The sequence below is a fragment of the uncultured Dokdonia sp. genome (assembly GCF_947496725.1).
In the GTDB taxonomy this organism is placed as follows: Bacteria; Bacteroidota; Bacteroidia; order Flavobacteriales; family Flavobacteriaceae; genus Dokdonia.
In genome coordinates, this window is the sequence record NZ_CANMDS010000001.1 from 115,344 (window position 1) to 173,014 (window position 57,671).

Below are 57,671 nucleotides of genomic sequence, written 5' to 3' on the forward strand. Positions count from 1 at the left end.
GGCGCGCCAAATGTAGCTGCAGGTCAAAAAGTACCAGTCGCAACTATAGGCACTACGCTATACACAGAAGAAGGTGAAGCGTGGAAAATTAAGAAAGGAAAAATACGTGGTGAGGAATCTCACGGTATGATCTGTGCAGAAGATGAGCTAGGCCTAGGTAAGAGTCACGACGGTATTATGATACTAGACGAGGCACTTGTACCAGGAACACCAGCTGCTCAAGTTTTTGAAATAGAAAATGATCAAGTTTTTGAAATAGGCCTTACGCCTAACCGTGCAGATGCTATGAGTCACTGGGGTGTTGCCCGTGATCTTAAAGCTGGATTGTTACAGAAAGAGATAAACAAAGGACTTATCACTCCATCTACCTCTTCTTTTAAAATAGAAAAGCGTGTACACAAAATAGATGTAGATGTACTAGACTCAGAAAAAGCACCACGCTACGCGGGAGTTGTGATAAGCGGTCTTAAAGTAGAAGACTCGCCAGAGTGGTTACAACACAGGCTTAAAGCTATAGGCCTCTCGCCTATTAATAATATTGTAGATGCGACTAATTATGTACTTCACGAGCTAGGGCAGCCGCTACACGCCTTTGACCTTAGTAAAATCACTGGAGAAAAGATTGAAGTACGCACACTAGAAGCTGGAACAAAGTTTACGACACTAGATGGTGTAGAACGTGAACTACACGAAGATGATCTTATGATCTGTGATGCAGAGAAACCTATGTGTATTGCTGGAGTTTTTGGCGGTTTACATAGTGGCGTTTCAGAAAATACAAATGCCATCTTTTTAGAAAGCGCTTACTTTAACCCTGTGGCTGTGCGTAAAACAGCAAAGCGCCACGGGCTTAATACAGACGCATCTTTTCGTTTTGAGAGAGGTATAGATCCTAATATTACTGAGTATGCACTTACAAGAGCTGCTATACTTATTATGGAGATTGCCGGTGGAGAGATTACAAGCGAGATAGTAGATATCTACCCTAAAAAGATAGAAGACCAGCAGGTGTTCTTAAACTTTGATAATACTACAAAACTTATAGGCCAAGAATTACCTCGTGAGGTGATTAAAGAAATTTTAATGTCACTAGATATTAAAATTAACAATGTGACAGAAAGCGGGATAGGTATGACCATACCAGCTTTTAGAAATGATGTAACTAGAGAGGCAGATGTTATAGAAGAGATACTACGTGTATACGGTTATAACAACATCTCTTTTGGCAACAAGCTTAATGCTACCGTATCATCTACCTCAAAATTTGATGATCACAGAGTAAGTGATGTAGTGGGTAATCAACTCGCGGCACAAGGCTTCTATGAGATGATGGCAAACAGCCTTACCACTCCAGCCTATACAACACTTTCTGAAAATCTTAAAGATGCATACAATGTAGAGATGCTTAACCCGCTAGGTAAAGAACTTAGTGTAATGAGACAGTCTATGCTGTTTTCTGGACTTGAAGCAATCTCGTACAATGTAAATCGCCGTCGTAGTGATATAAAGCTCTTTGAGTTTGGAAAAACGTATCACAATTACCCAGGTGAGCGCAAGGAAGATAAGCACCTTGCATTATTTGTAACAGGTAATCGCAACAGTGAGTCGTGGACGGGTACTAGCACTCCTACTAACTTCTTTTACTTAAAAGGTGTTGTGACATCAGTACTAGAAAAACTTAATATTACCAGAGTACGTCCTTCGAGTGTGAAAAATGATTTATTTTCTGAAGCTGTAGGTTTATCTCTTGGAAAACAAGAAGTGGTAACCTACGGTATTGTAAAGAAAAGTGTTTTAAAGAAATTTGACATTTCTCAAGACGTATACTTTGCAGATTTTAACTGGGACGCGATTTTAGAGATTGCTGCTCGTAATAAAGTACGCTTTAAAGATATTCCAAAGTATCCATCTGTGCGCAGAGACTTTGCCTTATTACTTGACACAAAGGTCCAGTTTGAAGAGGTTGCAACGCTTGCAAAACAAACGGAAAAGCAATTACTCAAAGAAGTAAACCTTTTTGATGTATATGAAGGTAAAAACTTGCCAGAAGGAAAGAAAAGTTATGCTGTGAGTTTCTTATTACAAGATGAAAACAAAACACTTACAGATAAGAATATTGACAAAGTGATGAATAAACTGCAACAACGTTTTGAAAAAGAACTAGGAGCAACGCTTAGATAATCATTTTAACAAATTACTTTAAGCCCCAAATTTTCAAGAAAATTTGGGGCTTTTTTATTGTCTACAATCGAGGCATCTTACAATTAGATAAGCACAACTTACTGCTCTTAAGACCTTAACATATTTGTTTAATAGTTTCAATAATTTTATACAGTATGACTGTTGCATTGACATTGCGGCTTTTGTATTGTATATTTAGTAGAAAAAAAGAGATGCTATTAACCAGAACAAACATTCACAACAAATTATTACGTGAGCGCAGCAAGAGTGAGCAAGAGCAAGATATTCTGGCTCAAGTAGAAGCTATTTTTACACAAGACCGCTTTCGCGAAAGCGGAATCTTAAAAACCCTTAATAGTCCTTCTGGCTCAGGTTACAATGAGTTTAACATAGACCTACTGGCTGCCGAAAATATATTCCACATTAAACAAATAGAAAAGATTTGTATAGATTACAGACTTCGTTTTCTAGACACAAAGTACTTTAAAGGTAAATATCCACAGCAAGCGCTAGACAATATTAAATATCTTGAAAACACGCACAATACAGAGCTAGATGGTTTTAAAATCATAGCTCCGTCAAAAATGTTTGTACTAGAAAAAGCAGACGACCCTTTACTTTTTGCCCCTATGGGTAATGGCTATTACTACCTCATACATAAATGGGGAAATGACCTTAACCCCTTTAGAAAGCAGTGGGCTTGGTCTTTTAAATCTTTTGAAAACCTTATCGTAACCACACTTTTAATAAGCCTAATAGCCACTATGCTTATACCAGATGGTCTTTTTACAAAGAATCAAGATTTAAGTCAAGATGTTATGGTCTTTTTCTTTATGTTTAAGTCCATCGCAGCGATTGTGTTATTTTATGCCTTTGCACTAGGTAAAAATTTCAACAAAGCGATATGGAATAGCACTTACGATAAAACAAGATAACTATATGAGTATACTACCAGATTCCCGTTATGAGAAGATCCACACTGGATCTGCCATTGAGACAAAACGTTTACAGATCATTCTAGAAGAACAAGGAATCCCTAGTATACTGAGAGATGATAATGAGAGTGCAAAGCTAGCTGGTTATGCACTGGGCTCTCCAGATCAATCAAGACTACTGGTTGACAAGGAACATCTAGTAAAAGCAAAACACGTCGTAGCAGCGACCCTAGAGGATTTTAAAACTAATGCCCTTACAGATGATGAGCTTAACTCGCTCTCACAAGAAGAATCGCAAAGTGAACCTCTAAAAACGATCTCTAAAAGTACTACAGAAAAGAAAAAGCCAGGAGTATCTCCTGGCCGTCTTATCTTTTATGTACTCTTCTTATTATACTCCTTATGGCGTTTATCACCTTTATTAAGAGGTGAGGAATTACCATTACTTCGCATTATAATAAGCGGCGCGTTAAGCATATTCTGTATTTATATGCTCATCTCTTACTTCACTAATAAAAAGTAAGGGAGTAGCCTACTCGTACATCGCCATACGCTGCTCCTTGATGCTCTTATCACTCATATACTCATCAAAGTTCATAAAGCGATCTATAACTCCTTTAGGAGTAAGCTCTATTACACGGTTACCTACTGTGCTTGCAAACTCGTGATCGTGTGTAGTAAGCATTACAGTACCTTTAAAGTTTTTAAGCGCATTGTTAAACGCTGTAATAGACTCAAGGTCTAAGTGGTTTGTAGGCTCATCTACCATTAAGATGTTTGCACGCTTCATCATCATTTTTGAAATCATACAGCGCACTTTTTCTCCTCCAGATAATACGTCTGACATCTTAAGTGCTTCTTCACCAGAAAAAATCATTTTTCCTAAGAAACCTCTTAAGAAAACCTCTTCCCTCTCCTCTTCTGTTTGTGCATACTGGCGTAACCAGTCTACAAGGTTGAGCGTTCCGTCTTGAAAGTACGATGAGTTATCTAGCGGTAAATATGACTGTGTTGTTGTTACCCCAAAATCAAAACTACCGCTATCTGGAGTTTGATTACCATTTATAATCTCGTAAAATGCTGTAGTAGCACGACTATCACGAGAAAACAATACTGCTTTATCTCCTTTATTTAAGTTTATATCTACGCCCTTAAATAGTGTATCTCCATCTAGACTTGCAGTAAGACCAGCACAATTAAAAATCTGATCTCCTGCCTCACGATCCCTGTCAAATATAATACCTGGGTAACGACGGCTAGAAGGCTTAATTTCTTCTATATTAAGTTTATCTATCATCTTTTTACGAGATGTAGCTTGCTTAGATTTTGCAACGTTTGCAGAGAATCTAGCGATAAACTCTTGTAACTCTTTTTTCTTCTCTTCTGCTTTTTTGTTTTGCTGTGCTCTCTGTCGCGCTGCTAGTTGAGATGACTCATACCAGAAGGTATAGTTACCACTATAATGAGTAATCTTACCGTGATCTATATCTGATATGTGTGTACATACCGCATCAAGAAAGTGACGGTCGTGAGAGACTACAATCACACAATTCTCATAGTTTGCTAAGAAGTTTTCTAACCAAGCAATCGTCTCATAATCCAGGTCGTTTGTAGGCTCATCCATAATAAGCACATCTGGATTACCAAAAAGTGCCTGTGCAATTAAGACACGTACACGTTGCTTACCATCTAGATCTGCCATAGATGTGTGATGAAGCTCCTCTTTTATACCAAGGTTAGATAGCATTGTAGCTGCGTCACTATCTGCATTCCAGCCATTCATCTCTTCAAACTGTACTTGAAGCTCTCCTATACGGTCTGCATTCTCATCTGAGTAGTCTGCATATAATGCATCAATCTCAGATTTGATTTTATATAATGGCTTATTACCCATTACCACAGTCTCAAGTACGGCAAACTCATCATAAGCATAGTGATTTTGCTCTAGTACAGACATACGCTTACCTGGCTCTAGGTGAACGTGACCAGAAGTAGGGTCTTGCTGTCCCGTTAATATTTTAAGGAAAGTAGACTTTCCTGCACCATTTGCACCTATAATACCGTAGCAATTGCCATTAAGAAACGAAGTGTTTACCTCGTCAAATAAAACGCGTTTACCAAATTGAACCGAAAGATTAGAAACTGATAACATAAAATTGTCTGTTTAGAGCCTGCAAAAATACCCATAATTAAAGAAATTTTAAACATAAGTATAGTTAAATGCTTTTAACGTGGCTTTAACAACTTCAATACACCTTTAAACTTATTTTTGAGAACAATGCGCTATGCTTGCTTTTCAAGCATAAATTAATACCCTATATGAAATATCACATCGCCCTTCTCTCGTTACTTGTAGTATGTACAAGCAGTTGCATCTCTGAAGACAAAGACAAGGCAGACGGAACCTACATAGGCGGTGAGATTATTAACCCTGTACAGAGCTATGTGCTTTTGCGCAAAGGTGAAAACGTTACAGATAGTATACCCCTAGATAGACGTAATAGATTTTTACATAAACTAGAAAATTTTGAAAGCGGCCTTTACCGCTTTGAGCACGGAGAACACCAGATTGTTCATATAGAGGAAGGTGACAGTATACTATTGCGTGTTAATACAAAAGAGTTTGATGAGTCTTTAAGCTTCTCTGGCTACGGTTCAGAAAAAAGTACTTTTCTTATAGATATGTACTTGCACTGGGAGTCTGAAAACAACAACATAAAAAGAAAGTATCAGAAAAATCCTCAAAACTTTCAAAAGACATTAGACTCAATGTCTATTATACATCAAGAAGAATTAAGCGATTTCTTAAATAATCCCGAAGCCACCTACTCAGATGATTTTATAGATATTGCCCGAGCGGTTTCAAAACTGGATAACTATCAACGCAAGGAGCTTTACCCCTTTGCTCATTATGGGAAAGATAAACTTAACTTCATTAAAACACTGCCAGGTGACTTTTACCGCTTTCGCGAAAGCGTAGATATAAATAATCCTAACCTTGATGAGTTATACGGTTTTAGAAGATATCTGGGATCATACATAAACCATCTAAGTTTTTTAAGATATGGTGACCAGTCTAAGTACGACCGTATGTCTTACGTGCATAATCACCACCAGATTGCTGTTATAGATAGTATTATTACAAATGAGCCGCTCAAGGAAAGACTTCTCAACCAGATGGCACGTATTTTTATTGCAAACAGCAATAACTCTCAAGAGGTTGCCACCCTGTTTGATGAGATAAAGGCCGTTTCTTCATCTCAAGAAACCATTGAAAACATAGATGCATTGTACTCTAACAATGAGAGTATGCAGGCCGGAAACACGATACCAGATGTTCTTATTGTAGATACTAACCTTGCAATGAGCACACTATCAAGCCGTATTACAAAGCCTACTGTGCTATACTTCTGGTCTTACTCGAGAAAGTCACATATGAACAACTCGCACCAAAAAGCAAAAGATTTACAAAGGAAATACCCAGAGTTTAACTTTATAGCGATTAATGTAAATAAAGAACAAGATAAGTGGATACGTCATCTAGATAACAAGAATTACAACTCCCTTATGGAATACCAACTTGCAAAGCCTGCTCTGGGCAGAAAGCAACTAGTGCTCAATGATATTAACAAGACAATAGTGCTAGATAAAAAAGGTGTGATTCTTAATAGCCACGCAAACATACACAGCTCAAAATTTGAGAATGAGCTCCTTGCCTATTTAAATCAATAGACCACATATAATCACATAAAAAAGCCTCCTTAATAAGGAGGCTTTTTTATGCTTAGTATTTGATGAGGATTATTTGTTACCCTTCTCATAGTCTGCTAGAAACTTAGCAAGACCACTATCTGTAAGCGGGTGTCTTAATAATCCCTCTATAGAAGATAAAGGACCTGTCATAACATCTGCCCCTATTTTTGCACAATCTATTACGTGCATTGTGTGCCTTACTGAGGCTGCTAGAATTTGTGTGTCAAACATATAGTTATCATATATGTGACGTATCTCTGTAATAAGGTTAAGTCCATCTGTAGAGATATCATCTAGTCTCCCTATAAATGGAGATACATATGTTGCACCAGCCTTTGCAGCAAGTAATGCTTGCCCGCAAGAAAACACGAGTGTACAGTTAGTACGTATCCCTTTATCAGAAAAATATTTTATAGCCTTTATACCATCCTTGATCATAGGCACCTTTACGACAATTTGCTCGTGTAATGCAGCAAGTTCCTCCCCTTCTTTAATCATCTCATCATACGTAGTAGAGATTACCTCTGCACTCACATCTCCTGTAGCAATAGCACAGATATCCTTATAGTGTTGTAAGATATTCTCACGGCCTGTGATACCTTCTTTTGCCATAAGTGATGGGTTTGTAGTTACCCCGTCAAGAACACCAAGGTCTTGCGCTTCTCTAATCTGGTCTAAGTTTGCGGTGTCTATAAAAAATTTCATAGGTTTTTCTTTTGTTGATTATACACAAATGTAGCTAAAAGTGATAAGTCGTTTCCCTTACAAGGATTAATTGTTTGTTAACTACAAGCCGTAATGGTTGAGCAACAGTTTTTCATACCAAGTATCTGGCAGCATACGCTTAAGTGCTATACTAAAACGTTGCATAAAGAACCCAACTCGATAATGCACTTTTGGATTTTTTGATTCCATAACGCGTTTTATGACTTTTGCCATAATAGCGGTGTCCATTCCTTTATCTACGTGCTCATCCATAAGAGCTAGCGTGTTCTTATAGTTATCTTTATAAGGTGAGTTATCTAGTACGGGGGCGTGATATCTACCTGCAGCAATATTGGTTGCAAAATCTCCTGGTGCAACGGTAGTCATCTTCACATTAAACTCTTTAAGTTCCATACGGTATGCCTCTGTAGTGATACCTAGTGCACCTTTTGTAGCTGAGTAAATACCACGATACGGTAACCCCATATATCCAGCTATAGATGTAATATTTATAACCATACCAGAGCGCTGTGCTCGCATAGTAGGTAATACTGCTTTAATCACTTCTAGCGCGCCAAAGTAATTTGTTTCAAAAACACGTCTCGTCTCTGTATCTGGAGTTTCTTCAAGAGGTCCGGTTATACCCATACCTGCATTATTTATAAGGTAGTCTATTTTACCTTCGGCTTTGAGAAGTGTGGCTACTGCTGCCATTATGGTTTCTGGCTTTGTTACATCAAGTGCGAGCATATGTACACCATTTTCTACACTATTTTTAGGATTACGGCTTGTACCATAGACGGTGTATGAATGATTTACTAAAAACTGCGCGATGGCTTGCCCTATACCAGAAGAGGCACCGGTGATTAAAACTACTTTTGACATATGTTATTTTAGAGTGGGGCAAAGATAAGAAGATATGACCTTTACAGATACCTTCGTTTCAAATTACTAAGGAAGAGTTGATGTGTTGTTATTACGCTTTCGCGAAAGCGTAAAAAAAAGCGCCCAATTACTTGAACGCTTTTGAAATAATTTCTTTGAACCGTTATTATAAGCGACGTGCTTTATCAAAAAACGCGTAGTACGGTGCTGTATCTCGTAGCATACTGTATCCAGACACTTCGTCTTTTCTTCTTCCGTTTGCATCTAGTAGTAGTACGGTAGGGAAAGACTTGTCTCTATTATACTCGTCTTGCAGCTTCATATTTTTCTTTTTCTGCTCTGGTGTGATGATATCTTCTCTAAAAGGGATATCTATCTCTAGTAGCACAAAGTCGTCTGCCTGCTGGATAAATTTATCTGTTTGCCAAAGATCTTTTTTAAGCATTTTGCACGGGCCACACCAGTCACTACCTGTAAAATACATTAAGATAGGCTTACCTTGACGCTGTGCTACTTTCTTTGCTTTATCAAAATCTGTGTACCATTTTGCCTGCTGCGCTTGCATAGTCGCTGCCGAAATGAGTAGTAAAAAGACGATGAATTTTTTCATTATAATTGTTTTAGGGCTATTGCAAATTTAAAAACTTCTAGAAATAAACAACAATCTTGCCACAAAATTGTAATTGCCTACAATTTACAAAACTTACTATAATTCTAAAACTGCATTTGCAATAGGTTTTCTCACCTTCTTTAAGGAAGAAAACATATCATCTTCTGCCCTATGACCTACAGGCATAACCAGTACTGGTTGTATACCGTGTTTATCTAGGTTAAGGGCCTCGCTGTAACCTTCTGGAGAAAAACCTTCCATAGGGCAGGCGTCTATCTCTTCTAACGCACAAACGGTAAGTAAATTACCCATAGCGAGATATGCTTGCTTTGTCGCCCAGAGATGATTATCTGCAACACTTACGTTTTTAAAATGGTCTAATAGATAATCTTTAAAAGGTTTTAGAACCTCGTCTGGTGTGTTGCGTATAGCCTTAACGTTATTAAAGTAATCTTCTACATAGATACCATCTACGTTTTTTTCTATACAAAATACAAGTACGTGAGAAGCATCTGCCACCTGTTGCTGGTTCATTGTTACAGGTACTAAAGCCTCTTGCTGCTTTTTATCACTTATAATTACAAGTCGCACGGGCTGTAACCCAAAACTTGTGGCCGTAAGATTAAAGGCATTTTTTAAAATATCTATTTGAGCGGTAGAGAGCATACGCTTGTTATCAAACTTTTTAGTCGCATACCTCCATTTTAAAGCTTCTATTACTTGTAGCATTTGTTCTGTTTTTAGACCTTGCAAAGATACAGACACAAGGCTGCATATCTAGTATGTTATGCAGTAAGAATTACTAAGTCACATCTACCTATGCTTACAGTACAACAACGTATTAAAGAAAGTGAGACACGCATTTTTAAAGCGGTTTTTCCTAATACGACTAATCATTATGATACCCTTTTTGGGGGTACCGCATTACATATGATGGATGAGGCTGCTTTTATATGTGCAACACGTTTTAGCCGTAAGAAAGTAGTAACTATATCTACAGATAAAATAGATTTTACAAAGGCAATTCCAGAAGGTACCATTGTAGAACTTATTGCTCGGGTGGAAACTGTGGGCAATACAAGCTGTGTGGTACGCGTTGAGATTTACAAAGAAGATATGTATAGCTATGATCGCGAGCTAGCCGTGGCGGGTAAATTTACCTTTGTCGCTATAAATGATGACAAGAAACCTATTAATATTATTGATAAGGCCTAGTGAGAAAAATTATTAAGAAAATAACCATCCTACTTTTTGCTTTTTTGGCACTCCTTGCCTGTGGGATATTTATACTCTCTGGCCACGTTAAATCTAGCACTAAAGATCAAACTTATAATAACATTACCGAGGTACCTCAAGCTTATACAGTTATTGTACTAGGTGCTAGTGTGCGATCTAACGGTGATCTATCTACTATGCTAGAAGATAGGGTCTCGAGCGCGCTCTCCCTTTATCGCGCGGGTAAAGTGTCTAGATTTTTACTCTCTGGAGATAATGGTACAAAATCTTATAATGAGCCTAAGGCTATGCAACAGTACCTTATTAACCAAGGAGTGCCAGAAGAAGATATATTTTTAGATTACGCAGGTTTTGACACCTATGATAGTATGTATCGAGCAAGCTCTGTTTTTAATGTAAAGGAAGCCATTGTAGTAACTCAAAAATTTCACCTACCTCGAGCACTTTTTATCGCAAATAGATTAGGTCTTGACTATTACGGCTTTATAGGAGATAAACATATCTACCAGCGTGAGAATGCTAATAAGCGCAGAGAACTTCTAGCAAATGTAAAAGCATACTTAGAGTTAGGCATAAGTAAAGAGCCTACCTATCTAGGGGCAAAAATCCCAATAGATGGCCCTCCTCAATCTACATACTCAGATTAAATTGTATTTCAAAAATTAAAAAATCTACTGTAGTTTTACTCAAAAAAAGCAACCCATTGTACGCAATATTAAAAAAGGAAATCACCACATTTTTCTCCTCACCTATAGGCTACTTAGTCGTAGGGTTATTTCTAGTGGTCACAGGATTATTTTTATGGGTTTTTGAAGGAGAATTTAATATTCCTAACTCAGGCTTTGCAGACCTTGCTCCATTTTTTCTTATTGCCCCGTGGATGTTTACTTTCCTTATACCTGCGGTAACTATGCGCAGTTTTAGTGAAGAAAAAAAAGCAGGAACCTTAGAGCTATTACTCACAAAACCCATTACTACGTTACAACTTACGCTAGGTAAATATCTAGGTGCTTACAGCCTCATACTTATTGCTATTATACCTACGTTAATGTATGTGCTCGCTATATATATGCTAGGTAACCCCCTAGGTAATCTCGACGTAGGTGTAACCATAGGGTCATATGCTGGACTTATACTGCTTGCTAGTATCTATACGGCATTAGGAATATTTATATCTGCCTGTACTAGTAATCAAATTGTTGCCTTTATTGCATCAGTAGGGCTTTGCTTTTTTCTCTATTTTGGAATTGAGGGTGTCGTAGCTTACAGCAGCCTAGAGGGTAGCAAAACCTTCTTATCAAGCTTAAGTATTAAATCACATTATGAAAGTATAAGCAGAGGAGTTATAGACACGAGAGACCTTATCTACTTTATAAGTGTAACTGCGTTTTTTATCATACTCACGGTATGGAGATTGCAAAAAAATCAACACACTTACGTGAAAATAATCTCTAACATAACCCAACCGCTACTCTTGTTTATAGGGTTACTACTCATAAACTATACAGGTTCATTTGCGCATAAACGTTATGACCTAACTCAAGATGGTAGGTATACCATAAGCACGCCTACTAAGGAATTATTAGACCAAATTAAAAGTCCGCTTATCATAGATGTTTTTCTTGAAGGAGACTTTCCTGCAGAATTTAAAAAGCTTCAGAACGAGACCCGCTACCTTCTTGAAGAAATGCAGGCTCACAATCCTAATATTTACTTTGAGTTTTCAAACCCAGTAGAGGCAGGTGAAACGACCGCTCAAGTAGCAGGGCAGTTTAACGAGTTTGGAATGACCACTATCCCGCTTAAAGTAAAACAAGACGGCAAGGAGACTACACAAACTATTTTCCCCTGGGCTACGATTAATTTTAATGGTAAAGCCATTCCTGTTTCTTTAGTAAAAAATGTGGTAGGATCGTCACCAGAACAGCTGGTTTATGCCTCAATTCAAAATCTTGAGTATGCCTTTGCAGAGGGGCTTAACATCTCTTTAAATGCAAAGACTAAGCGCATAGCAGTACTACGAGATAATGGTGAGTTACCAGATGCAAAAATTGCAGATATGTTCCGTAAGCTGGGCGATACTTATAATATTGCCCCCTTCCCAATGGAGGTGGCAAACCAAGACCCAGAAAAAGCACTAAAAGCCTTACAAAACACCTTTGACCTCGTAGTTATCGCAAAGCCTACAAAGGCATTTACAGAGCAACAAAAATATGTGATAGATCAATATATTATAAACGGCGGCAACAGTCTCTGGATGCTCGATGCTGTGGCAATAGAAGATGATAGTCTGCGTAATGATGCAGGTAAAACAGTTGCATTTCCTAGAGATCTCAATCTGGACGATCAACTCTTTAAGTATGGTGTACGCATAAATCCCTCACTAGTGGTAGACCTCTACTCTGCCCCGCTAAGTGTAGCATCTGGAGAAGGAAGTGAGTCACAATACATACAACTACCGTGGTTATACAGACCACAGGTACCTAGCCTTAACACCCACCCTATAAATACTAATATTGAAAAACCGGTACGCTTTAACTACGCAAACCCTATAGAACTTCTTGAGTCTAATAATGAACTCTCAAAAACAGTATTATTACAATCTAGTATCTATACAAAGCTAGAAGCAACTCCTAGAGAAATTGCACTTGCACAAGTAGATATAGAACCTCAGGAGGCAGATTTTCAAGCAGGACAACAACCACTAGCTGTTTTAGTAGAAGGTGCATTTTCTTCGGCATTTACAAATCGTGTGTTACCAGATGGAAGTGATAAAGAACGCTTTCGCGAAAGCGCAACAAACCCCTCAAAACTCATACTCATATCTGACGGTGACATTATAGCAAACGAACTAGATAGCCGCGGGCAGCCACTAGAATTAGGCTTTGACTACTACACAAGAACCAGCTATGGTAACAAAGAGTTTTTGCTTAATGCGGTTAATTACCTGCTCGATGATAATGGTCTTATTAACATAAGAAGTAAAGAAATTGCCCTTCCATTTATAGACACCCAGAAGGTTTCAAAAGAGATCACCACGTGGCAAGTCTTGACCATTGGGCTTCCGCTTGTGATACTACTTATTTTTGGCGTCATATATACCGCAATAAGAAAGCGTCGTTACGCCCGCTAGATGTTGATAAGTTAATTTCTAAAGCCGTCGCATTTCAAATATATTTGTAAGTAGTGTGCAGGTAATTTATTGCATCACTTTATATTCAATTTTCTTGCATAGCAAAACCTAATAATACTATGAAATTTATAGTCTCTAGCTCTTACCTTCTCAAACAACTACAAGTGTTGGGAGGGGTGATTAATAATAGCAACACATTACCTATACTAGATAATTTTCTTTTTGAACTTGATGGTAACGCCCTTACGGTTTCCGCATCAGATTTAGAAACTACAATGACTTCAAAACTTGATGTAGAGTCTAGTGATAATGGAGCTATTGCATTACCAGCGCGTTTGTTACTAGACACGCTTAAAACATTTCCTGAGCAACCCCTAACTTTTACTCAGCACGAAAATAACACCATAGAGATAAGCTCTAACCACGGTAAATATGCACTAGCATATGCAGATGGTGCAGAGTTTCCTAACGCCGTATCACTAGAAGATCCTAGTGTGGTAAAAATACCAGGAAGCGTGCTTGCTACGGCTATAAGCAACACCATATTTGCAACAGGTAATGACGATTTACGCCCAGTGATGAGCGGCGTTTTCTTTCAGTTTGCGACAGATGGTTTAACCTTTGTAGCAACAGATGCTCATAAGCTTGTAAAGTATGGTCGTACAGATGTTGTAGCATCACAGGCAGCAGAGTTTATTATGCCTAAAAAGCCACTTAACTTACTTAAAGGAATCCTCTCTACGTCTGACGATGAGATCTCTGTAGAGTACAACGAGAGCAATGCAAAATTTACTTTTGATAACGTAGAGCTAGTATGTAGACTTATAGATGGTAAATACCCTAACTATGAGGCCGTAATACCTAAGGAAAACCCAAATAGACTTACTATAGACCGCAACCAGTTTTTAAACTCTGTGCGTCGTGTATCTATTTTCTCAAATAAAACAACACACCAGATACGTCTTAAAATTGCTGGAGCAGAACTTAACATCTCTGCCGAAGATATAGATTACAGCAACAAGGCAGAAGAGAGACTTACTTGTGATTACCAAGGTGATGATATGCAAATAGGTTTTAACTCAAGATTCTTAACAGAGATGCTTAATAATATGAATGCAAATGATGTTTCTCTAGAGATGTCACTTCCTAATAGAGCAGGTATCTTAACTCCAGTAGATGGTCTTGATGAAGGTGAGCAAGTAACAATGCTTGTAATGCCAGTAATGCTTAACAACTAAGGGACTTACACCTCATAAAGTAATACCATAATGCCACTCTTAACTAGAGTGGCATTTTTTATGCAGTTTCTTTACGCTTTCGCGAAAGCGTACTAACAGGCTTTACAGCACTCTCCTATTTTATTCGGTTGAATTCTGTACTTTTAGCAATCTTAAAATAAATTTGAATGAAAAAATATTTTGCGCTTTTAGGTTTAAGCCTTGTAGCATTATCTTGTAATGAATCAAAAAAAGCAGTCGCTCCTACCCAAGCAGCAGACCCTGTAATAATAGATGTTACCGCTTTAGAAAGTGACGAGACAGACGTGCGTAAGTACACAAACACAATCACCGAAGGAGAACTCAAAGAAATGCTCTACGTGTATGCCAGTGATGAATTTGAAGGGCGTAACACAGGAGACCCAGGTCAAAAAAAGGCAGCAGCATACCTTGTAAACTATTACAAAGAGCTAAACGTACAACCAGGTAATAATGGTGATTACTATCAAATCGTTCCTAATACATTTTTTAGAAAAGGAAGCGGACTTAATGATTCTGAAAATGTTCTTGCTTTTATAAAAGGATCAGAAAAGCCAGAAGAGGTTCTTGTGCTCTCTGCACACCTAGATCACGTAGGTATGGATGCAAAAGGAAATGTATATAACGGTGCAGACGATGATGGCTCTGGAACAGTAGCTTTACTTGAGATTGCAGAGGCTTTTAAACAAGCTGTTAAAGATGGCAAGGGACCTAAACGCTCTATCCTATTTTTACACGTTACAGGTGAAGAAAAAGGTCTTTATGGATCAAGATATTATTCAGAAAATCCAGTATACCCACTTGCAAATACCATTGCAGATCTTAACATTGATATGATAGGCCGTAATGATGACGCGCACAAAGAAGATAACAACTATGTATACCTCATAGGCTCTGATAAGCTTAGTACAGATTTACACAATATCTCATCTGCAGTAAATGCAAAGTACTTTGACATCAACCTAGACTACCGTTATAATGTAGAAAATGAGCCTAACAGATTTTACTACCGCTCAGACCACTATAACTTTGCAAAGCACAATGTGCCAGTAATCTTCTACTTTAATGGAACGCACGATGATTATCATAAAATAAGTGATACTCCAGATAAGATTAACTATCCTTTACTTGAGAAGCGCACAAAGCTCGTTTTTGCAACAGCGTGGGAACTTGCAAACAGAAAGGAAAAACCGGTAGTAGATAAAGCCGAAAAAGAGTAAAACAGAAATAACTCATTATCAGAATTATAAAAAATGGAGCAAAAAAAATGCTCCATTTTTTTTGATAAAAGGTTGTACATCTATTAATATTAATTATCTTTGCACTCGCAATTAAAATGGTGGTTGTAGCTCAGCTGGTTAGAGCGCTGGTTTGTGGTACCAGAGGTCGCCGGTTCGAAACCGGTCTTCCACCCTTAAAAAAAGCTATCCTTCTGGATAGCTTTTTTGTTTTTATATGCCTTGTGTGTTGTGAGCTCTTATATTAAGTCAAATAGGCTATTTACAGCTGCATATCGCTCTACAGTAAAACCTTCACCATACTCTGTACCTATAAGCCTACCTAGGTCTCTTGCTCTATAGTTTATGCTATCTTTAAAAGTCTTACTAGATATAGGCGTGTCTCCTTCCTTATTATTTGGATCGTGAAACTGTGATGTGTAAGCAAACACAGACTCACATTTTCTATCTATAAAGCCTGTAACATCTACCACTACATCTGGCTCTATATTTTGCCACTGTATATAGTGATACACAGTTTTGGGACGCCATTTTTCTTGAGGCTTTCCTTCTACTATAGTTTCTATTTTTTTAAGACCGCTTAAAAAGCAAGCATCACTGGCCAGTTTACTCCCTTTACCGTGATCTATGTGCCTATCTGTAATAGCATTACAGAGTACCATTTCTGGTTGATATTTACGTATGATTTCTATAATCTTGAGCTGGCTCTCTCTATCATTTACAAAGAATCCATCTGCAAGTGCGATATTTTCTCGTACGCTCACGCCTAATATCTCTGCTGCATTTGCTGCCTCTACATCACGTATCTCTGCAGATCCTCTTGTCCCTAACTCTCCCCTTGTAAGATCAAGAATACCTACTTTCTTTCCGTTTGCTATTTCCTTTGCTATCGTTGCACCACAGCCCAACTCTACGTCGTCTGGATGCGCTCCTATAGCTAGTATGTCTAATTTCATTTTTTTATCTTTAGTTAGTAATCTTTGGAGATGGCAATAGGTTAATAAAAAAAATCTCTACAAATCTCACTATAAACTTTTCCTTTCTTTGGAGATGTAGAATATATCTTTCTTTGAACAATCCAGTTTCCATATAAATCATATTCATACTCGTTTCTAAAGAATCGTGATGACAATAAACTAGTATCTGAAATTGAATTTAACGGTTTTATGTAAGTATTTATGGGAACCATTATTAAGCTATCTGGTTGTAACTGATTTTGTAAATAAACACGATTTTTAGTTACAATTTGATTATTAATTGTGTCATATTTATATACGCTTACTGATCTAGCATCTCTGTGAATACTATCTCCAATTAAATTAACTTTAAAAGAAGACACACTCTTTAATAGATTACCTTTATTATTATACTTGACTATTTGCCCTACATAAAATGTATCGACATTAATCATTCGTAAATGTTTTAAAAATGAGTCATCAATTTTTTTGTCAAAATAAATATATTTTTCAATAAATATACCTCCTTGCTCATCTACTGTAGTATGAACCTCTAATTCATTGTCTTTAAAATTATATGAGTGATAAGAATATCCTAAATTTTTATCAAGATTATTATAAGCTTCTTGATAAAATGAAGTCACAACTTTTTTAGGATTATTGTATAAAGTGTCATTAAACAAAATTGTGTATTTACTTTTATTTGTAGTATTTTCTGATATTAATGAGTCTAAAGAACTATCAAATATTTCAAGAGCTTTTTCTACACTATCATTATTCCGAGCAGTACAAGCGCTGATTATAATAGAAATAAAAAATAGGAATTTAGCTTTCATTATTATAAAACTCTAGTCTGCTACTATTGTTGCTTTTTTAAGTACAACTTCAAGCGCTTGGTCAATATCTGCCATAAGATCTTTTTTCTCTTCTATACCTACAGAAAAGCGTATCAAGCCATCTGCAATCCCTTGTTTTGCACGCTCTTCTTCTCCTAGTAGGAAGTGAGAGGTTTGCGCTGGGCAAAGCATTGTACTCTCTACACCTGCAAGACTCATAGAAGGTTTTATGAGTTTAAGCGCTTTTTGAAACTCCTCTGCATCAATGTGTGGTGCTAACTCGAAGGACATCATACCGCCAAAACCGCTCATTTGCTTTTTTGCAAGAGCATAGTCAGGATGCGACTTGAGACCTGGATAATACACCTTATCTATTTCCTCCTTTTTATCGAGCCATTTGGCAAGTTTCTTTGCATTTCTATTTTGAGCTTTAACACGTAGCGCCATTGTCTTGATACTACGCTCGAGCATCCAGACCATAAGATCACTTAAGCTTCCTCCTAGATTTTTACCTAGGTTCCAGATACGGTCTATATGCTCTTGACTTGCTGCAACGGCTCCTGCACAGATATCACTATGACCACCCATATATTTTGTTGCCGAGTGTATCATTATATCTATCCCAAAATCTTTTGGATTTTGATTTACAGGTGATGCAAAGGTGTTATCTATCATCGTTACAATGCCGTGCTTTTTGGCTAGTGCAGAGACCATTTCCATATCTGTCACTTTCATAAGCGGGTTAGACGGTGTCTCTATGTAGATAACTTTGGTTTGTGGGGTTATCGCTTTCGCGAAAGCGGCCTCACTAAGATCTTCTGTAAACGTATAGGTGATACCATATTTATCAAACTCCTCTACCACAAGGTTATAAGTCCCTCCGTATAAAGTTTCTTGTAATACAATGTGATCTCCACTTCTTAAAAACGCAAGTAACGTTGTGCTCACTGCAGCCATACCACTGCCAAAAATCATTCCCGCCTCAGTTTTTTCTAAAGCTGCAATTTTCTTGCTTAGACCTTCTTGGTTAGGTGTATTAAAATAACGTGGGTAGCGCTTTACATCTACATCCATAAAGGCATATGAAGATGACATAAATATAGGAGAAACAGCTCCTTGAAACTGCTCGTCTTTTACTTCTCCCGTGTGAGTACAAATGGTATTGAGACCCTGGTTTGACTTTGACATAACTTTACTTTTTTTAATGTTCTAAAAATACAAAAAACACCTAGAGCACCTCTCTCATTATTAAAGAATAAAATAGTGCACTCTGGGCCAATGGCTTAGCACAGTTTTAGACATTCTCTTAAAAATGTTAATGCAATAGTCGTATAAAGTTGCTACCTTTAAAAGGATGAAATTGATTACTAACATATATCAGCTTTTAGTAACTGGAGAATATGATAAGCCTCTTTGTGGCAAGGAGATGGGCACTATGCCGTATATTGAGAATGCGTATCTCGTAATAGATGAAGATCGCATTTATGAGTATGGTAGTATGGATGATTTACATCCCATCGCTGTAGATGAAGTTATAGACGCAACAGGCCAAATAGTATTACCTATGTGGTGTGACTCTCACACGCATCTAGTATTTGCTACAACTCGTGAAGATGAGTTTGTAGATCGCATAAAAGGCTTGAGTTATCAAGAGATTGCTGCCAGAGGTGGTGGAATTTTGAACAGCGCTCGCAAGTTACAGGCAATGAGCGAAGATGAACTTTATGAAGATGCATTAGAGCGCTTATTACAATGTATTAAAACGGGTACTGGGGCTATAGAGATTAAAACAGGTTATGGCCTTACAGTAGCGTCAGAACTTAAGATGCTGCGCGTTATTAAAAGACTCAGTACTGCCGTAGATATCCCTGTAAAAGCAACGCTACTAGCTGCTCACGCTATACCAGAGCGACACAAACAAAATAGAGAAGCTTATATAGATGAGATTGTAAATGAGATGATACCAGCATTTACAAAGGAGTCATTAGTAGATTTTATAGACATATTTTGTGAGACAGGATACTTTACGGTGTCAGAAATGGATACCATAGTAAACGCAGGAAAGGCGCACGGCTTAAAACCTAAGGTACACGTAAACCAGTTTACAAGTATAGGTGGTATACAGAAAGCTATAGAGCTTGAAGCGCTCACTGTAGATCATCTAGAAGAACTTACCGAAAAAGATATAGATGCATTAAAAACATCAAATACGATACCGGTAGCCTTACCAGGCTGTTCTTTCTTCTTAAATATACCATATACACCCGCACGCAAGATTATAGATGCAGGCCTATCTCTTGCTGTGGCAACAGACTATAATCCAGGATCATCACCTAGCAGCTCTATGAATTTTATAGTATCACAGGCGTGCATCAATCTTAAAATGACCCCTGCAGAGGCAATTGTTGCAGCTACTATAAACGGTGCATTTGCAATGGATGTCGCAAAAGAAACTGGAAGTATTACAAAAGGAAAAAAAGCAAATTTAATAATTACTAAACCCCTACCCTCTTACAATGCAATTCCCTATCACTTTGGACAACACCAGATTGATAAGGTAATTGTAAATGGAGAAGTCTTATGATTATACCTAATTTTTTTATCGTACCGGGAAGCCCGGTAAGTGACACATTTATTGAACACGGAGTTACTACTTTTTATGACGCGATACGCAAAGTGCATCATCTTCCTTATGGGAGAGTAGAAAACCCGTTAGAGTTTGGAAACATTATTACAAATGGTCGAGGCACTTGTAGTACAAAACACGCCACATTAAAAACACTCACAGATGAGCACGCAATTTATGGCTTACAACTAGAACTTGCTATTTATGCTATGAATGAAGAGAACACCCCAGGTGTGGGAGCGACTCTTGATAAATACAACCTGCCATATATGCTAGAAGCACACACGTTTTTATGTTATGATGACGAAGTATATGATTACACATTTGCTCAGTCTAAAAACCTTAAGTGGAAAGATGCAATACTAATGCAAACCACAATAGATACAGACCAGATAGGTGAGTATAAAAAGAACTATCACAAATCTGTACTCGCAGACTGGATAAAAAGAGATAACCTACCATATACGCTAGACGAACTTTACATTATAAGAGAGCAATGTATAGAAGCGCTCTCAGACGCGATAACGCATTGATATGATACAGCTACACATTGCAACAGAAAGTGACATTAAACCATTCACACATCTTCGAGCTGGTGAGACCAAGCTAGGAGAAACCTTGCAACTATGTGATAGCCTAGATGACATTGTAAATAATAATTGCACCTATGTTCTTTTTGGAATTTGTGAGGATATTGGTATTCGTGCAAACTACGGTAAGCCCGGGGCAATAAAAGCTTGGGGAAGTTTTGTAAAAGCTTTTGTAAACGTTCAAGACAATCAATTTAATAATGGTAACGATATCCTACTATTAGGTCATATAGCTGTATCGCCAGATATAGACGATATAGATAAAGAGAATCCAGAAACCTTAGGTAGTATTGTAGCAAGAATAGATAGTAAAGTAGCAACCGTGGTAAACCGCATAGTAAGTGCGGGCAAAATACCTATAGTTATAGGAGGCGGTCATAATAACGCCTACGGAAATATAAAAGGTACTGCAACGGCTTTGCAAAAAGCTATAAATGTCATCAATTTTGATGCTCATACAGATTTAAGAAAAGCAGAGTATAGACATAGTGGTAATGGCTTTACATATGCGCTAGAAAGTGAGAACTCATACCTCAAGACCTATTGTATCTTCGGGTTACATAAAAACTACACACCACAGTATATTTACAATATGATAGCTACTAGCAATCATATCACCGCTTTTGATATGGAGGATATGCTTCTCGAAAGTAAACAGGTGGAAAATTTTAAAACTGCTATCTCCCAGTTAAGTGACAATACATTAGGTATTGAGGTAGATGTAGATAGTATTGCCAATTTCTCAAGTAGTGCACAAACGCCTTCTGGATTTAACTTAGAGATGATGCGTTATTTTTTAGGACAGCTTGCGCGAAATAATAAATGTGGTTATTTACATATTTGTGAGGCCGCTCCAACAAAGAAAAATTATCAACAAGTAGGTAAAGCATTATCTTACCTCGTTACGGACTTTATAAGAAATCATCGTGAATATTATACCCTATAACACAAAACATAAAGACGCCTTCAAGCATCTTAATATAGAATGGCTAGAGACCTATTTTTATGTAGAACCTTATGACTTAGAAGTATTAAGTAAGCCAGAAACTTACATTATAAATAAAGGAGGATACATATTTTTTGCCCAGCACAATGATGAGATTGTAGGCACCGTGGCGCTTATGCCCACACAAATAAACGGTGTATTAGAACTTACAAAAATGGCAGTATCTCCACAGGCTAGAGGTCTAGGCATAGGTCAAAAATTAATGGAGCATTGTATCGCTTTCGCGAAAGCGGAAAACCTTTCAAAACTCATACTTTATTCAAACACCGTTTTAGAAAACGCTATTCATATTTATAAAAAATGGGGTTTTATTGAGATTCCCGTAGAAGAAAATGCATCATACGAGCGAGCAAACATAAAAATGGAAAAAATAATTAACCATAAATAACAGAAAATGAAATTACTCAACATTATACTCTTAGCCGCCCTTACCATAGGTATTACAAGCTGTAAAGAAAACACACCAAACGAAACCAAAACAACTACAGAGGTTGTAAAAGAGGAGAAAGCAAAGAAAAGTAACTTTGAGATTTACCCAGTATCGCACGCTACTATGGTTTTAAAATGGGATGATAATGCTATTTATATTGATCCCGTAGGAGGTCCAGAAAATTTTGACCTTTATGATGCGCCAGATCTTATCTTGATTACAGATATACACGGTGATCACTTAAACGTAAACACTGTACAAGGTATTCTAACAGAATCTACAAAGATTATTGCACCACAAGCAGTAGTAGATAAACTCCCAGAAGATTTACAAAAAATCACAACCGTACTTAGTAATGATAATTCCTTAATGAAAAATGATTTTAACATCACTGCGATCCCTATGTACAACCTTAGAGAGGAAGCACTTAAATTTCACTCAAAAGGCAGAGGAAATGGCTATGTAATTGAAAAAGATGATAAACGAGTTTACATCTCTGGAGATACAGAAGACATACCAGAAATGCGCAATCTAGCAAATATAGATATAGCTTTTGTATGTATGAACTTGCCATACACAATGACGGTAGAGAGCGCTGCGAGTGCGGTATTAGACTTTAAGCCAGAGACCGTATTTCCATATCATTACAGAGGTACAGAAGGTCTAAGCGACGTTTCAAAATTTAAAGAACTAGTAAATAAAGGCGATAGTAGTATTAATGTTGCCCAGCTAGACTGGTACCCTACAGTAGAATAAAAAAACACCGCTTTAAGATGGATATCTTAGAGCGGTGTAATATGCTTTTAAATATGGTCTCTTTTACTTTAGACTAAAAGAAGTTTGAGCAAGAAGCGCCCCTTTATCATACACAAAGACTTTGTAAGTTCCTTCTGGAAAAAACTTTGTGGTCTTCCCTATATTCTCACAAATATCTAGCGCTGTATTCTCATAATAAAACTTAGAGATTGTACTGTATGTAACCACTGTCCCGTCAAAGGCTACTTGCTTGTTATCACCTAGCGTGTTTCCTTCTGGGTCTACAACCTGTACATAAAGCATACGGTCACCAGCTTCGGCAAGACGATTTTGTGGTACTGTATAACACGCACGTAGCTTATCTACACGTCTATTATTTGAGTTCTCTATAAGCTTACCAGAAGAGCGTTCTATCACTCCAGTGGCACTAAGCTTATTTGCCGCCAGTGCAGATCCTAAAGTTACACGCTCTGCTAGTGCTTGATTTTCTAGTGATAGAGAATCTCCTACACCTCTTTGTACCTCTAGCTCATACGTTGTACTGTCTACGCGCATCGCGAGCATCTGGTTACTACCGCGTAGGGAGTCATTTTGAGCAAATAAGAAATCACGCTCGTTACGTAGTTTAAACACTTCTGCTCTATACTTCCCAAGACTCGCTATGGTGGCATCTTTTGCATTTATGTCAGATATAAGACCTTGTATTCTATCACGAGCTTCGTTAAGCTCTGTGTCTTTAAGGTTATTTTCTTCTATAACTACATCATACTTACTCACCATTTCCTTAAGATCTGCAAGCACTACATTCTTCTCTTTTGTAAGTTGGCTTTTTGTATCTTTTTCTTGGTTATACAGTTTTACTGCAAAGGCACCGGCAACGACTAAAAGTACTGCAAGAATCCCTGCAATGATCTTAATACCGTTTCCACTTTTTCCGTTGTCCATAATATTTAGTTTAATTTTATTGGTTATACGTCTAATGCAAAGAATTGGATTTTATTTTAATTGCTTCTGCTAAAATATTCTTTTTACCATACAATTAACGCCCGATATTAAAAATTGTTAAAATTAGATATTCACATCATCCAAAGAGCGACAACATACGTAGTAAAGATGCTGATATACAATCGTATAACAAGACATAGCCATCCAGAGCAAGCACATTGATTTGAGCAAGAAAATTACATTGCAATTGGTAATAAACAAGGTGAAAATTTTAATCACGCTTTCGCGAAAGCGTAAAAACAACCCTTAACAGCTGTTAACGTAGTTCTAAAAGCAATGCTATCCTTAAGTTTTTTACGGAAATTGTAACTTATGAATAGACTGTACACAAAACTTGAGCTTTTATACAGCCGTATTACTGGTAATGTAGCCTTCTACCCTAGCCTCATTGCCTTTATGGGACTCGGGTTAGGGTTCTTAATGTCTTATGCAGAGCAGCAAGGAATCTCAAAGTATCTTATAGACGTTGTACCAGCGCTTGTAATTAATGATGCAGATACGGCTCGTACGCTACTCAGCACCTTTATAGGCGGTATTTTTAGTCTAATGGTTTTTAGCTTTTCTATGGTTATGCTCATACTTAACCAGGCATCTAGTAATTATTCACCACGCATATTACCAGGACTTATTGCAAATAAACGTCACCAGGTGGTACTAGGCTTTTATATTGCTGTCATCATTTACTGTATCATTATCTTACTTAGTATTGAGCCAGAACAGTCTAAAACACAACTACCAGGCTTTGCTGTACTTGTAGGGATTGTATTGAGCATACACGTGCTTGCAGCTTTTATATACTTTATACACTCTATATCTCAAGCCATACAGATTAATAATATTATAGATCGTATTTACAAAGTATCAAGAGATCGCATCCAGCAACTTATAGACACAGAGAGTGACCCCACTGGAGTAGCCGTTTTTAAGGACAGTAACTCTTGGCAAAGCTATACCACAAAATTCTCTGGACATCTTAATGATATAGCACTAGACTCTCTTGTAGATTTTTGTAATGAGCACTCTTGTAAGGTATCACTACTAATTCCTAAAGGATCATTTGTACTAGATAGTACAAAAATAGTAAGTGTAAATAAGGATCTTAACGAGGATGCTATTGAAGCGCTACGCTCTTGTTTTGGCTTTTCTAGATCTGAGATTGTAAAAAATAATTATATACTCGGTTTTAAACAGCTTACAGAGATTGCTGTAAAAGCAATGAGCCCAGGTATAAATGATCCCGGAACGGCAATTACCTGTCTAGACTACCTTACCGAGCTATTTGTATTACGTATGCAAAAGAGAGATAACAGCTTTGTGACAGATAAAGATGGTAATGCCCTCGTATCACTACGCACTATAAACTTTGAAGAAGTCCTCTATTTTATTTTTGCATCCCTAAGACAGTATTGCAAAGAAGACTTTATTATGCTACACAAAATGTTGCAAAGCTTGAGATACCTAAGTACATCTGATGCGTTAAAGGACGAGTATACAGAGGCTATTATCAACCAAGTACAACTCATCATAGATGATGCAAACCAATTTATTAAAAACGAGTCAGATCTTGCTATTTTAAACAAGGTGGCTAGTGAAGTGCAAACAAGCTAGATGATATTATTACCACCAGATAAGGTTTTTTGACTGGTTTTCTTTTTCTTTATACACATTACATAATGCGTGCTGCATTACTTAAAACTACATTTACTTTTATGAAAAATTTGCTTCTTATTGCTTTATGTTTCGCTTTCGCGAAAGCGTACTCACAACAACCCTCATCACAACCTGGTAACGTCATCAAAGATTTTGGAAAAACCTTTGACGTACCAGAACCAGATTTTAAAACCGATACTGAAGCCCAATTTTATATTGTTTTTGATGTGGCAAAAGCCCCAGAAGACCCTAGTGTAAGAAACCCATACATAGAGACGATGGCTCGCTTTTTAAATATGCACGATAAAGCAGGTGTGCCTAAGGAGAATATGCACATACGTGCAGCTATACACGGCAAGGCGGCATATGGCGTACTTACAAATGAACTTTATAAAGAAAAATATGGGGTAGATAATCCCAATATTGCACTTCTAGAAGCACTAAACGATGCAGGAGTAGAACTTATACTCTGCGGGCAAACGGCGGGATCACGCAACATTACTTCGGCACGAAGATTGGAAATGATAGATGTAGCTCTCTCTGCAATGACCGTTTTAAGCCAGTCACAAATGAGTGGATACTCGCTTATTGCATTTTAAAAAACCGTTACAAGCATACCTTACACAATAAATTAAACCAGATTAATGCGTTACCTATTTTTACTGGGCTTTATACTCACGAGCCTATCTTCATACTCTCAAAAAATAACTCGTCAAGACAGTTTACGTGGTAGCATCACACCACAAAGAGCGTGGTGGGACCTTGTACATTATGACCTTTCTGTAGAGGTGATGCCAGAGTCAAAGACAATTATAGGGACTAATGTGATGACCTACAAAGTGCTTAATGAAGGCACTAATGAGTTACAAATAGATCTACAAGCACCTATGGAGCTTACCGCTGTAATGCAAGATGGTCACTCGCTGGATGTACGGTCAGAAGGTAATGCCCATTTTATACAACTTGAAGATCCACAGAGTGAGGGTGAGCTAAGGAAGATTTCGCTAAGTTTTGAAGGTAAACCTAGAATTGCAAAAAACCCGCCGTGGGATGGTGGTATCACCTGGAAAAAAGATAGCAACGGGAAACACTTTATCGCTAGTTCAAATCAAGGCATAGGCTCTAGTGTATGGTGGCCTAACAGAGATCACCCGGCAGACGAGGTAGACAGTCTTGATATGCACGTTACCGTACCTAAAGATCTCATAGACGTGTCAAACGGAAGACTTGTACACATAGATACAGACGCAACTACAAAAACATACCACTGGACAGTAAAAAACCCAATAAATAACTACGGTGTGAACTTAAATATAGGGGATTATGTAAACTTCTCTGAAGTTTATAAAGGAGAGAAAGGCCCTCTAGATATGAGCTACTGGGTGCTCAAGGAGGATGAAGAGAAGGCTCGAGAGCAGTTTAAACAAGCCCCTATGATGATGGAGGCTTTTGAGCACTGGTTTGGTCCGTACCCGTTTTATGAGGATAGTTTTAAACTCGTGCAAGCACCTTATCTTGGGATGGAACATCAAAGCTCTGTAACCTATGGCAATAGATTTAAAAATGGATACCTAGGTAGAGATCTCTCTGGTACAGGTGAGGGATTAAAATTTGATTTTATCATCATTCACGAGGCTGGTCACGAGTGGTTTGCAAATAATATTACAAATAAAGACGTAGCAGATATGTGGATACACGAAGGCTTTACCTCATATTCTGAAAATCTATATCTCGATTACCACTTTGGAAAAGAAACTGCAGCAACTTATACCATAGGTACTCGTGATAAAATACGTAATGATAGACCCATAATAGGCACCTATAATGTAGATAAGGAAGGAAGTGGTGATATGTATTACAAAGGTGCAAACATACTACTCACCTTACGTACCATAGCGCAAGATGATGATTTATGGCGAGCAACACTGCGAGGCTTAAGCAAAGAATTTTATCACCAAACTACAACAACCGCTGCTGTAGAAAATTATATTGCAAATGCGCTAAATCTAGACTTAACGCCCTTCTTTAATCAATATCTCAGAGAAAAAGATATCCCAACATTTGAGTATAAAATCAATAAAAAAGAAATGCACTATCGATTTAATAATACCATACAAGGTTTTACAATGCCCTTACGTATTAAGATTAATGAGGAGTACATATGGCTTGATCCTACAGATATATGGCAGTGCCTAGATGTAGCTAAAGGAACTAGCACCGTACAAATAGATCGTAATATGTATGTAGATATAAGAAAGATGTAGGTACTACCTACTCAAATCTTATAGCTCTAACGGGGCTAATTTTTGTGATGATATAAGATGGTATAAGGAGTACAAGTACACATATAGTAAAAACTCCCAAGTTAAGAGATACAATATGCCACACGTTTATGAGTACAGGCGCCTCACTTACATAATAAGTAGATGGATCTAGTTTTATAAACCCAAAATACTTCTGAGCAAATAAAATTCCTAGTCCTATAAGGTTACCCCAGAAGAGTCCCAGACCTATAAGATACATTGCATTGTAGATAAATATCTTACGCACATTCCAGTCTGTGCTGCCCAGTGCTTTAAGAATACCTATCATACGTGTGCGCTCAAGTACAAGTACAAGAAGTGCCACAGCGATATTTATACCTGCTATAAGAATCATCACAATGATAATGAGCATTATATTAAAGTCAAATAACTTGATCCACTCAAAGATATTATAGTTGCGCTGTATGATAGATATGGATCTAAGCATAGAGCCAGAGTTTTCATACACTTCATTATTAACTCGCTCTATATTATCAAAATCATCTACAAAAACCTCAAACGCTCCTACCTCGTCCTTTTCCCATTTATTTATAAAAGTAAGATGGCGGCGGTCTCCTATGATGTAAATCTTATCAAACTCTTGATAAGCGCTTTCATAAAGACCTACAATATCAAGTGATCGTGATCTAAAGCGTGTGTTTTCTTTATTTACAAAGTGCATTACAGCTTTATCCCCTACCGTAAAACCCAAACGCTTTGCAAGATAGGTACTCATTAAAATTTCATTATTGAGGTCACCTGTAAGCTCTGGCTTGCGGCCTTCTATGATATAATCTTCTATGCGAGACCAGTCATAATCATCACCCACACCTTTGTAAACCACACCCTCAAAGGTCTCTGCAGTGCGTATCATTCCTGCCTTAGTCGTGATTGCCTGTACGTGTGTTACTTCTGGTACAGCATCAAAGTTTGGGTAAAAGTCTTGATTAATGGTAATAGGGTTTACGGTCTCCTCACTATTATTTCCATCAAAGTTTGAGACAAGTATATCACCAGAAAAGGCAGACACCTTCTGTCTAATCTCACGTTGCAGCCCTACACCGGTAGCTATAGAAATAAGCATCATCACCATACCTATTGCGATTGCTGCAATCGCAATTTTAATTATCGTACTGGAAGCACTACTTTTATACGATGTCCCGCCATTTAGGCGTTTGGCTATAAAATACTCTAGATTCAAATGCGTCTCATTTTATTCAAAAATACCCTTTTTTTAACGCTCACACTCTTAATTTCTTGTGCAAATACGGGTGGGGATAAGACCGCTTTCGCGAAAGCGGAATCCAAACAACCCACGACAAGTAACGTAGTAGTCATAGATTCTAGCATTACTGTGGGTGCAAATAGAACAGAGCTGTACCTCCCATTACTAGTAAATAAAAATGTAGGAGTAGTTACAAACAAAAGTGGACTCATCTTTACCGAGACACTGCATACGGAAGCGCAAAGTACTCACCTGGTAGACTCCTTACTAAGTATGGGAGTTACGATAAAGAAGGTTTTCTCGCCAGAGCACGGCTTTAGAGGAAATGTAGATGCCGGCGAAAAGGTAAAGGACGGTAAGGACCCAAAAACGGGTCTCAACATTATCTCTCTTTACGGAAAGAATAAAAAACCCACAGCACAACAATTAGAAGGGGTTGATGTCTTACTCTTTGACATACAAGATGTGGGCGTGCGTTTTTACACCTACATATCTACCCTCACCTATGTTATGGAAGCAGCCGCCGAAAGTGGGATTCCTGTCATAGTGCTAGACAGACCTAATCCTAATGCACATTACATAGACGGTCCTACACTAGAAAAAGAACACACTAGCTTTTTAGGTATGCACGAGATACCACTTGTATATGGTATGACGATAGGCGAATATGCAAAAATGGTAAATGGAGAAGGCTGGCTAAAAGATAAGATCACAGTAGATCTTACGGTAATACCGCTTGAAAACTGGTCATACCAGAAAAAGTATGCACTCCCTACAAGACCATCGCCTAACTTGCCTAATGATAAGAGTATCAATTTATATCCTAGCTTAGGTTTTTTTGAAGGAACTACGGTAAATGCTGGTCGCGGGACAGAGATGCAGTTTCAAATCTTTGGCGCACCAGATTTTCCTAAAGAGCACTTTTCATTCTTATACACGCCACAACCTAATTTTGGATCAAAATCACCAAAACATAAGGGAGTCACCTGTAACGGTAAAGACCTACGTGATGAGGCCTATATGAACAGGGTAAATCTTGAATGGCTCATAGAAGCCTATGCTGCTAGTAGCAAGAAGGATGCTTTCTTTAAAACAGCCAGTTTTACACTTCACGCAGGTTCAACACAATTACAGCAAGACATTGAGGCGGGCTACACCTTTAAGGAGATTAAAAGAAAATGGTTGCCAGGTATAGAACGATTTAAAAAGATACGCTCAAAATATCTAATGTATGAGTAGGGATGCGTTTTTGCTTTCGCTTAAAGCGAAAATTGAAACCCTATTTACCACCTACACAAAGCTTCTTCATACACAAGAACAGCAAGACATTATACGTAATGGCTTTGTATTCTCTAAGATAGATCCTACGGCAAACGTGCTGGTTATGGGTATAAATCCATCGTTACGCACAGATTTTATAAGTGATGATATGTGTAGCTATGATTATAGTAAATTGCACGAGGATAGGTACTTTAAAAAATTTTACAACTTACTATCAGCTTTTGAATCTCAAGGAATTACCTATTGCGATTTATTCTATCAACGACATACCGAGCAAAAACAAATAGCAAACTTTCTTAACAATGAGCTAGGTAAACAGTTTCTCAGAGATCAACTTGAGATTACTAAGGAGGTCATTACCTATGTCGCTCCTAAGCTTATCTTACTTTTTAATAGACAAGGCGCTCAGTTTTTTTCTTCAGAGTGGATGGATATTAGTCTAGATCTAGATAAAAAACTGTCTACACATAATAAACTTGCTTATAGTCACAAACTTGAATCTTACATTTACTTTGCCCCCTTCTTAGGGTATAGAACACCAAAAACCGCGTTTGAGCAACTAGATCACGATTTACCGCTGTTAGCAAAGCTTGTTAATTAATTTCAAAACTTTAAGGCAGACAATGTAATTGTAGTGACTTTTTTACGTTTAACTATATTTGATACTAGATTACGATATACTCCCTTAATATTAACCCTATGAAAAAGATTACCCTACTCCTACTCGTCTTTACAATGCTCTTTTTTTCTTGTAATGACGATCTTGATGATATTATAAGACCAGCGACTACAGTAGAGCTCTCTGACTTTGTTTACAGAGGTCTCAATTACTGGTCATTATATAAAGACCAAGTGCCAGAGCTAGCAAATGATTTTTTTAGTAATGATGGAGAAAAATTTGACTACTTATCGCAGTTTGCTTCTGTAGAGGATGCTTTTGATGCACTTACGGCGCCTGTAGACCGTTTCAGTATATTACGAGATGATTATACAGAATTAGAAAACTCGCTAGCGGGAATTCGCACCGCCTCTGGTATGAATATCTCCCTGCTTATTATACCTAACGACCCTACTAGAGCCTTTGGTATTGTGAGATATGTGGTAAATGATAGTCCGGCAGCTATTGCGGGTGTACAGCGAGGTATGATTTTTACACTTGTAGACGGGCAACCATTACAAGATACGACTGGACAACCTATAGATGGTAACACAAGTTTTTCTAGCTTTTTTAGTGCAGAAAGCTATACCATAAGTACAGCAACCTTTAATGGTACAGACTTTGACCTTACGGGAGAAGAAATCGTTATAAATAAAATACAGCTCGTTATAAACCCTGTACATACCGTAAATGTTTTAAGTGTAGGTGGTAATGATATAGGGTACTTACATTATACCGGCTTTACAAATGAGTTTGATAGTGATCTTAATAATGCTTTTGCAGAGTTTCAGGCAGCTGGTATTACAGATCTTGTGCTTGATTTACGCTATAATGGTGGTGGCTCTATAGAGACGGCAAACGACCTCTCATCTATGATTACTGGTCAGTTTGAGGGACAAACATTTATCACTCAAGAGTATAACTCAGATCGCAATCCAGAGAATCAATTTACACGTACTTTCAATAATAATCTAGGAAGTGGCAATGATGGAGCAACTATAAACAGCTTAGGTCTTTCTAGAGTATTCATACTCACTACGGGAAGAACAGCAAGTGCCAGCGAACTTATACTAAGTGGTCTAGATCCATATATTGAGATTATACAGATAGGTACAAACACTGTAGGAAAATTTGAAGGATCCTTCTTATTATATGATGCGCCAGCTCCAGGTTTTAGAAGATCTGAGGCAAATCCAAATCACAGATATGTAATGCTACCACTTGTACTTAAGTCTGTAAATGCAAATGGTCTTACAGACTATTTTGACGGCTTTACACCAGATATTGAAATAGCCGAAGATTTTACAAACTATGGCCAGCTAGGTGAGCAAGGCGAGCCACTTCTAGACGCAGCCATAGATGTTATTCTTAACGGAAGAAGCAACGCACTATATAACACGACGATACAACCCTCATATTATGACACAGAGCAACAAGACCCGCTCGACCAGCGTATGATAGTTGATCAACTTGATATAAACTAGCACAAAAAAAGGGGTGACAATTATGTCACCCCTTTTTAATTAACTATTAGAATAACCTAGTTAATCTCGTAAACGTTACCTGGTACAATACCTACATTAAGCGTATTTAATAAAGTACCCGTAGTAGTATCATAAAGCTCTACAGTTCCATTACTAGCAAAGTCTGCAGCGTTACATCCTGCAAGTGTACCGTCGCTAAGTATGGTCATATTATAGAAAAATGATCCAGATATAATTGCAGTACTAGTCGTTGTAAAATCTGCTATTGTTGTTTTATAAACTGCTCCACCTAGATAATAAAACACATCATCACCTACTACATTTAAGAAGCTAGGATGTTCGGTATCTGTAAATAAAACTGTTTCTACAGCAGTATTTGTATCTGTATCTATAATAGTAAATTGTCCTCCTGTCTCATTACCTGTAAATGCTGGAGCGCCACTAGCTAGAACTACAAGGCGTCCCGCTGTATCAAACTGTAATGAGTTAGGTACATCACCAACCTCTATTGTAGTAACAACATTTTCTTGCTCACTAGAGATTACAGATACAATATTATTTACTCCAAAACCTCCTTTGTGTGCTACATAAATAGCATCTCCTTTTGCTACGATTTGCTCTGGCCCTTCTGCCACAGCAATTGTACTTACTATCTCATTTGTATTTAAATCTAAAACAGCCACATAATCATCCGTAGCAACAGCTGGATCTCCCCAGTTAGTCACATAACCGTTATCCCCTATTATTACCATATTACGTGGGTTATTAAGTCCTTCTGTAATCTGGATTATTTCTTCAAAGGTATCTTTTTCTACTACCGTGATACGTGAGCTTACGTTTGTAACTACATAAACATTATCATCTGTCATAGTTAGTGATTGCACGATGTTACCCAGATTATCACCATTTACAGCTTGATATATAGATGATGTCACCGTAGTAAGGCTTTCATCTATATGATCTACCGTTCCAAAACCATTTGAAAAAGGTCCTTCATTTGTTACTAAAAATCCAGTAGCATATGGTCCTTCAACCTCTGGGGTAACTGGTATAAAAATATCATCATCTGTATTACAAGAAAATAATAAGAGTGTTGCAATACAAAATGTGTAAAAAGAATGTTTCATAAGTGTGTTTAAAAAGTAATTGTTGTTTGTAATAAAAAGTTTCTTCCAGGGTTAGGTCTAAAAGCAACCGTCTGGTAGTTCGTATTAAATAAGTTATTGACTCTCGCCATTACTTGGAGCTTAGTACCTTGCTTGTGTAAGATGTCATAGCTTGTCCCTATGTGAGCAATCGCATAGCCGTCTACCTGCGCCGAGTTATCTGTAGTTGTAAAAACACGATCTACAAAGGTAGTTTGCACATAACTACTCAGCCTGCCATAGTTATGCGCGATACCTAGTGTCGCTTTATGAGCTGGTACATAGATAAGCTGTTTGCCTCTGGCTACATCTTCGGCCTGTGTATAGGCATACTGAGCAGTGGTTGTAACTTTATGGCTACCCATAATAGCCGTATAATCAAGTGCTCCCTCAATACCATAATGCTCAGAATCTGCTATGTTTATAGGTGACCAGATACCGCTCAGATTAGGCTGCCATTGTATCAAATCATCTGTGTTTATGTAAAATCCTCTCAGTCCTAAAGTGAGGTTTTTACGTGTTCTTTTTAAGCCTATTTCGGCTTGTATGCTTGTTTCAGGTTTTAAATCTGGGTTACCTACAGCACCTGGTCCAGACCAGTAAGCATCGTTAAATGTGGGGATTCTATAATTTTTTGACGCGTTAAATGTGAGTGTATACGCTTTCGCGAAAGCGTAATCAAAACCAGCTCCCAAAAGAAATGGGCTATCAAAACCTTCTACCAGCTCTTGTCTAGCCTGAATCTCATAGGTAAATTGATTAGTAAGTTGCTGTTTCCACAAGGCGACTATAGATCCTTGATTTCTAGTAGTCGAAACGATAGACGCACCAGCTGCCGAAATATGGTTTACCTCACCTATTACGGTAAGTTCCTTTTTACGATCCAGCTTATAAGTTGCCTCGTAGTTTGCGAGGTAGCGTATAGATTTACCTAGATCATTATCGTCAGTTTGGTTATTTGCAAAATATCGAAACTGTTCAAAAATATGAGCCGCACGTAACTTGCCATTAAATCTTGTACCCAGGTTTTCCCATATGGCGAGTGTTCTTGTATTTCTGTCTTCATACCCATCATTAGACGGTGCCGTGAGTGTGCCAGAAAAGTTACGATTACCTACATAGGTATTGTGGTGCAGTTTTAATAAATGTGTACGATCACCCTTATTTTTAAGGAGATAACCCATATTAAAAATGGCGTTAAGATTATCATATTGACCATTTTCATTAAACTGATTATTTGTATCGAGATAGTCAAAATCATTTTCAGAACGTTGGTAATCTAGGCCGGCATCTATGTAAAAATTAGTATTTGAAAATTGCGTTTTGGCCGTTGCGATTTGAGTATCAAAACTTCCGTAACCTGGGGTTACTGTCGTGCTCAGTCCTTTATTAAATCTAATATCATTACCTAGATGAACACTACCACCTACTGCTCCAGAGCCATATATAATGCTCCCGCCGCCCGCTCTCACATCGAGCTGATCATAATTTTTTGACGATAAGGTATTAAAATCAGACTGGCCAGTGAGTTGGCTATTTATGTTTATACCGTTCCACACGACGGCTGTCTGTGCCGCGTTAGTCCCTCTAAAAGAGGCAGAGGCTACGCCGCCTGGCCCATTTTCTCTAAAGTATATGGTGCTATTTGCTCGCAACACCTCTGTAAGAGCCGTGCGCGAGCGCTGTATGGTGCTATCACTTATCTTCTCAAGAGCTATACCTACACTGTGGTTTTTTAACTTTGAGTCACTAAGTATCACTTCAGGTAAAACTTGAAGTGTATCTATTTGTGCGGCGGTTGTAAGTGCGCATAGCACGACAACAATAAAAAGGAATCTATGTTTCATCTATCTACCAACTTTTTACCCGAAAGTTGCTTGATTTTAATTATGAATAGTGGCAGGTCTCCTGGCTTGCTTTTGTTACACCTTCCCATCATAACACCTTATGACAGTGGCTTTGTAGTAGTAACAAACCCTTTATGGGCTTAGCTTACAGTTGCGGGAACAGCTTCCGATTTATACGGAATTCCCTTTTAATTTTCTGCACCCGTGTGATGCATCAAAACCAAAATTCGTCGCAAATATACATAACATTACTACCATACCTAGCAGTAAATCAAAAAGAAGAAAGCCCTCTTGCGGCATTGGATATTTTAATACTACTTTTGGCAAATGAAGTACTTACACCTTTTAGTCTGTCTTATACTTCTGGTAACATCTTGTAAAAATGAACCAGAAGTCACGACTGTTACTCCCACAATGAGTGCATCACAGGCAGTAACCTATGCAGATGGTTTTACCATTACAAAGTATGAAAACTACACATTGCTATCGGTTACAGAAGCATTCCCAAATGCAGATAAAACCTTTACCTACGCCCTTGTGCCAGAAGGAGGGTTGCAAGCTTCTATAGAAGAAGAAAACAGTAAAAGCCTCACCGAGTTACTTACTAATCGAGGTGTAGATGCCATTATAAAAACGCCTATAAAAAATGTAGTCGTTACCTCTACTACGCACATCCCCTCGTTAGAAATGCTTGGGGTTATTGAAACTCTAAAAGGTTTTCCTAATCTTGATTATGTGTCGAGTCCGCTTTCGCGAAAGCGTATTGAAAACAATCTCATTACAGAGCTAGGTCAAAACGAATCGCTTAACACAGAACTTGCAATAAATCTCAATCCAGATGCGGTTATCACCTTTGGTGTAGAAGGAGAAAACAAATCTGTAAACACGCTACAACGTGCAGGAATCCCTGTGCTTTACAACGGCGACTGGGTAGAAAAAGAACCGCTAGGCAAAGCAGAGTGGATCAAATTCTTTGGCGCTCTGTACGGCAAAGAAAAAGAGGCAGATAGCATTTTTACAAACATAAAAAATCAATATCTAGCCACTAAGAAACAACTTGCATCTGTAACGTCAAGTCCTACTATTTTAAGTGGTGCGATGTATAAAGACGTTTGGTATTTACCTAAGGGTGATAGCTGGCAGGCTAAAGTTCTAGAAGATGCCGGAGGCTCATACCTATGGGCAGATACCGAGGGAGTGGGAAGTATTGCCTTGAGTATAGAATCTGTGCTGGAAAAAGGACAGCAAGCAGACTTCTGGATTGCACCTGGGCAGTATACATCATATTCAAAACTACTAAGTGACAACCCTGCCTACGGACAGTTTGATGCATTTAAAAATAAGAAGGTCTATACCTTTGCAAAGAGTAAGGGAGCAACGGGTGGTTTATTATATTATGAACTTGCGCCTAACAGGCCAGACCTTGTCTTAAGAGATCTTACCAAAATCTTACACCCAGAGCTTATTACAGAAGAGTTTACATTTTTTGCACCGCTAGATGAGTAATAAAAGTTACATCATACCCTTTTGCATATTAGTTTTCATACTAGTGTTGTGCTTTATTGTAAACATAAGTTTAGGCTCCGTAAACATTCCTTTTACAGAGGTTATCTCTGGGTTACTGGGTGGTGATGTGTCTAAAACATCTTGGTTATATATTATCGTAGATTATAGATTACCTAAGGCTATTACAGCAATTATTGCTGGTGCAGGTCTTGCGGTTTCTGGCTTGTTAATGCAAACGCTTTTTCGCAATCCGCTGGCGGGGCCATTTGTATTAGGTATAAGTAGTGGTGCTAGTCTAGGCGTCGCTTTATACATCTTAGGGGGTACGGCACTGGGGCTATCTTCTACCCTATTATCTGGTAAATGGGGGCTCATCATATCGGCTAGTGTAGGAAGTTTTTTAGTCTTACTTATGGTGCTAGGTGTAGCTACGCGTATAAAAGATACAATGGCGCTCCTTATCATAGGTTTAATGGTAGGAAGCCTTACAAGTGCCGTAGTAAGTGTGCTAGCCTATTTTAGTAAAGCAGAAGAGTTACAACGATTTGTATTTTGGTCCTTTGGGAGTCTTGGTGACGTCTCTTGGCGTGGCGTGGGAATCCTTTCTATTTGTTTTGTCATTGGGATTATGGGCGCTGTTTTTTGTCTCAAATCACTTAACAGCCTTCTTTTAGGAGATGCATATGCACGTACGATAGGTACAAAATTTAGTCAGTCACGTCTACTCATTATTATTGCGACAAGTTTGCTAGCGGGCAGTATCACTGCTTTTGCAGGTCCCATTGCCTTTATAGGGCTTGCAGTACCACATTTAGTACGCCAGCTTATACCTACGGCAAATCATCGCATACTATTACCAGCTGTTATTATAGGAGGGGCAATCCTTATGCTCGTTTGTGATACAATAGCACAGGTACCGTATAGTGAGTATACATTACCTATAAACGCTATCTCTGCAATGGTGGGTGCTCCTGTAGTGATATGGCTATTAGTTCGTAAAAAGAAACTTCTTTTTTAATGCAATCTATAAACAATCATATCACCCTCCGCACAAAAGATCTTGTTATAGGCTATAACAATAATCGTGAGGAAACACCTATTGCAAAAAATCTCAATATAGATTGTAAAAAAGGAGAACTCATTGCGCTAGTAGGGATAAACGGGTCTGGTAAATCTACATTGCTTAGAACACTCACAGGACTTCAAGAACCGCTTGCTGGTGCTGTCTATATTAATGATAAAGAGATTACCAAAGTAACTCCAGCATTACTCGCACAGCAACTTAGTGTTGTATTAACTAATCAAGCTATTTCAAAAAATCTTACGGTAGCAGAGCTAGTAGCACTGGGCAGACAGCCTTATACAAACTGGCTAGGCACGCTCACAGAGGTAGATAAGGATATTATAATAACAGCTTTAAAACGTACCGAAACCTATATACTCAAAGACAAGAAGTGTTACGAGCTTAGTGACGGGCAACTGCAGCGTGTCCTCATAGCAAGAGCACTTGCTCAAGACACTCCTATAATTATGCTAGATGAACCTATGACACATCTAGACCTACATCACAAAGCCTCTGTTTTAAACCTGCTAGCTAGAATCGCAACAGAAGAGCATAAAACCATCATTTTTAGTACACACGAGATAGATTATGCCATTACCCGTTGTGATAAAATGATTGTGATGAAAGAGCGACAAGCCTTATACGACACTCCAGAAGCACTTATTGCTCAGGGAGTTTTTGATGTACTCTTTCCTTCTCACAATGTGGGGTTTGACCGTAAAAACCGTATCTTTTTTCTCAAAAAGTAAGACGATGCGTTTTCTTCAATTATTTCTAGCAGCTATGGTGCTCGCTAGCTGTTCTGCCCACTCTATTAAGGGTAAAGAAGAACGCTTTCGCGAAAGCGTAAAAACATCCATCCCAACTGCTACAGAGGCAGTTTATAAGGTTATAGACACATCAAAAATTTATAAGCTCGTGGCGAGTTATTATAAATATGATACCAATCAAACCAATGTAGTAGCTGAATATAATTACAAGAAATATCTAAAATTTTACAAAGATGGAAAGCTAGCGGTTTTTGATGATTTTGACCTCACAAGCATTGATACGCTTAAAGCGAAAGTAACCGACCACGGTTATTACGATTATACATACAACACCTTATATACAAGGCATCACCTCACAAATAAGAGTGGAAAACAATTTTACAACCCACAAGTGCACCAGCCTAACGGTGACACCTTATCACTCTACTCTCAAAGCACAAAAAGCGTAAGTCATTACCTAGCCATAGCTATTCCGGCAAACGTGGTTATTGCCGAGGCGGAGTGGTAATGAGTTTTGAAAACTTTGTACAATTTTGAATACCCTCCACTCACAATTTACTCCTAACATCATCTTTTAAAATACGTATTGCACTATCTTCTTTATATCTTTACCATATGAATGATACTTTATTACTTTTTCTTATTGCTTTCATATGCTTAGTGGGCGGTACGCTCTTAGGGATATTTATCTCAAATCTTAAAAAGAAGGGAGAACTTAGTGGTTTACAAGAGCGCTTGCGTCAAGAAGAACTTAAGCTAGAAGAGGCTAGAAACACAAGCCTTAAAGTAGAGACACAAATGCAGCAACTTCGCGCAGAAAACAATGAGCAACTCCAGCTGCTACGAGCAGATAGTGAGAAACAACTTAGCTACCTTAGAGAAGAAAAAGATCAGTTTCAAAACGAACTTACCGCTCGTAACGTAGCCTTTGAAGGCTTAGAGAAACGTATGGAAGAAAAAACTGCAGAGCTAGAACAGCTGCAAGAAAAGTTTACCAAAGATTTTGAACTCATCGCTAGTAAAATTCTTGATGAAAAGTCTAATAAGTTCACCTTACAAAACAAACAAAACCTTGATATCATCTTAAAACCGCTTCAAGAAAAAATTCAAAACTTTGAGAAGCGTGTAGAAGAAACTAATAAAGAGGCAATAGATAGAACCTCTGCCCTTAGAGAGCAAATAAAAGGTCTTACAGCGCTTAACGAGCAAATGACAAAGGAAGCCAGTAACCTTACTAAAGCGCTCAAAGGAGATAGTAAGATGCAGGGTAACTGGGGCGAGCTTGTACTAGAGCGTGTGCTAGAAAAATCTGGGCTAGAAAAAGACCGCGAGTATTTTATACAACAAAGCTTTACTACAGAAGAGGGTAAACGTGTACTTCCAGATGTGGTGATACACTTACCGGCAAATAAGAAGATGATTGTAGATAGTAAAGTATCCCTACGTGCCTACGAGCGCTTTGTAAATGAAGAAGACCCACATCTTAGAGATGCCCACTTAAAGCAGCACGTAAATGATTTAAAGCGCCACGTACAACAGCTTAGTGATAAAAACTATCAAGATATCTACCAGATAGAAAGCCCAGATTTTGTACTGCTATTTATACCTATCGAGCCAGCTTTTGCCATTGCCATAAATGCCGAAAATGAACTCTATAATAAAGCTTTTGAGCAAAATATTGTTATCGTCACACCTTCTACCCTACTTGCCACACTGCGCACTATAGACTCAATGTGGAATAATGAGAAGCAACAACAAAATGCGCTAGAGATCGCAAAACAGGCTGGAGGACTTTATGATAAATTTCACGGGCTAGTAACAGATCTTACGGCCGTAGGTAAAAAGATGGATGATGCAAAAAGTGGGTACTCTGCCGCTATGAATAAACTTGTAGAAGGTAATGGTAACCTAATCACAAGAGTAGAACGCCTTAAAAAAATGGGTGCCAAAGCAAAAAAAGCACTTCCAGAAGCTATCATTAAGCGTGCAAATGCAGATGATGACCTAACTTTACTAGACTAAATAATTATGAAAAAAATACTATTTGTAGTCCTTACTACCATCTTTTTACTGGCAGCAGCTTGGTTTGCCTTCATTTACTACGTCCCTTATAGTAAAGGAACACGCGCCGGCGAACTTATAAAATTCTCTAGCAAAGGAGTAATTTTTAAAACTTGGGAAGGTGAGATAAGCCAGGGTATAAGTGGAGCACAAATCTTTAGCTTTTCGGTATTAGATCAAGAAGAGGAGGCTATTGAGGCGCTTAATAAATATCAAGGTCAATATGTAAAGGTTGAGTATATAGAGCGCTTTGGGACCTTCTCTTTCTGGGGAGATACTAAGTACTTTATTACAAGTGTAGTACCAGAGCAATCACCACATTTTAATAGACAATAGAGAGCATTAAGAGTGTTTATTACGCTTTCGCGAAAGCGTACTCAAAACCCCATAAACTTAAAAAGGTCTACTCATTGAGTAGACCTTTTTTAATACTGTAATTTGAGTAGTTAAATTAGTTACTCAAGTACATCTTTCTTCTTGCGTATAAATCGTAAAAAGCATCATCACGAAGGTTATCTATAAATAAGATACTCTCTCCTGTACTCTTCATCTCTGGTCCTAAGTTCTTATTTACATTTGGAAACTTATTAAAAGAGAATACTGGTTGCTTGATTGCATATCCTTCTAGCTGTGGGTTGAAGTTAAAGTCTTTTACCTTCTTCTCACCTAGCATCACCTTAGTTGCATAGTTTACATATGGCTCTTTGTAAGCTTTTGCTATAAATGGAACCGTACGAGATGCTCTTGGGTTTGCCTCAATGATGTATACTTTATCATCTTTTACAGCAAACTGTATGTTTATAAGACCTACTGTATCAAGTGCTAGTGCAATTTTTCTAGTGTGATCTTTAATTTGCTCTAGTATAAGGTCTCCAAGGTTAAATGGAGGTAATGTTGCATTACTATCACCAGAGTGTATACCACAAGGCTCAATGTGCTCCATAATACCTATAATGTATACATCTTCTCCATCACAAATAGCATCTGCCTCTGCCTCTATCGCTCCGTCTAGGTAGTGATCTAGTAGGAGTTTGTTATTAGGTATCTTACGTAGTAAGTCTACAACGTGCTCTTCTAGCTCGTCGTCGTTTATTACAATCTTCATTCCTTGTCCTCCTAGTACATAAGATGGTCTTACAAGGATAGGGTAATCTAGTTTTTGTGCTACTGCAAGCGCCTCGTCTGCCGTCTCTGCTGTATCAAATTCTGGATAAGGAATATCAAGATTTTTTAATAATGTAGAGAAGCTTCCTCTGTCTTCGGCAAGATCTAGTGCTTGGTAACTTGTACCTAAAATTTTGATCCCGTAACGGTCAAGCTTTTCGGCAAGTTTAAGTGCTGTTTGTCCTCCTAGTTGTACGATTACACCTTCTGGCTTTTCGTGACGTATAATGTCATAAATATGCTCCCAGAATACAGGCTCAAAGTATAACTTATCTGCCGTGTCAAAATCTGTAGATACAGTCTCAGGGTTACAGTTTATCATTATAGTTTCATAACCACACTCTGCAGCGGCAAGTACACCGTGTACACAGCAGTAATCAAACTCGATACCTTGCCCTATACGGTTAGGTCCTGAACCTAGTACTACTATCTTTTTCTTGTCTGAAACTACACTTTCGTTTTGAGCAAATCGAGTTCCGTCAGGAAGCTCCATTTCATTTTCAAAAGTTGAGTAAAAGTATGGCGTTTGTGCTACAAACTCTGCCGCACACGTATCTACCAGTTTATAAACTCTATTAATTTTTAATTCATCTCGCTTGCTTGTTACTGCACTTTCGAGACATCCTAGCATATGTGCTATTTGTCTATCTGCAAAACCTCTTTGTTTTGCCTCGAGTAATAAATTTCGCGGAAGCGTATCTACCTTAAAAGTAGATATCTCTTTTTCCATTGCATATAGCTCCTCATATTGTTTAAGGAACCACATATCTATTTTTGTAATCTCGTGTATACGTTTAAGCGGGATACCCATCTGGATAGCATCATAAATCACAAATACACGGTCCCAGCTTGCGTGGGTAAGCTTGTCTATAATCTGGTCGTAACTCTTATACCCTTTACCATCTGCTCCTAGACCATTACGTTTAATCTCTAGTGACTGTGTTGCTTTGTGTAAGGCTTCTTGAAAAGAGCGTCCTATACCCATTACTTCTCCTACAGATTTCATCTGTAAGCCTAGGGTGCGGTCACTTCCTTCAAATTTATCAAAGTTCCAACGCGGTATTTTTACAATCACGTAATCTAATGTAGGCTCAAAAAGCGCCGATGTAGATTTTGTAATTTGGTTATCTAGTTCATCAAGGTTATATCCTATCGCTAGTTTTGTAGCGATTTTTGCAATAGGGTATCCCGTTGCTTTTGATGCCAGCGCAGATGATCTAGATACACGTGGGTTAATCTCAATAGCGATAATTTCTTCTTCATTATCTGGGTTTACCGCAAACTGTACGTTACACCCTCCAGCAAAGTCACCTATACTGCGCATCATATGGATAGCCATATCACGCATTTTTTGGTAAGTAACATCAGATAATGTCATTGCAGGTGCCACAGTAATAGAGTCTCCTGTGTGGATACCCATAGGATCCATATTTTCTATAGCACAGATAATAACCACATTATCATTTGCATCACGTAGTAACTCTAGCTCATACTCTTTCCAACCTAGTAAGGCTTTATCTATCATCACCTCGTGTACTGGTGATACTTCTAGACCGTGAGATAGGAGTCTATCAAAATCTTCTTCTTCAAAAACGAAAGATGCTCCCGCTCCTCCTAGTGTAAAAGAAGAACGTATTACTAATGGAAAACCAAACTCTTGAGCAATCTCTTTTCCTTTTAAGAATGAGTTTGCACTTGCCTGTGGTGCCATAGGTATACCTATCTCTCCCATAAGTGTTTTAAACTGATCGCGATCTTCTGTAATATTAATAGCCGCGATATCTACACCTATAAGCTCTACGTCAAAATCTTTCCAGATACCCTTCTCATCTGCCTCAATACAAAGGTTAAGCGCAGTCTGCCCTCCCATAGTAGGAAGCACTGCATCTATATTAGGATGCTTTTTGAGTATCTCTACAATAGACTTTGTAGTAAGTGGCAATAAATAGACGTGATCTGCCATAGAGGGATCTGTCATAATCGTTGCCGGGTTAGAATTGATTAGAATAGTCTCAATTCCATCCTCTCTTAATGATCTTAATGATTGTGATCCTGCGTAATCAAATTCACACGCTTGACCAATAACAATAGGTCCAGAACCTATGAGTAGAATCGATTTTAAGTCTTTATTTTTAGGCATTTACTGTGGTTTTTCTAGAATTATCTAAAATTATGAACTGATAGGGTATAAAAAAAGGTGTTACTTAAAAAAAGTAACACCTATATATTTACATCAACGAGATGCATTATTTTTTGTGACGAAGCTCAGAAGATACACTTATTTTCTTTCTTCCTTTAGCACGACGACGTGCTAAAACTTTACGACCGTTTACAGAAGCCATACGCTCTCTAAAACCGTGTTTGTTTCTTCTTTTTCTTTTTGATGGCTGAAACGTTCTCTTGCTCATTTTGTATCTTCTTTAATGTCTTGTTAGGACCGCCTTATAATTTCTTTTATTTACAGCTTTCTAAGCTGGGCGCAAATATACGAGAAGTTTTTACTTCTACAAATGGAAAAATAAATTTTTTTTATCTCCTTTTATATACCTTTGCTCCCGCCTGTATATAGGGCAAAAATAAGAAAACAAACGGTCTAAATATAATCTATGTTTAATAAAAACATCAAACTCGTTCTAGCTATAGCAACTCTTGCAGCAGCAATATGGCAATTTACAGAGAATGAAATAGGTAATGGTATAATGCTACTCTTACTTATGGGAATCTTTATATTCTTATATTTTAAAAACGAAATTATCTTACTTGCCTTTTTACGTTTACGTAAGCAAGACTTCCCTGGAGCTCAAAAGTGGCTTTCAAAAATTAAAAACCCAAGCAGTGCTCTAGTTACAAAACAAGAAGGATACTATAACTACCTACAAGGACTTATGGTATCACAGACTAATATGACCCAGGCAGAAAAATATTTTAAGAAAGCCATAAGCCTAGGTCTCTCTATGGATGCAGATCTTGCAATGGCAAAATTAAGTCTTGCAGGTATTGCAATGAGTAAAAATAGAAGACGTGAGGCACAAACCCTTATGAAAGAGGCAGAAGCTCACGATAAGCACGGTATGCTAGGAGAGCAACTCAAGACTATGAAGGCAAACTTCAAGGCCGCTGGTAATCAACCAAAACACCAGTACGGTAGACCTACATCTGCCAGAGCTGGGAGAAGACAGCGATAGTATACTTTTTACTACACAATGAAAGCTGACTTTCTAACATACCAAGCACAAACCACTCCTCACCCACTAGCGATGGAGGTAGCAAAGGCAGAAGGCAGTTACATATATAATACAGAGGGCAAGAAGTTTTTAGATTTTGTAGCAGGCGTCTCTGCCTGTAGCTTAGGACATCAACATCCTAGAGTGAAAGCTGCAATTATCAATCAGCTAGATAAGTATGCTCACGTGATGGTGTATGGAGAATATGCACAGTCTCCAGCCGTACAGCTCACAAAGCTCCTTGCAGCGCACTTACCTCCATCTTTACAGAGTACATACCTTGTAAACAGTGGTACAGAAGCTATAGATGGCGCTATAAAACTCGCTCGTAGAGCGACGGGTCGCACAGAGATTATCGCCGCCGTAGATGCCTATCACGGTAATAGCTATGGAGCACTAAGCCTTATGAGTAATGAAGAGCGCACCGCGCCCTTTAAACCTATGATAGGTGATGTCTCTTTTATAAAATTTAATTGTGACCGCTATCTTGAACGCATCACAGAACATACAGCCGGAGTTGTATTAGAAACCATACAAGGCGGTGCAGGTTTTATAGAGCCTACTAATGACTTTCTATCTAAGGTAAAACAACGATGTAAAGACGTAGGCGCTCTACTCATACTTGATGAGATACAACCAGGTATGGGGCGCACAGGTAAACTTTTTGGTTTTGAGCACTACGATGTAGTTCCAGATATTCTTGTAACAGGTAAAGGGCTAGGCGGCGGTATGCCTATAGGTGCATTTACTGCATCACGAGACACAATGGCGTTACTATCAGATAATCCTAAGCTTGGACATATTACCACCTTTGGCGGGCATCCAGTGATTGCTGCGGCGGCGCTAGCCACACTACAAGAAATCACAGAGACCACTCTTATAGAAGACACCTTAGTAAAAGAACAACTCATACGCGAGCAACTCGTACACCCATATATTACAGAAATAAGAGGGCGCGGCCTTATGCTTGCAGCACTCACCCCTTCGGCAGCAATTACTTCTGAGGTAATACTTGCTTGTCAAGATGCGGGTCTTATATTGTTTTGGCTACTTTTTGAAGATCGCGCCATACGCATTACTCCACCACTTACCATCACAACAGAAGAAATCATAGAAGGATGCGCTATTCTTCTAGCTGCCTTAGACCAAGCACTAGAGAAGCACGGTAGCTTAACATAATTAAAATACTTTATAACAATTCATTGGGATAGTTACGCTTTCGCGAAAGCGTAAAAACTCGTAATTTTATAAAAAAAGCTGCTCTTGAAATTTAAACTACAATCTGACTTTAAACCTACTGGTGATCAACCCTCTGCAATCAAACAACTAGTAGACGGTATCAATAAAAATGAAACCTACCAGACACTACTAGGTGTTACCGGAAGTGGTAAAACATTTACGGTCGCAAATGTGATACAAGAGACAGAAAAGCCCACACTCATACTCGCTCATAACAAAACACTCGCAGCTCAATTATACAGCGAGTTTAAAGCATTTTTTCCAGATAATGCGGTAGAGTATTTTGTATCATACTATGACTATTACCAGCCGGAGGCCTTTATTCCTTCTTCTGGGGTGTATATAGAGAAAGATCTTTCTATCAATGAAGAGATAGAAAAAATGCGACTAAGCACCACCACTTCCCTACTCTCTGGGCGTCGCGATGTGATTGTGGTTGCATCTGTATCGTGCTTATACGGTATAGGTAACCCCGCCGAGTTTGAGAAAAACATAACAGAAATTAAGCAAGACCAAGTTATGGCACGCACGATGTTTCTTAAAAAACTCGTACAAGGCCTCTACTCACGTACAGAGGGAGAATTTAATCGTGGTAATTTTAGAATAAAGGGAGACACGGTAGAGGTGTTCCCGGGATATGCAGATATGGCTTTTAGAGTTCACTTTTTTGGTGATGAGATAGAAGAGATAGAGGCTTTTGACCCAGCATCTGCAGAGGTGATTGAGAAGTATTCTCGCTTGCGCATCTATCCTGCAAATATGTTTGTAACCTCTCAAGATGTACTACAAGGAGCCATAAATCAAATAGGTGAAGATCTTACTAAACAGGTAAGCTTTTTTGAAGAAGTAGGTAAACATCTAGAAGCAAAAAGGCTAGATGAACGCACAAATTTTGACTTAGAAATGATACGAGAGCTAGGCTATTGCTCAGGTATTGAAAATTACTCAAGATATCTAGACGGTCGCGAGCCAGGTACAAGACCTTTCTGTCTACTAGATTTCTTTCCAGATGACTACTTGATGGTAGTAGATGAGAGTCACGTGACGGTCTCGCAAGTAAGTGCGATGTATGGAGGTGATAGAAGTCGTAAGGAAAACCTAGTAGAATATGGTTTTAGGCTACCCGCGGCGATGGATAATCGCCCGCTTAAATTTGAAGAGTGGGAAATGATGCAAAATCAAGTTATATATGTTTCGGCTACCCCAGCAGACTATGAATTGCAAAAGTCTGAAGGAACTTATGTTGAGCAAATTATACGTCCTACAGGTCTTTTAGACCCTATAGTAGAAGTACGCCCATCTCTCAACCAGATAGATGATCTTATAGAAGAAATAAACAAAGTCACAGAGCGCAATGAGCGCGTGCTTGTCACCACGCTTACTAAGCGTATGGCAGAAGAGCTTACAAAATACCTCACCCGTATAGACATACGTACCCGCTACATACACTCTGATGTAGATACACTTGAGCGTGTAGAAATAATGCAAGATTTACGTAAAGGTGTTTATGATGTACTTGTGGGTGTTAACCTACTTAGAGAAGGTCTAGATTTACCAGAGGTATCTCTAGTAGCTATACTTGATGCAGATAAGGAAGGTTTTTTACGTAGTAACAGATCACTTACCCAAACTATAGGACGTGCCGCACGTAACGTAAATGGGAAGGCTATTATGTATGCAGATAAGATTACAAAGTCTATGCAAGAAACCATAGATGATAGTAACTACCGTCGCCAGAAGCAAATAGACTATAATACTAAAAATGGCTTTACCCCTATGGCTATTAAAAAGAGTCTTGATAATGCGCTTACGCGAAAGGAAACCTATAAGATTGAAGCCGAAGAGCTCGTAAATCTCGCCGCCGAAGATGCAGAAGAGTATCTTACTAAGCCACAAATAGAAAAGAAAATACGAAGCACTAGAAAGGCAATGGAAGCTGCTGCCAAAGAACTAGACTTTATGCAGGCTGCAAAGCTTAGAGACCAGATTAAAGTATACCAAGAGCAAATTAAGGAACTAGCATAAATAAAGAAAGGGCTCCCTTGCGGGAACCCAATCTCAAACTAACCAACCAAATTTATTATTGTATCTCAATTAACCTTGAAGGTTGCACTTGAGCCTCTTCACGCTTAGGTAAAGAAACCGCAAGAACACCATCTGTATAACTTGCTGTAATTTTTGCCGTATCTACAGATTCTGGTAAATTAAATGAGCGTTTAAAAGAAGCATAGTTAAACTCTCTACGAGTAAACTTTGCTGTCTCTTTTATTTCTTCCTCGTTCTTAATTTCTGAGGAGATTGTAAGTAAGTCATTGTCAAGATTTATATTAAAATCTTCTTTCTTTAAGCCCGGAGCGGCTACGTGAAGCTCAAACGCATCATCTTTTTCTATAATGTTTACAGAAGGTGTTGCGTTTGTAAATGTGTTTGTTCTTCCACCTAGCCAGTCTGTGTTAAGTAATTCTTCAAAAACAGATGGTAAGTATGGAGCTGTATTTTTTCTAACTAATGTCATAACTATAATTTTTAAATTGTTTTCAAACTTGTACAGCTATAGACAAATTCAGTTCCAATAATAAAATTATGACATTATGGCAGATTTTAAAATTTATATAGTGACTTTTTGTCGTTTTTTATTAATTATAGAATCTTTTAAAGATTTCTACAAGTCGTTCTGACGGTATAAGTTTACCATCATAATTACCCATCTCCCCTAGTATTTGTTCTACCGCTTCTGGTCGTATACCCAGCTTGAGACCATAATTTCTCAGCGCATCAATCTCTACAAAATGTGTTTGCTCATCTACATTCATTACTAGCAATAGTCTATGAAACTGTGTGATGCGCTGTAACTCTGTACTAAAAACCATTTCCTGCAGCGGATTTTTAATAAGCTCATCTACCGCTTCCTTAGATATCTCAAGACGCTTTGCAACCTCGAGTATAAAATGATATTCACGCTCGTGTAAGTGGCTATCTGCTTTTGCCATAGCAATCATATCTGATATAATTTGTAGATTTTCGGTAGTCATTTATAATGGTTTAATGGCGCAATGTAACTTATATTTTGGAGTCATAAAAATGTTTTGGTTGCTGTATAATTTGTAGTTTTAGGGGATTAATTACGCTTTCGCGAAAGCGTAACTCACCTAGTATCTAGACCTATTATATGAATCTATCTGTACGCTCTTACTATTTAATTGCTTTTGTAAGTCTTAGTATTCTAAACGCTTGTCAAGAGCATACTTTTCAAAATACATATGACCTTGCTATAAAGAACATCACGATTATAAATGAGAAAGGTATAAGCGATGGCGATCTTTACACAGTTTATATTAAAGATGGATTAATAGCCGAAATTGATCCTCTAGACACTTCAAAATCCTTATTTGCCACAAAGGAAATAGATGGAAGTGGCAAGTATATTTTACCTGGATTTTGGGATAATCACACACATTTTAGAGGAGGGCCTGAACTGGTTACTCAAAACGAACTTTTTTTAAAGCAGTTTATAAAGTACGGTATCACTACTGTAAGAGATGCAGGTGGTGACCTCACACCGCAAGTACAGCAGTGGAACAAAGAGATACAAAATGGCACACGCATAGGTCCTACAATTTATACCTCTGGACCTAAGCTAGATGGTAAAAATGCACGCTGGGCAGGCTCTATAGGTGTTTCTAACAGTGATGAAATAAGCAAAGCACTAGACTCATTACAATCTATAAATGTAGATTATGTAAAGCTTTATGATAGTACACTATCTGGAGAGCAGTACCTAGAGATTATAAAACAAGCAGAGTCTCGCGGTATGATAACTTCTGGACATATGCCATTTACCGTCACCCTTGATGAAACTATAGATGCGGGAATAGACAACATTGAACATCTTTACTACATCTTAAAGGGTTGCTCATCTCAAGAAAAAGAAATCACAGCACAAATAAAAGAAGGTAAACTAGGCTTTTGGGGAAGTATGGCACAACTTATAGAAACCTATGATGAAGATACCGCGCAGCGCACTTTTAAAAAACTCAAAGACAATAATGTATATGTCACTCCTACCCTTTTTATAGGTGACATTCTGAGCTATATGGACGAGGTAGACCATAATAAGGACTCATACTTAGCACTACTAGAAGAAGATTTTATCGCGACCTACGAGGGTAGAGTAAACAGTGCATTAAATGCTAGTGATGAAGCAAAACAAAATAGAAAGGACTTACAAGAATTCTTTTTACAGTTAGTAAAAAAACTAGATGACGCAGGTGTTACCCTACTATCTGGATCTGATAGTGGAGCTTATAATGCTTATACATATCCTGGCCCATCACTACACGGCGAACTAAGAGAGATGACCAGAGCGGGTATATCTACGAGCACCGCACTAAGTAGTATGTATGATGGTGCTCATTTCTTAAATAAATCATTATATCAATTCTCAAAAGGAGGTATAGCAGACCTTGTTATTTTAAATAGTAATCCGCTTAGAGACATTAAAGCGACTGAGGATATCTGGCTTGTTATTAAAAACGGAGCAATTATACATAGCAATGATTAATCTATAAGTCAAAACACTTATAAATACAACTTATAAGTAAATACACTTATAAAACAATAATATAAGTAAATATGCTTATATTTGAATTATATAAACTATCTAAGTGAAAGACAAACAACATATAGTTATCTCTGGAGACTTTATTGCTTATACAAGTTTAAGTACAGATGAAAAGAAAATTCTTGAGCAATCACTGTACAAACTGTTTGACCAGCTTCAAGAAAAATTTGACACCTTCTCTAGACTCATAAAGGGTGACTACTTAGAGTGTGTAGTGCCAGATCCTGCAAATGGACTATCTGTAATGCTTGCTATAAAGACTTTTATTAAGTCACTAGAGATAGAAGATAAACCAGAAAATAATAGATCAAAAGTATTCCAGACGTACAGCATACGCCTGGCAATGGGTCTAGGTACTTTAGATCGTTTTGACATTGCAAATAATATCATAGATGGCGACGCCATTTATAGAAGTGGTCGCGCTATAAGCGACGAGAGTACGCACAACAAGGAGCGTATGGTTATAAAAAACACATTATTCTTTAGCTCAGATAACGAGGAGCTCACTTTTAATATAGAAACCATACTCGCACTACTAGATCACCTGCTCGCCAGAGCTACAAGTAGACAAAATGAAGTGTTGTTTTTAAAAATTATGGGTAACAGTGAGAAGACCATTGCAAAGCAGTTATCTGTGAGCCAGTCATCTATAAACCAGCACTCAACCGCCTCTGGGTGGAACGGTATGGATAAATCCATTCGTTATTTTTCTCATCTTTTAAGCACTCTTAATTAATGGAAATAGCAACCTTAATCGCCCTACAGACTATAGCTCACTTACTAGGAGACTATACCTTTCAATCTAAGAAAACAGCAAAATCTAAGGCAAAAAAAGGGTTTAAAAGCAAACACCTCAAGTGGCATATATTAATAGTTTTTGTGTGTTCTTACCTTCTCTCTTTTGATTATAGATTTCTTCCTGCAGCTATACTCATAGGTGCATTACACTGGGTGATAGACGGTTTTAAACCTCAAATACTAGCTAGCAAAAGACTACATAAAGGAGCCTTTTTTATAGATCAGTTATTGCACATTCTCATATACGCGCTAGTGAGTACTACTTTTATAAAACTTATAGGATGGCAACCTATATTTATAGACACTACACACTTTACATACACCTGTCTTATTGCGGTATTTTTATTATGTACAAAGCCGGCAAATATCCTTATTAAAGAAATTTTTACGCTCTTCTCTGTATCGTTTACAGAGAAGTCACAAGACTTACCTAATGCAGGTAGACTCATAGGTATCACAGAGCGCTGGCTCGTGCTTGTACTTATCATAATAGGCCAGTTTAGTGCTGTAGGCTTTTTAATTACCGCAAAATCTATCTTAAGATTTAAAGATGGTGATTACCTTAAAACCGAATATGTTTTAATAGGTACAATGCTCAGTTTTGCCATTGCAATTGCTTGTGCACTGGTCATAACACTCTTTGTACTTCCCATTTCGGGACGTTAAAAATTTCCCAATTTTGAAATAATAAAATGTCAGTTGGTATTTTAGGAGTCACAACCAAAATATCCAACCTATGTATTTCAAACACCTACTCACTGGGCTGCTTGTTGTTTCCGCTTTCGCGAAAGCGTATTCTCAAAAAATCCCAGTACCTGTAGACACTACAATTGTCACAAAACACACCACCACCATAAAAGGAAAAACCATTCCTTATACGGCAACCGCTGGGTTTCAACCCGTTTTTAACCAAGAAGGAACACCAGTAGCTAGTCTACTTTACACCTATTACAAAAGATCTGACATAAAAGATGATCAAGAGAGACCACTAGTAATCTCCTTTAATGGAGGACCAGGCTCTGCCTCTGTTTGGATGCACATTGCATACACAGGGCCACGCATCTTAAAGATAGATAATGAGGGCTACCCTGTACAACCCTACGGTATAAAAAGCAATCCTAACTCGATACTTGACGTGGCAGACATTGTTTTTGTAAACCCTGTAAACACAGGATACAGTAGAATGTTACCTAATGAAAAAGGAGAAATGCCAGACAAGAAACAATTTTTTGGCGTTAATGCAGATATTAAATATCTAGCAGACTGGGTAAACACTTTTGTTACAAGAAATAACCGCTGGAGATCACCTAAGTTTCTTATAGGAGAAAGCTACGGTACAACAAGAGTTTCTGGACTTGCCGCAGCGCTTCAAGACAGTAAATGGATGTTTATAAATGGAGTGATACTTGTATCGCCTACAGAAATAGGTTTTGACTTTGACGGTCCTGTAGAAGTAGCAAACAGGCTTCCTTACTTTACTGCGGCTGCTTGGTACCACAATATGCTACCACCAGCATTACAACAAAAAGACCTTACAGAAGCACTAGCTGAAAGTGAAGACTATGCAGTAAATGAGCTCCTACCACTTATTGTAAAGTCTGGTTACCTAGATGCATCAAAAAAGGAGGCTGCTATCAAAAAAATGGCATATTATTCTGGCCTTTCTGAAAAAACAATACGTCAAAACAATCTAGAAGTACCCTTTAACTACTTCTGGAAAGATCTCTTAAGAGATCGTGACGGCCTTACTATAGGTAGACTAGACTCCCGCTATAAGGGAATGGATGTAAAAGAATCTGGAGATCGACCAGATTACAATAGTGAGCTTACCTCGTGGTTACACTCATTTACACCAGCGATAAATTACTACTTTAGTCAAGAGCTAGGATTAAAGACAGATCTATCTTATAATATGTTTGGCCCAGTACGACCTTGGGACAGATCAAATAATAATGCAGGACCAAGTCTGCGCAGAGCGATGGGTGTGAACCCTAACCTTAATGTAATGATACAGAGCGGTTATTATGACGGCGCTACAACTTACTTTAATGCAAAGTATGTAATGTGGCAGCTTAACGCCAGCGGTAAACTAGCAGATAGATTAAGCTTTAAAGGTTATAGATCTGGACATATGATGTACTTACGTAATGAGGATTTAATCAAGGCAAATGATGATATACGTGAGTTTATCAAAAAATCATCTGTTGGGATTGAGAAAGGTGCAATGCATAAATAATAGATTACAAAATAGGTGAGAATTACGCTTTCGCGAAAGCGCATAATAAACGCTCTCACAATCTATAAAATTAAAAACGCCCTATCCAGATGGATAGGGCGTTTACTTACTAGCTAGTAATCTTTGTAAACCTCAATTCTTAGTACATAGCTCGCAATGCGGTAATATCATTATTGCTAAACTCTCCATCCTCATTATTTGAGAAACAAGCTTGCATTATTGAGTCAAAATCTCTTGTAGGTGTACCTGGTAATTGTACTGCTCCAGTAGATCCTGCAGACTCTCCACCTCCACTACCACAACTCTGGCGGTCATAGTAATCTGAGTGACGGAAACCTATAGAGTGACCTATCTCGTGTGTAATTACGTGCTCATTTACATTTGTACTAGAACCTTCAAGGTTGTAAATCTGTACAAATTTATTAGGACGTCCTTGTGCATCTGGAAAACCTGCTACACCTCCAGAACCAGAGTTATTTGCAGAGTTATCATAAACAACCATATCGCTGTTTGAGAAGTTTGTTCCAAATGTAAGTCTAAAACGTAGTGCAGATCCTGAGATACGGTTAAAGTTATTTACCGCCCACTGTAAAGCTGTTCTACCTTTATTAGTAAGACCAAAGTTATCATTACCTGTGTAACCTATAATGTCTATTGTTCTGTTTGCTCCAGTTACTAGGTTAAACGTTCTAAACTGGCGCTGGTCATTGACCTGCATTTCCTGTAAGTCCTTTGCAGTTGTTACAATGTCATCACCTATGTAGATACGCTGCTCTACAGTACCATCTGGAAGGTGAAAATCTCCTTTTGTGATCGCAGCTATATCTATAGCCATACCACGCACTTGATCAATAATAGCTTGATCTGTAACCTCAACACGATTGTTTTCGACTACTAGTTCTACATTTGCTTGATCATCTTGAATGGCATCTGCTTCTTCTTTTTCACAAGAAGTAAAAGATACTGCTACTAGCGCTAGTGCCATCGCACTAAATTTGAATTTGTTTTTCATTTTGGGTTGCATATTTTAGGATTAATATTAGTTTCAAAATTAACTCTTTTTAACACTTATATTAATCTATTATCACCACTACAACGTTTTCGCTAGTATTTTTATCATATTATTAAATAATTTACTGATTAATCTATAATGCAATAAAGGAAATCCTTTAAATAAAAACAACTTACTGATTAACAGATATTTCTAGAAGATTATTCACCACAAAGTCTAGTAATTTACTAGGATAAATACATACTTAGGCCAATAAATACGTTTGAATATGAAAAAAGGTAGCACTAAGTTTTATCTGATAAATTATCATTTTTGAGAATTTGATAATTTTACAGCTATTTTGTTATAATCTTAAATAATATGCAACAAAAATCTACTCAAGCTTATAATCCTTGAAGTCTAATGGGTCAAAGTTTTTAAAATGACCATTGAGCTTTATGAGCTCTTTGGTACGGTTTACAGACTTTAAGGTAGGTATTGCAGCTTGTAAATGCGCTATGAGATATACAAAACAGTCCATCTCTGAAGAAATCTGAAGTAGCTCATACTGCTGCTCGATATTAAGTCCCATTTTATGAGCAAACCTAAACGCACTTACGGTTTGTATAGCAACCTCTGGTGTCTTTACATCAAGAAGGTTATAAAATATAGTAAGCAGGCTTACAAATTCTTCCTTTATCTGTAAGGAAGCATCATTTTGCGAAATTTGAAAAACCACTTCTCCCCCGGCATATAATCGTTCTCCTAGTGTGTTATAAAAATCTACTAGTTTAAAGACACGTTCTCCTCTACATATAATATCTGCCGCACCAGAGGGATATCTTTTCACCACTTCTACAACACGCATTTCTGTGCCATAAGATAAGGTGTTATTTATATAGGTTGGGATACCAAAGGTTATATTACCCTCCTCACAATCCTTAAGTAATTGTTGATATCGCTCCTCAAATATATGTAGAGAAAGTAGCTCTCCTGGGTATGCCACCATCTCAAGAGGAAACATAGGTAACACGGCTGTAGTCATCTGTTTTTATATGAAATTTACAAAAGCCTCTTGAGGCTGTTATATAATGAACATTTTTTAACCTTATTGTTCAACATTTATAACAAAAGTATTCTGTCTATTTATAGAAGTCTTTTAATTTTACTTTAAATATAAAGTAATGACCAATAAAGACCTCTTAAACGTAGTAAAAAACTACGGTAGCCCTGTTTACGTCTATGATGCAGACACTATTACCGCTCAATATAATAGACTTACAAACGCTTTTAAAAGTGTAAAACAGCTACGCCTTAACTATGCAGTAAAGGCGCTAAGCAATTTATCTGTTCTTCAACACTTAAAAGGCTTAGGTTCTGGTCTTGATACCGTATCTATACAAGAAGTACAACTTGGTCTTAAGGCTGGCTTTACTCCAGATCGTATCATTTTTACACCTAACGGTGTCTCGCTAGGAGAAATAGAAGAAGTTGCAGCAATGGGCGTGCAAATCAATATAGATAACCTATCTATATTAGAGCAGTTTGGCACAAAACACCCAGAGACACCTGTTTGTATACGTATTAATCCACACGTGATGGCAGGAGGAAATACAAATATCTCTGTAGGACATATAGATAGTAAATTTGGGATTAGTATCCACCAGTTACCACACGTACTGCGCATAGTAGAAAACACGGGTATGAATATAAACGGTATACATATGCATACCGGTAGTGATATACTAGATATAGATGTCTTTGTGTATGCTACAGAAATCCTTTTTGAGACGGCAAAACAGTTCAGCGACCTTACTTTTATCGATTTTGGAAGTGGTTTTAAGGTACCTTATAAAGAGGGAGATATAGAAACTAATATTGAGGAACTAGGAGAAAAACTAGGGAAACGTTTTAACGCTTTCGCGAAAGCGTATAAAAAACCATTAACACTCACCTTTGAGCCAGGTAAGTTTCTGGTAAGTGAGTCTGGTAAATTTCTGGTACAAGTAAACGTAGTAAAACAAACTACCTCAACAGTATTTGCCCAAGTAGACAGTGGTTTTAACCATCTTATACGACCTATGCTATACGGTAGCCAGCACGAGATACATAACATAAGCAATCCTAACGGAAGAGAGCGTTTTTATAGCGTAGTAGGCTACATCTGTGAGACAGATACCTTTGCAAATAATAGACGCATCGCCGAAATTTCTGAAGGAGACATACTCGCTTTTGATAATGCGGGTGCCTACTGCTTTACAATGGCAA

Annotated in this window: 52 protein-coding genes, 1 tRNA gene and 1 riboswitch (2 of these 54 cut by a window edge); of the genes, 35 read left to right on the top strand and 18 right to left on the bottom strand. The window is 37.9% G+C overall.

What is annotated here, in order from left to right; all coding sequences use genetic code 11:
• The 3 genes from pheT to Q0948_RS00535 form a co-directional block, all read left to right on the top strand.
• On the top strand, positions 1–2,181 hold the 3' portion of the coding sequence (gene pheT, locus Q0948_RS00525) for a phenylalanine--tRNA ligase subunit beta (protein ID WP_298348582.1). Its footprint begins 246 nt before the window's first position; the window shows 2,181 of its 2,427 coding nt (coding positions 247–2,427); its start codon lies beyond the left edge, outside the window; the stop codon is at positions 2,179–2,181.
• 212 nt (positions 2,182–2,393) lie between these two features.
• Positions 2,394–3,116, top strand: coding sequence for a hypothetical protein (locus Q0948_RS00530; protein ID WP_298348580.1), 723 nt, complete (start codon positions 2,394–2,396; stop codon positions 3,114–3,116).
• Positions 3,117–3,120: 4 nt separating this feature from the next.
• The gene (locus Q0948_RS00535; protein ID WP_298348578.1) at positions 3,121–3,639 is read left to right on the top strand and encodes a DUF2007 domain-containing protein; all 519 of its coding nucleotides are present in this window, start codon (positions 3,121–3,123) and stop codon (positions 3,637–3,639) included.
• Positions 3,640–3,648: 9 nt separating this feature from the next.
• On the opposite strand, the gene Q0948_RS00540 is transcribed toward Q0948_RS00535, so the two are convergent.
• Positions 3,649–5,268, bottom strand: coding sequence for an ABC-F family ATP-binding cassette domain-containing protein (locus Q0948_RS00540; RefSeq protein ID WP_298348576.1), 1,620 nt, complete (start codon positions 5,266–5,268; stop codon positions 3,649–3,651).
• Positions 5,269–5,435: 167 nt separating this feature from the next.
• Here Q0948_RS00540 and Q0948_RS00545 point away from each other — a divergent pair, with 167 nt between their 5' ends.
• On the top strand, positions 5,436–6,848 hold the full coding sequence (locus Q0948_RS00545; protein ID WP_298348574.1) for a thioredoxin-like domain-containing protein: 1,413 nt from the start codon (positions 5,436–5,438) through the stop codon (positions 6,846–6,848).
• Positions 6,849–6,917: 69 nt separating this feature from the next.
• Here the strand turns inward: Q0948_RS00545 and fsa are convergent, their stop codons facing one another.
• The 4 genes from fsa to Q0948_RS00565 form a co-directional block, all read right to left on the bottom strand.
• The gene (gene fsa, locus Q0948_RS00550; RefSeq protein ID WP_298348572.1) at positions 6,918–7,574 is read right to left on the bottom strand and encodes a fructose-6-phosphate aldolase; all 657 of its coding nucleotides are present in this window, start codon (positions 7,572–7,574) and stop codon (positions 6,918–6,920) included.
• An 81-nt stretch (positions 7,575–7,655) separates the two neighbouring features.
• Complete coding sequence (locus tag Q0948_RS00555) at positions 7,656–8,459, bottom strand: SDR family oxidoreductase (RefSeq protein ID WP_298348570.1); 804 nt, start codon at positions 8,457–8,459, stop codon at positions 7,656–7,658.
• Between the two features lie 166 nt (positions 8,460–8,625).
• Positions 8,626–9,069 carry a thioredoxin family protein gene (locus Q0948_RS00560; protein ID WP_298348568.1) on the bottom strand — a complete coding sequence of 148 codons (444 nt, stop codon included), beginning with the start codon at positions 9,067–9,069 and terminating at the stop codon, positions 8,626–8,628.
• 96 nt (positions 9,070–9,165) lie between these two features.
• Positions 9,166–9,798, bottom strand: a complete 633-nt coding sequence (locus Q0948_RS00565; RefSeq protein ID WP_298348566.1) for an NAD(P)H-dependent oxidoreductase — start codon at positions 9,796–9,798, stop codon at positions 9,166–9,168.
• Between the two features lie 90 nt (positions 9,799–9,888).
• Here Q0948_RS00565 and Q0948_RS00570 point away from each other — a divergent pair, with 90 nt between their 5' ends.
• The 6 genes from Q0948_RS00570 (at position 9,889) to Q0948_RS00595 (ending at position 16,108) form a co-directional block, all read left to right on the top strand.
• Complete coding sequence (locus Q0948_RS00570; protein WP_298348564.1) at positions 9,889–10,284, top strand: acyl-CoA thioesterase; 396 nt, start codon at positions 9,889–9,891, stop codon at positions 10,282–10,284.
• 44 nt (positions 10,285–10,328) lie between these two features.
• Complete coding sequence (locus Q0948_RS00575; RefSeq protein WP_298348562.1) at positions 10,329–10,952, top strand: ElyC/SanA/YdcF family protein; 624 nt, start codon at positions 10,329–10,331, stop codon at positions 10,950–10,952.
• 56 nt (positions 10,953–11,008) lie between these two features.
• Positions 11,009–13,438, top strand: coding sequence for a gliding motility-associated ABC transporter substrate-binding protein GldG (gene gldG, locus Q0948_RS00580; RefSeq protein ID WP_299230755.1), 2,430 nt, complete (start codon positions 11,009–11,011; stop codon positions 13,436–13,438).
• Positions 13,439–13,557: 119 nt separating this feature from the next.
• Complete coding sequence (gene dnaN, locus Q0948_RS00585) at positions 13,558–14,676, top strand: DNA polymerase III subunit beta (RefSeq protein ID WP_021778818.1); 1,119 nt, start codon at positions 13,558–13,560, stop codon at positions 14,674–14,676.
• A gap of 167 nt (positions 14,677–14,843) precedes the next feature.
• Positions 14,844–15,914, top strand: coding sequence for a M28 family metallopeptidase (locus Q0948_RS00590; protein ID WP_035324609.1), 1,071 nt, complete (start codon positions 14,844–14,846; stop codon positions 15,912–15,914).
• A gap of 118 nt (positions 15,915–16,032) precedes the next feature.
• Positions 16,033–16,108, top strand: a tRNA-His gene (locus Q0948_RS00595).
• A gap of 63 nt (positions 16,109–16,171) precedes the next feature.
• Here the strand turns inward: Q0948_RS00595 and bshB1 are convergent.
• The 3 genes from bshB1 to Q0948_RS00610 are packed head-to-tail and all read right to left on the bottom strand — an operon-like array spanning position 16,172 to position 18,912.
• Positions 16,172–16,888: a bacillithiol biosynthesis deacetylase BshB1 gene (gene bshB1, locus Q0948_RS00600; protein ID WP_298348552.1), complete on the bottom strand. Its 717-nt coding sequence runs from the start codon at positions 16,886–16,888 to the stop codon at positions 16,172–16,174.
• A 41-nt stretch (positions 16,889–16,929) separates the two neighbouring features.
• Complete coding sequence (locus Q0948_RS00605; RefSeq protein ID WP_298348550.1) at positions 16,930–17,724, bottom strand: hypothetical protein; 795 nt, start codon at positions 17,722–17,724, stop codon at positions 16,930–16,932.
• A 12-nt stretch (positions 17,725–17,736) separates the two neighbouring features.
• Entirely contained in the window at positions 17,737–18,912 is a 1,176-nt protein-coding gene (locus Q0948_RS00610) for an aminotransferase class I/II-fold pyridoxal phosphate-dependent enzyme (protein WP_298348547.1), read from the bottom strand.
• A 166-nt stretch (positions 18,913–19,078) separates the two neighbouring features.
• Between Q0948_RS00610 and hutI the strand changes: the two genes are divergently transcribed.
• From hutI to Q0948_RS00635, 5 genes are read left to right on the top strand one after another with little or no spacing between them, the layout of a single operon-like run.
• On the top strand, positions 19,079–20,308 hold the full coding sequence (gene hutI, locus Q0948_RS00615) for an imidazolonepropionase (RefSeq protein WP_298348545.1): 1,230 nt from the start codon (positions 19,079–19,081) through the stop codon (positions 20,306–20,308).
• Positions 20,305–20,883, top strand: a complete 579-nt coding sequence (locus Q0948_RS00620; RefSeq protein WP_298348544.1) for a hypothetical protein — start codon at positions 20,305–20,307, stop codon at positions 20,881–20,883. The genes hutI and Q0948_RS00620 overlap by 4 nt, the downstream gene beginning before the upstream one ends.
• A 1-nt stretch (position 20,884) precedes the next feature.
• On the top strand, positions 20,885–21,886 hold the full coding sequence (locus Q0948_RS00625; RefSeq protein ID WP_298348542.1) for a formimidoylglutamase: 1,002 nt from the start codon (positions 20,885–20,887) through the stop codon (positions 21,884–21,886).
• Positions 21,867–22,334, top strand: coding sequence for a GNAT family N-acetyltransferase (locus tag Q0948_RS00630; RefSeq protein WP_298348540.1), 468 nt, complete (start codon positions 21,867–21,869; stop codon positions 22,332–22,334). The genes Q0948_RS00625 and Q0948_RS00630 overlap by 20 nt, the downstream gene beginning before the upstream one ends.
• Before the next feature lie 6 nt (positions 22,335–22,340).
• Entirely contained in the window at positions 22,341–23,132 is a 792-nt protein-coding gene (locus Q0948_RS00635) for an MBL fold metallo-hydrolase (protein ID WP_298348538.1), read from the top strand.
• A gap of 63 nt (positions 23,133–23,195) precedes the next feature.
• On the opposite strand, the gene Q0948_RS00640 is transcribed toward Q0948_RS00635, so the two are convergent.
• Positions 23,196–24,077, bottom strand: coding sequence for a hypothetical protein (locus Q0948_RS00640; RefSeq protein WP_298348536.1), 882 nt, complete (start codon positions 24,075–24,077; stop codon positions 23,196–23,198).
• Positions 24,078–24,449: 372 nt separating this feature from the next.
• Here Q0948_RS00640 and Q0948_RS00645 point away from each other — a divergent pair, with 372 nt between their 5' ends.
• The 3 genes from Q0948_RS00645 (at position 24,450) to Q0948_RS00655 (ending at position 28,051) form a co-directional block, all read left to right on the top strand.
• On the top strand, positions 24,450–25,745 hold the full coding sequence (locus Q0948_RS00645) for a DUF2254 domain-containing protein (protein WP_298348534.1): 1,296 nt from the start codon (positions 24,450–24,452) through the stop codon (positions 25,743–25,745).
• A gap of 101 nt (positions 25,746–25,846) precedes the next feature.
• On the top strand, positions 25,847–26,386 hold the full coding sequence (locus Q0948_RS00650; protein ID WP_298572838.1) for a DsrE family protein: 540 nt from the start codon (positions 25,847–25,849) through the stop codon (positions 26,384–26,386).
• Between the two features lie 45 nt (positions 26,387–26,431).
• The gene (locus tag Q0948_RS00655; protein WP_298348530.1) at positions 26,432–28,051 is read left to right on the top strand and encodes a M1 family metallopeptidase; all 1,620 of its coding nucleotides are present in this window, start codon (positions 26,432–26,434) and stop codon (positions 28,049–28,051) included.
• Between the two features lie 7 nt (positions 28,052–28,058).
• Here the strand turns inward: Q0948_RS00655 and Q0948_RS00660 are convergent, their stop codons facing one another.
• Complete coding sequence (locus Q0948_RS00660) at positions 28,059–29,291, bottom strand: FtsX-like permease family protein (protein ID WP_298348529.1); 1,233 nt, start codon at positions 29,289–29,291, stop codon at positions 28,059–28,061.
• Here Q0948_RS00660 and Q0948_RS00665 point away from each other — a divergent pair, their 5' ends adjacent.
• From Q0948_RS00665 to Q0948_RS00675, 3 genes are all read left to right on the top strand, one after another.
• Positions 29,292–30,554, top strand: a complete 1,263-nt coding sequence (locus Q0948_RS00665; RefSeq protein WP_298348527.1) for a DUF1343 domain-containing protein — start codon at positions 29,292–29,294, stop codon at positions 30,552–30,554.
• On the top strand, positions 30,547–31,197 hold the full coding sequence (locus Q0948_RS00670; protein ID WP_298348525.1) for a hypothetical protein: 651 nt from the start codon (positions 30,547–30,549) through the stop codon (positions 31,195–31,197). The genes Q0948_RS00665 and Q0948_RS00670 overlap by 8 nt, the downstream gene beginning before the upstream one ends.
• A gap of 98 nt (positions 31,198–31,295) precedes the next feature.
• Positions 31,296–32,738 carry a S41 family peptidase gene (locus Q0948_RS00675; RefSeq protein ID WP_298348523.1) on the top strand — a complete coding sequence of 481 codons (1,443 nt, stop codon included), beginning with the start codon at positions 31,296–31,298 and terminating at the stop codon, positions 32,736–32,738.
• A 56-nt stretch (positions 32,739–32,794) separates the two neighbouring features.
• On the opposite strand, the gene Q0948_RS00680 is transcribed toward Q0948_RS00675, so the two are convergent.
• Together Q0948_RS00680 and Q0948_RS00685 are read right to left on the bottom strand one after the other, a co-directional pair.
• Positions 32,795–33,865 (bottom strand): DUF5074 domain-containing protein, encoded by a 1,071-nt coding sequence (locus tag Q0948_RS00680; RefSeq protein ID WP_298348521.1) that lies wholly within the window; start codon positions 33,863–33,865, stop codon positions 32,795–32,797.
• An 8-nt stretch (positions 33,866–33,873) separates the two neighbouring features.
• The gene (locus Q0948_RS00685; protein ID WP_298348520.1) at positions 33,874–35,730 is read right to left on the bottom strand and encodes a TonB-dependent receptor; all 1,857 of its coding nucleotides are present in this window, start codon (positions 35,728–35,730) and stop codon (positions 33,874–33,876) included.
• A gap of 33 nt (positions 35,731–35,763) precedes the next feature.
• Positions 35,764–35,970, bottom strand: a riboswitch (cobalamin riboswitch).
• Positions 35,971–36,057: 87 nt separating this feature from the next.
• Here Q0948_RS00685 and Q0948_RS00690 point away from each other — a divergent pair.
• The 6 genes from Q0948_RS00690 to Q0948_RS00715 all read left to right on the top strand — a co-directional run bounded on the left by Q0948_RS00690 (position 36,058) and on the right by Q0948_RS00715 (position 41,466).
• Positions 36,058–37,236, top strand: coding sequence for an ABC transporter substrate-binding protein (locus Q0948_RS00690; protein ID WP_298348518.1), 1,179 nt, complete (start codon positions 36,058–36,060; stop codon positions 37,234–37,236).
• Positions 37,229–38,254, top strand: a complete 1,026-nt coding sequence (locus tag Q0948_RS00695) for an iron ABC transporter permease (RefSeq protein ID WP_298348516.1) — start codon at positions 37,229–37,231, stop codon at positions 38,252–38,254. Before Q0948_RS00690 ends, Q0948_RS00695 begins: the two co-directional genes overlap by 8 nt.
• Positions 38,254–39,048: an ABC transporter ATP-binding protein gene (locus Q0948_RS00700; RefSeq protein WP_298348513.1), complete on the top strand. Its 795-nt coding sequence runs from the start codon at positions 38,254–38,256 to the stop codon at positions 39,046–39,048. The genes Q0948_RS00695 and Q0948_RS00700 overlap by 1 nt, the downstream gene beginning before the upstream one ends.
• Positions 39,049–39,052: 4 nt before the next feature.
• Positions 39,053–39,577 carry a hypothetical protein gene (locus tag Q0948_RS00705; protein ID WP_298348511.1) on the top strand — a complete coding sequence of 175 codons (525 nt, stop codon included), beginning with the start codon at positions 39,053–39,055 and terminating at the stop codon, positions 39,575–39,577.
• Positions 39,578–39,684: 107 nt separating this feature from the next.
• Positions 39,685–41,091 (top strand): DNA recombination protein RmuC, encoded by a 1,407-nt coding sequence (gene rmuC / locus Q0948_RS00710; RefSeq protein WP_298348509.1) that lies wholly within the window; start codon positions 39,685–39,687, stop codon positions 41,089–41,091.
• A 6-nt stretch (positions 41,092–41,097) separates the two neighbouring features.
• Positions 41,098–41,466: a 6-phosphogluconate dehydrogenase gene (locus Q0948_RS00715; protein WP_298348507.1), complete on the top strand. Its 369-nt coding sequence runs from the start codon at positions 41,098–41,100 to the stop codon at positions 41,464–41,466.
• A gap of 115 nt (positions 41,467–41,581) precedes the next feature.
• Here the strand turns inward: Q0948_RS00715 and carB are convergent, their stop codons facing one another.
• Positions 41,582–44,434 (bottom strand): carbamoyl-phosphate synthase large subunit, encoded by a 2,853-nt coding sequence (carB, locus tag Q0948_RS00720; protein ID WP_298348505.1) that lies wholly within the window; start codon positions 44,432–44,434, stop codon positions 41,582–41,584.
• 106 nt (positions 44,435–44,540) lie between these two features.
• Positions 44,541–44,702, bottom strand: coding sequence for a 50S ribosomal protein L34 (gene rpmH / locus Q0948_RS00725; protein WP_021778793.1), 162 nt, complete (start codon positions 44,700–44,702; stop codon positions 44,541–44,543).
• 198 nt (positions 44,703–44,900) lie between these two features.
• Between rpmH and Q0948_RS00730 the strand changes: the two genes are divergently transcribed.
• The 3 genes from Q0948_RS00730 to uvrB all read left to right on the top strand — a co-directional run bounded on the left by Q0948_RS00730 (position 44,901) and on the right by uvrB (position 48,782).
• A complete protein-coding gene (locus Q0948_RS00730; RefSeq protein ID WP_035324584.1) occupies positions 44,901–45,479 on the top strand; it encodes a hypothetical protein in 579 nt (192 codons plus the stop codon).
• Between the two features lie 18 nt (positions 45,480–45,497).
• Complete coding sequence (locus Q0948_RS00735) at positions 45,498–46,697, top strand: aspartate aminotransferase family protein (protein WP_298348501.1); 1,200 nt, start codon at positions 45,498–45,500, stop codon at positions 46,695–46,697.
• Positions 46,698–46,781: 84 nt separating this feature from the next.
• Entirely contained in the window at positions 46,782–48,782 is a 2,001-nt protein-coding gene (uvrB, locus tag Q0948_RS00740) for an excinuclease ABC subunit UvrB (RefSeq protein WP_298348499.1), read from the top strand.
• Positions 48,783–48,837: 55 nt separating this feature from the next.
• On the opposite strand, the gene Q0948_RS00745 is transcribed toward uvrB, so the two are convergent.
• Positions 48,838–49,272, bottom strand: a complete 435-nt coding sequence (locus Q0948_RS00745; protein WP_298348498.1) for an Hsp20/alpha crystallin family protein — start codon at positions 49,270–49,272, stop codon at positions 48,838–48,840.
• 121 nt (positions 49,273–49,393) lie between these two features.
• Complete coding sequence (locus Q0948_RS00750; RefSeq protein WP_298348496.1) at positions 49,394–49,789, bottom strand: TerB family tellurite resistance protein; 396 nt, start codon at positions 49,787–49,789, stop codon at positions 49,394–49,396.
• A 137-nt stretch (positions 49,790–49,926) separates the two neighbouring features.
• Here Q0948_RS00750 and Q0948_RS00755 point away from each other — a divergent pair, with 137 nt between their 5' ends.
• The 4 genes from Q0948_RS00755 to Q0948_RS00770 all read left to right on the top strand — a co-directional run bounded on the left by Q0948_RS00755 (position 49,927) and on the right by Q0948_RS00770 (position 54,412).
• Entirely contained in the window at positions 49,927–51,318 is a 1,392-nt protein-coding gene (locus Q0948_RS00755) for an amidohydrolase family protein (protein WP_298348493.1), read from the top strand.
• A gap of 103 nt (positions 51,319–51,421) precedes the next feature.
• Positions 51,422–52,114: a fumarate hydratase gene (locus Q0948_RS00760; protein WP_298348491.1), complete on the top strand. Its 693-nt coding sequence runs from the start codon at positions 51,422–51,424 to the stop codon at positions 52,112–52,114.
• Positions 52,114–52,842: a DUF3307 domain-containing protein gene (locus Q0948_RS00765; RefSeq protein WP_298348488.1), complete on the top strand. Its 729-nt coding sequence runs from the start codon at positions 52,114–52,116 to the stop codon at positions 52,840–52,842. The genes Q0948_RS00760 and Q0948_RS00765 overlap by 1 nt, the downstream gene beginning before the upstream one ends.
• Positions 52,843–52,912: 70 nt before the next feature.
• Positions 52,913–54,412, top strand: coding sequence for a carboxypeptidase (locus tag Q0948_RS00770; protein WP_298348485.1), 1,500 nt, complete (start codon positions 52,913–52,915; stop codon positions 54,410–54,412).
• A 139-nt stretch (positions 54,413–54,551) separates the two neighbouring features.
• On the opposite strand, the gene Q0948_RS00775 is transcribed toward Q0948_RS00770, so the two are convergent.
• Together Q0948_RS00775 and Q0948_RS00780 are read right to left on the bottom strand one after the other, a co-directional pair.
• Positions 54,552–55,424: a M57 family metalloprotease gene (locus Q0948_RS00775; protein ID WP_298348483.1), complete on the bottom strand. Its 873-nt coding sequence runs from the start codon at positions 55,422–55,424 to the stop codon at positions 54,552–54,554.
• 373 nt (positions 55,425–55,797) lie between these two features.
• Positions 55,798–56,448, bottom strand: a complete 651-nt coding sequence (locus Q0948_RS00780; RefSeq protein WP_298348481.1) for an LON peptidase substrate-binding domain-containing protein — start codon at positions 56,446–56,448, stop codon at positions 55,798–55,800.
• 139 nt (positions 56,449–56,587) lie between these two features.
• Here Q0948_RS00780 and lysA point away from each other — a divergent pair, with 139 nt between their 5' ends.
• Positions 56,588–57,671 carry the 5' portion of a diaminopimelate decarboxylase gene (gene lysA / locus Q0948_RS00785; RefSeq protein WP_298348479.1) on the top strand. The gene runs 122 nt beyond the window's last position, so 1,084 of the gene's 1,206 nt are visible here — the first part of the coding sequence; it begins with the start codon at positions 56,588–56,590; its stop codon lies beyond the right edge, outside the window.

Bases quoted from the DNA above. Each gene is read 5' to 3' on its own strand.
- Q0948_RS00530 (WP_298348580.1), top strand. From the start codon at position 2,394: ATGCTATTAACCAGAACAAACATTCACAACAAATTATTACGTGAGCGC.
- Q0948_RS00535 (WP_298348578.1), top strand. From the start codon at position 3,121: ATGAGTATACTACCAGATTCCCGTTATGAGAAGATCCACACTGGATCT.
- Q0948_RS00540 (WP_298348576.1), bottom strand. From the start codon at position 5,268: ATGTTATCAGTTTCTAATCTTTCGGTTCAATTTGGTAAACGCGTTTTA.
- Q0948_RS00545 (WP_298348574.1), top strand. From the start codon at position 5,436: ATGAAATATCACATCGCCCTTCTCTCGTTACTTGTAGTATGTACAAGC.
- fsa (WP_298348572.1), bottom strand. From the start codon at position 7,574: ATGAAATTTTTTATAGACACCGCAAACTTAGACCAGATTAGAGAAGCG.
- Q0948_RS00555 (WP_298348570.1), bottom strand. From the start codon at position 8,459: ATGTCAAAAGTAGTTTTAATCACCGGTGCCTCTTCTGGTATAGGGCAA.
- Q0948_RS00560 (WP_298348568.1), bottom strand. From the start codon at position 9,069: ATGAAAAAATTCATCGTCTTTTTACTACTCATTTCGGCAGCGACTATG.
- Q0948_RS00565 (WP_298348566.1), bottom strand. From the start codon at position 9,798: ATGCTACAAGTAATAGAAGCTTTAAAATGGAGGTATGCGACTAAAAAG.
- Q0948_RS00570 (WP_298348564.1), top strand. From the start codon at position 9,889: ATGCTTACAGTACAACAACGTATTAAAGAAAGTGAGACACGCATTTTT.
- dnaN (WP_021778818.1), top strand. From the start codon at position 13,558: ATGAAATTTATAGTCTCTAGCTCTTACCTTCTCAAACAACTACAAGTG.
- Q0948_RS00590 (WP_035324609.1), top strand. From the start codon at position 14,844: ATGAAAAAATATTTTGCGCTTTTAGGTTTAAGCCTTGTAGCATTATCT.
- bshB1 (WP_298348552.1), bottom strand. From the start codon at position 16,888: ATGAAATTAGACATACTAGCTATAGGAGCGCATCCAGACGACGTAGAG.
- Q0948_RS00605 (WP_298348550.1), bottom strand. From the start codon at position 17,724: ATGAAAGCTAAATTCCTATTTTTTATTTCTATTATAATCAGCGCTTGT.
- Q0948_RS00610 (WP_298348547.1), bottom strand. From the start codon at position 18,912: ATGTCAAAGTCAAACCAGGGTCTCAATACCATTTGTACTCACACGGGA.
- hutI (WP_298348545.1), top strand. From the start codon at position 19,079: ATGAAATTGATTACTAACATATATCAGCTTTTAGTAACTGGAGAATAT.
- Q0948_RS00620 (WP_298348544.1), top strand. From the start codon at position 20,305: ATGATTATACCTAATTTTTTTATCGTACCGGGAAGCCCGGTAAGTGAC.
- Q0948_RS00625 (WP_298348542.1), top strand. From the start codon at position 20,885: ATGATACAGCTACACATTGCAACAGAAAGTGACATTAAACCATTCACA.
- Q0948_RS00635 (WP_298348538.1), top strand. From the start codon at position 22,341: ATGAAATTACTCAACATTATACTCTTAGCCGCCCTTACCATAGGTATT.
- Q0948_RS00640 (WP_298348536.1), bottom strand. From the start codon at position 24,077: ATGGACAACGGAAAAAGTGGAAACGGTATTAAGATCATTGCAGGGATT.
- Q0948_RS00645 (WP_298348534.1), top strand. From the start codon at position 24,450: ATGAATAGACTGTACACAAAACTTGAGCTTTTATACAGCCGTATTACT.
- Q0948_RS00650 (WP_298572838.1), top strand. From the start codon at position 25,847: ATGAAAAATTTGCTTCTTATTGCTTTATGTTTCGCTTTCGCGAAAGCG.
- Q0948_RS00655 (WP_298348530.1), top strand. From the start codon at position 26,432: ATGCGTTACCTATTTTTACTGGGCTTTATACTCACGAGCCTATCTTCA.
- Q0948_RS00665 (WP_298348527.1), top strand. From the start codon at position 29,292: ATGCGTCTCATTTTATTCAAAAATACCCTTTTTTTAACGCTCACACTC.
- Q0948_RS00670 (WP_298348525.1), top strand. From the start codon at position 30,547: ATGAGTAGGGATGCGTTTTTGCTTTCGCTTAAAGCGAAAATTGAAACC.
- Q0948_RS00675 (WP_298348523.1), top strand. From the start codon at position 31,296: ATGAAAAAGATTACCCTACTCCTACTCGTCTTTACAATGCTCTTTTTT.
- Q0948_RS00680 (WP_298348521.1), bottom strand. From the start codon at position 33,865: ATGAAACATTCTTTTTACACATTTTGTATTGCAACACTCTTATTATTT.
- Q0948_RS00685 (WP_298348520.1), bottom strand. From the start codon at position 35,730: ATGAAACATAGATTCCTTTTTATTGTTGTCGTGCTATGCGCACTTACA.
- Q0948_RS00690 (WP_298348518.1), top strand. From the start codon at position 36,058: ATGAAGTACTTACACCTTTTAGTCTGTCTTATACTTCTGGTAACATCT.
- Q0948_RS00695 (WP_298348516.1), top strand. From the start codon at position 37,229: ATGAGTAATAAAAGTTACATCATACCCTTTTGCATATTAGTTTTCATA.
- Q0948_RS00700 (WP_298348513.1), top strand. From the start codon at position 38,254: ATGCAATCTATAAACAATCATATCACCCTCCGCACAAAAGATCTTGTT.
- Q0948_RS00705 (WP_298348511.1), top strand. From the start codon at position 39,053: ATGCGTTTTCTTCAATTATTTCTAGCAGCTATGGTGCTCGCTAGCTGT.
- rmuC (WP_298348509.1), top strand. From the start codon at position 39,685: ATGAATGATACTTTATTACTTTTTCTTATTGCTTTCATATGCTTAGTG.
- Q0948_RS00715 (WP_298348507.1), top strand. From the start codon at position 41,098: ATGAAAAAAATACTATTTGTAGTCCTTACTACCATCTTTTTACTGGCA.
- carB (WP_298348505.1), bottom strand. From the start codon at position 44,434: ATGCCTAAAAATAAAGACTTAAAATCGATTCTACTCATAGGTTCTGGA.
- rpmH (WP_021778793.1), bottom strand. From the start codon at position 44,702: ATGAGCAAGAGAACGTTTCAGCCATCAAAAAGAAAAAGAAGAAACAAA.
- Q0948_RS00730 (WP_035324584.1), top strand. From the start codon at position 44,901: ATGTTTAATAAAAACATCAAACTCGTTCTAGCTATAGCAACTCTTGCA.
- Q0948_RS00735 (WP_298348501.1), top strand. From the start codon at position 45,498: ATGAAAGCTGACTTTCTAACATACCAAGCACAAACCACTCCTCACCCA.
- Q0948_RS00745 (WP_298348498.1), bottom strand. From the start codon at position 49,272: ATGACATTAGTTAGAAAAAATACAGCTCCATACTTACCATCTGTTTTT.
- Q0948_RS00750 (WP_298348496.1), bottom strand. From the start codon at position 49,789: ATGACTACCGAAAATCTACAAATTATATCAGATATGATTGCTATGGCA.
- Q0948_RS00755 (WP_298348493.1), top strand. From the start codon at position 49,927: ATGAATCTATCTGTACGCTCTTACTATTTAATTGCTTTTGTAAGTCTT.
- Q0948_RS00765 (WP_298348488.1), top strand. From the start codon at position 52,114: ATGGAAATAGCAACCTTAATCGCCCTACAGACTATAGCTCACTTACTA.
- Q0948_RS00770 (WP_298348485.1), top strand. From the start codon at position 52,913: ATGTATTTCAAACACCTACTCACTGGGCTGCTTGTTGTTTCCGCTTTC.
- Q0948_RS00775 (WP_298348483.1), bottom strand. From the start codon at position 55,424: ATGAAAAACAAATTCAAATTTAGTGCGATGGCACTAGCGCTAGTAGCA.
- Q0948_RS00780 (WP_298348481.1), bottom strand. From the start codon at position 56,448: ATGACTACAGCCGTGTTACCTATGTTTCCTCTTGAGATGGTGGCATAC.